Annotated in this window: 54 protein-coding genes and 1 tRNA gene (1 of these 55 cut by a window edge); 23 read left to right on the forward strand and 32 right to left on the reverse strand. The window is 71.7% G+C overall.

Annotated elements, in window-relative coordinates; translation table 11 throughout:
* On the forward strand, positions 1–191 hold a 191-nt coding region (locus ACZ52C_RS17090), incomplete at its 5' end, for a hypothetical protein (RefSeq protein WP_469075475.1).
* A 74-nt stretch (positions 192–265) separates the two neighbouring features.
* On the opposite strand, the gene ACZ52C_RS17095 is transcribed toward ACZ52C_RS17090, so the two are convergent.
* From ACZ52C_RS17095 to ACZ52C_RS17105, 3 genes are read right to left on the reverse strand one after another with little or no spacing between them, the layout of a single operon-like run.
* Positions 266–1,060 (reverse strand): energy-coupling factor ABC transporter ATP-binding protein, encoded by a 795-nt coding sequence (locus ACZ52C_RS17095; protein WP_469075476.1) that lies wholly within the window; start codon positions 1,058–1,060, stop codon positions 266–268.
* A complete protein-coding gene (gene cbiQ / locus ACZ52C_RS17100) occupies positions 1,048–1,809 on the reverse strand; it encodes a cobalt ECF transporter T component CbiQ (protein ID WP_469075477.1) in 762 nt (253 codons plus the stop codon). The genes ACZ52C_RS17095 and cbiQ overlap by 13 nt, the downstream gene beginning before the upstream one ends.
* Position 1,810: 1 nt before the next feature.
* Complete coding sequence (locus ACZ52C_RS17105; RefSeq protein WP_469075478.1) at positions 1,811–2,881, reverse strand: energy-coupling factor ABC transporter permease; 1,071 nt, start codon at positions 2,879–2,881, stop codon at positions 1,811–1,813.
* Between the two features lie 333 nt (positions 2,882–3,214).
* Between ACZ52C_RS17105 and ACZ52C_RS17110 the strand changes: the two genes are divergently transcribed.
* Both ACZ52C_RS17110 and ACZ52C_RS17115 read left to right on the forward strand, forming a co-directional pair.
* Positions 3,215–3,562, forward strand: a complete 348-nt coding sequence (locus ACZ52C_RS17110) for an SsgA family sporulation/cell division regulator (protein WP_469075479.1) — start codon at positions 3,215–3,217, stop codon at positions 3,560–3,562.
* A 174-nt stretch (positions 3,563–3,736) separates the two neighbouring features.
* Positions 3,737–4,453 (forward strand): histidine phosphatase family protein, encoded by a 717-nt coding sequence (locus ACZ52C_RS17115; RefSeq protein ID WP_469075753.1) that lies wholly within the window; start codon positions 3,737–3,739, stop codon positions 4,451–4,453.
* Here the strand turns inward: ACZ52C_RS17115 and ACZ52C_RS17120 are convergent.
* The 3 genes from ACZ52C_RS17120 to ACZ52C_RS17130 all read right to left on the reverse strand — a co-directional run bounded on the left by ACZ52C_RS17120 (position 4,437) and on the right by ACZ52C_RS17130 (position 6,352).
* Positions 4,437–5,324 carry an intradiol ring-cleavage dioxygenase gene (locus ACZ52C_RS17120; protein WP_469075480.1) on the reverse strand — a complete coding sequence of 296 codons (888 nt, stop codon included), beginning with the start codon at positions 5,322–5,324 and terminating at the stop codon, positions 4,437–4,439. The genes ACZ52C_RS17115 and ACZ52C_RS17120 overlap by 17 nt on opposite strands.
* A gap of 126 nt (positions 5,325–5,450) precedes the next feature.
* Entirely contained in the window at positions 5,451–5,768 is a 318-nt protein-coding gene (locus ACZ52C_RS17125) for a hypothetical protein (RefSeq protein WP_469075481.1), read from the reverse strand.
* 56 nt (positions 5,769–5,824) lie between these two features.
* The gene (locus tag ACZ52C_RS17130; protein ID WP_469075482.1) at positions 5,825–6,352 is read right to left on the reverse strand and encodes a hypothetical protein; all 528 of its coding nucleotides are present in this window, start codon (positions 6,350–6,352) and stop codon (positions 5,825–5,827) included.
* Between the two features lie 70 nt (positions 6,353–6,422).
* On the opposite strand from ACZ52C_RS17130, the gene ACZ52C_RS17135 reads away from it, so the two are divergent.
* Positions 6,423–6,887, forward strand: a complete 465-nt coding sequence (locus tag ACZ52C_RS17135) for a hypothetical protein (RefSeq protein ID WP_469075483.1) — start codon at positions 6,423–6,425, stop codon at positions 6,885–6,887.
* Between the two features lie 38 nt (positions 6,888–6,925).
* On the opposite strand, the gene ACZ52C_RS17140 is transcribed toward ACZ52C_RS17135, so the two are convergent.
* The 3 genes from ACZ52C_RS17140 to ACZ52C_RS17150 form a co-directional block, all read right to left on the reverse strand.
* Positions 6,926–7,474, reverse strand: a complete 549-nt coding sequence (locus tag ACZ52C_RS17140; protein WP_469075484.1) for a DinB family protein — start codon at positions 7,472–7,474, stop codon at positions 6,926–6,928.
* An 80-nt stretch (positions 7,475–7,554) separates the two neighbouring features.
* Positions 7,555–9,858: an MMPL family transporter gene (locus tag ACZ52C_RS17145; protein ID WP_469075485.1), complete on the reverse strand. Its 2,304-nt coding sequence runs from the start codon at positions 9,856–9,858 to the stop codon at positions 7,555–7,557.
* Between the two features lie 159 nt (positions 9,859–10,017).
* Positions 10,018–10,623, reverse strand: a complete 606-nt coding sequence (locus tag ACZ52C_RS17150) for a TetR/AcrR family transcriptional regulator (protein ID WP_469075486.1) — start codon at positions 10,621–10,623, stop codon at positions 10,018–10,020.
* 316 nt (positions 10,624–10,939) lie between these two features.
* On the opposite strand from ACZ52C_RS17150, the gene ACZ52C_RS17155 reads away from it, so the two are divergent.
* Positions 10,940–14,299 carry a S41 family peptidase gene (locus ACZ52C_RS17155; protein ID WP_469075487.1) on the forward strand — a complete coding sequence of 1,120 codons (3,360 nt, stop codon included), beginning with the start codon at positions 10,940–10,942 and terminating at the stop codon, positions 14,297–14,299.
* 135 nt (positions 14,300–14,434) lie between these two features.
* On the opposite strand, the gene ACZ52C_RS17160 is transcribed toward ACZ52C_RS17155, so the two are convergent.
* From ACZ52C_RS17160 to ACZ52C_RS17175, 4 genes are all read right to left on the reverse strand, one after another.
* Positions 14,435–14,707 (reverse strand): hypothetical protein, encoded by a 273-nt coding sequence (locus ACZ52C_RS17160; protein ID WP_469075488.1) that lies wholly within the window; start codon positions 14,705–14,707, stop codon positions 14,435–14,437.
* Between the two features lie 107 nt (positions 14,708–14,814).
* Positions 14,815–15,711, reverse strand: a complete 897-nt coding sequence (locus ACZ52C_RS17165) for an SDR family oxidoreductase (protein WP_469075489.1) — start codon at positions 15,709–15,711, stop codon at positions 14,815–14,817.
* Positions 15,708–16,646: an alpha/beta fold hydrolase gene (locus tag ACZ52C_RS17170; protein WP_469075490.1), complete on the reverse strand. Its 939-nt coding sequence runs from the start codon at positions 16,644–16,646 to the stop codon at positions 15,708–15,710. Before ACZ52C_RS17170 ends, ACZ52C_RS17165 begins: the two co-directional genes overlap by 4 nt.
* Positions 16,643–18,202 carry a flavin-containing monooxygenase gene (locus ACZ52C_RS17175; protein WP_469075491.1) on the reverse strand — a complete coding sequence of 520 codons (1,560 nt, stop codon included), beginning with the start codon at positions 18,200–18,202 and terminating at the stop codon, positions 16,643–16,645. The genes ACZ52C_RS17170 and ACZ52C_RS17175 overlap by 4 nt, the downstream gene beginning before the upstream one ends.
* Before the next feature lie 157 nt (positions 18,203–18,359).
* Between ACZ52C_RS17175 and ACZ52C_RS17180 the strand changes: the two genes are divergently transcribed.
* The gene (locus ACZ52C_RS17180) at positions 18,360–19,019 is read left to right on the forward strand and encodes a MerR family transcriptional regulator (protein ID WP_469075492.1); all 660 of its coding nucleotides are present in this window, start codon (positions 18,360–18,362) and stop codon (positions 19,017–19,019) included.
* Positions 19,020–19,274: 255 nt separating this feature from the next.
* A complete protein-coding gene (locus ACZ52C_RS17185) occupies positions 19,275–20,495 on the forward strand; it encodes a recombinase family protein (RefSeq protein WP_469075493.1) in 1,221 nt (406 codons plus the stop codon).
* 58 nt (positions 20,496–20,553) lie between these two features.
* On the opposite strand, the gene ACZ52C_RS17190 is transcribed toward ACZ52C_RS17185, so the two are convergent.
* Positions 20,554–21,357 carry an exodeoxyribonuclease III gene (locus ACZ52C_RS17190; RefSeq protein WP_469075494.1) on the reverse strand — a complete coding sequence of 268 codons (804 nt, stop codon included), beginning with the start codon at positions 21,355–21,357 and terminating at the stop codon, positions 20,554–20,556.
* A 118-nt stretch (positions 21,358–21,475) separates the two neighbouring features.
* Here ACZ52C_RS17190 and ACZ52C_RS17195 point away from each other — a divergent pair, with 118 nt between their 5' ends.
* Both ACZ52C_RS17195 and ACZ52C_RS17200 read left to right on the forward strand, forming a co-directional pair.
* Positions 21,476–21,958, forward strand: a complete 483-nt coding sequence (locus ACZ52C_RS17195; RefSeq protein ID WP_192363793.1) for a GNAT family N-acetyltransferase — start codon at positions 21,476–21,478, stop codon at positions 21,956–21,958.
* Positions 21,959–22,014: 56 nt separating this feature from the next.
* Positions 22,015–22,437: a hypothetical protein gene (locus ACZ52C_RS17200; protein WP_469075495.1), complete on the forward strand. Its 423-nt coding sequence runs from the start codon at positions 22,015–22,017 to the stop codon at positions 22,435–22,437.
* Between the two features lie 73 nt (positions 22,438–22,510).
* Here ACZ52C_RS17200 and ACZ52C_RS17205 read toward each other — a convergent pair.
* The 7 genes from ACZ52C_RS17205 to galU form a co-directional block, all read right to left on the reverse strand.
* Positions 22,511–22,584 (reverse strand) — tRNA-Ala (locus tag ACZ52C_RS17205).
* A gap of 147 nt (positions 22,585–22,731) precedes the next feature.
* On the reverse strand, positions 22,732–24,072 hold the full coding sequence (gene sepX / locus ACZ52C_RS17210) for a divisome protein SepX/GlpR (RefSeq protein ID WP_469075496.1): 1,341 nt from the start codon (positions 24,070–24,072) through the stop codon (positions 22,732–22,734).
* A 221-nt stretch (positions 24,073–24,293) separates the two neighbouring features.
* A complete protein-coding gene (locus ACZ52C_RS17215; protein ID WP_469075754.1) occupies positions 24,294–24,926 on the reverse strand; it encodes a GNAT family N-acetyltransferase in 633 nt (210 codons plus the stop codon).
* 26 nt (positions 24,927–24,952) lie between these two features.
* On the reverse strand, positions 24,953–25,534 hold the full coding sequence (locus tag ACZ52C_RS17220; RefSeq protein WP_469075497.1) for a MogA/MoaB family molybdenum cofactor biosynthesis protein: 582 nt from the start codon (positions 25,532–25,534) through the stop codon (positions 24,953–24,955).
* On the reverse strand, positions 25,531–26,013 hold the full coding sequence (gene moaC, locus ACZ52C_RS17225; protein WP_469075498.1) for a cyclic pyranopterin monophosphate synthase MoaC: 483 nt from the start codon (positions 26,011–26,013) through the stop codon (positions 25,531–25,533). Before moaC ends, ACZ52C_RS17220 begins: the two co-directional genes overlap by 4 nt.
* An 84-nt stretch (positions 26,014–26,097) precedes the next feature.
* Complete coding sequence (gene glp, locus ACZ52C_RS17230) at positions 26,098–27,420, reverse strand: molybdotransferase-like divisome protein Glp (RefSeq protein WP_469075499.1); 1,323 nt, start codon at positions 27,418–27,420, stop codon at positions 26,098–26,100.
* The gene (gene galU / locus ACZ52C_RS17235) at positions 27,417–28,328 is read right to left on the reverse strand and encodes a UTP--glucose-1-phosphate uridylyltransferase GalU (protein WP_045556199.1); all 912 of its coding nucleotides are present in this window, start codon (positions 28,326–28,328) and stop codon (positions 27,417–27,419) included. The genes glp and galU overlap by 4 nt, the downstream gene beginning before the upstream one ends.
* A gap of 133 nt (positions 28,329–28,461) precedes the next feature.
* Here galU and ACZ52C_RS17240 point away from each other — a divergent pair, with 133 nt between their 5' ends.
* Positions 28,462–29,037: a 5-formyltetrahydrofolate cyclo-ligase gene (locus ACZ52C_RS17240; RefSeq protein ID WP_469075500.1), complete on the forward strand. Its 576-nt coding sequence runs from the start codon at positions 28,462–28,464 to the stop codon at positions 29,035–29,037.
* A gap of 62 nt (positions 29,038–29,099) precedes the next feature.
* Here ACZ52C_RS17240 and ACZ52C_RS17245 read toward each other — a convergent pair whose 3' ends face one another.
* Entirely contained in the window at positions 29,100–31,895 is a 2,796-nt protein-coding gene (locus tag ACZ52C_RS17245; protein ID WP_469075501.1) for a penicillin acylase family protein, read from the reverse strand.
* 262 nt (positions 31,896–32,157) lie between these two features.
* Between ACZ52C_RS17245 and ACZ52C_RS17250 the strand changes: the two genes are divergently transcribed.
* The 6 genes from ACZ52C_RS17250 to mscL all read left to right on the forward strand — a co-directional run bounded on the left by ACZ52C_RS17250 (position 32,158) and on the right by mscL (position 38,207).
* The gene (locus tag ACZ52C_RS17250) at positions 32,158–33,732 is read left to right on the forward strand and encodes a potassium/proton antiporter (protein ID WP_469075502.1); all 1,575 of its coding nucleotides are present in this window, start codon (positions 32,158–32,160) and stop codon (positions 33,730–33,732) included.
* A gap of 373 nt (positions 33,733–34,105) precedes the next feature.
* Positions 34,106–35,329, forward strand: coding sequence for an MFS transporter (locus ACZ52C_RS17255; protein WP_469075755.1), 1,224 nt, complete (start codon positions 34,106–34,108; stop codon positions 35,327–35,329).
* A 69-nt stretch (positions 35,330–35,398) separates the two neighbouring features.
* The gene (locus tag ACZ52C_RS17260; RefSeq protein WP_469075503.1) at positions 35,399–35,722 is read left to right on the forward strand and encodes an FmdB family zinc ribbon protein; all 324 of its coding nucleotides are present in this window, start codon (positions 35,399–35,401) and stop codon (positions 35,720–35,722) included.
* Positions 35,723–35,869: 147 nt separating this feature from the next.
* Positions 35,870–36,778 (forward strand): S-methyl-5'-thioadenosine phosphorylase, encoded by a 909-nt coding sequence (locus ACZ52C_RS17265; RefSeq protein ID WP_469075504.1) that lies wholly within the window; start codon positions 35,870–35,872, stop codon positions 36,776–36,778.
* 433 nt (positions 36,779–37,211) lie between these two features.
* Positions 37,212–37,601 (forward strand): hypothetical protein, encoded by a 390-nt coding sequence (locus ACZ52C_RS17270; protein ID WP_469075505.1) that lies wholly within the window; start codon positions 37,212–37,214, stop codon positions 37,599–37,601.
* 129 nt (positions 37,602–37,730) lie between these two features.
* Positions 37,731–38,207, forward strand: coding sequence for a large conductance mechanosensitive channel protein MscL (gene mscL, locus ACZ52C_RS17275; RefSeq protein WP_469075506.1), 477 nt, complete (start codon positions 37,731–37,733; stop codon positions 38,205–38,207).
* Positions 38,208–38,235: 28 nt separating this feature from the next.
* On the opposite strand, the gene ACZ52C_RS17280 is transcribed toward mscL, so the two are convergent.
* The gene (locus tag ACZ52C_RS17280) at positions 38,236–38,427 is read right to left on the reverse strand and encodes a hypothetical protein (protein WP_469075507.1); all 192 of its coding nucleotides are present in this window, start codon (positions 38,425–38,427) and stop codon (positions 38,236–38,238) included.
* Positions 38,428–38,638: 211 nt separating this feature from the next.
* Here ACZ52C_RS17280 and ACZ52C_RS17285 point away from each other — a divergent pair, with 211 nt between their 5' ends.
* From ACZ52C_RS17285 to ACZ52C_RS17300, 4 genes are all read left to right on the forward strand, one after another.
* Positions 38,639–39,916: a low temperature requirement protein A gene (locus ACZ52C_RS17285; protein WP_469075508.1), complete on the forward strand. Its 1,278-nt coding sequence runs from the start codon at positions 38,639–38,641 to the stop codon at positions 39,914–39,916.
* Entirely contained in the window at positions 39,906–40,937 is a 1,032-nt protein-coding gene (locus ACZ52C_RS17290) for a P1 family peptidase (RefSeq protein WP_469075509.1), read from the forward strand. The genes ACZ52C_RS17285 and ACZ52C_RS17290 overlap by 11 nt, the downstream gene beginning before the upstream one ends.
* Before the next feature lie 303 nt (positions 40,938–41,240).
* Positions 41,241–42,458, forward strand: a complete 1,218-nt coding sequence (locus ACZ52C_RS17295) for a L,D-transpeptidase (protein ID WP_469075756.1) — start codon at positions 41,241–41,243, stop codon at positions 42,456–42,458.
* A gap of 157 nt (positions 42,459–42,615) precedes the next feature.
* Positions 42,616–43,374: a DUF6227 family protein gene (locus ACZ52C_RS17300; RefSeq protein ID WP_215456034.1), complete on the forward strand. Its 759-nt coding sequence runs from the start codon at positions 42,616–42,618 to the stop codon at positions 43,372–43,374.
* A 98-nt stretch (positions 43,375–43,472) separates the two neighbouring features.
* Here the strand turns inward: ACZ52C_RS17300 and ACZ52C_RS17305 are convergent, their stop codons facing one another.
* The 5 genes from ACZ52C_RS17305 to ACZ52C_RS17325 all read right to left on the reverse strand — a co-directional run bounded on the left by ACZ52C_RS17305 (position 43,473) and on the right by ACZ52C_RS17325 (position 49,790).
* Positions 43,473–43,751: a hypothetical protein gene (locus tag ACZ52C_RS17305; protein WP_469075510.1), complete on the reverse strand. Its 279-nt coding sequence runs from the start codon at positions 43,749–43,751 to the stop codon at positions 43,473–43,475.
* 178 nt (positions 43,752–43,929) lie between these two features.
* Positions 43,930–46,059 (reverse strand): PTS fructose transporter subunit IIABC, encoded by a 2,130-nt coding sequence (locus ACZ52C_RS17310; RefSeq protein ID WP_469075511.1) that lies wholly within the window; start codon positions 46,057–46,059, stop codon positions 43,930–43,932.
* A gap of 178 nt (positions 46,060–46,237) precedes the next feature.
* Entirely contained in the window at positions 46,238–47,185 is a 948-nt protein-coding gene (gene pfkB / locus ACZ52C_RS17315; RefSeq protein WP_469075512.1) for a 1-phosphofructokinase, read from the reverse strand.
* Complete coding sequence (locus ACZ52C_RS17320; protein WP_409125169.1) at positions 47,182–48,006, reverse strand: DeoR/GlpR family DNA-binding transcription regulator; 825 nt, start codon at positions 48,004–48,006, stop codon at positions 47,182–47,184. Before ACZ52C_RS17320 ends, pfkB begins: the two co-directional genes overlap by 4 nt.
* Before the next feature lie 200 nt (positions 48,007–48,206).
* Entirely contained in the window at positions 48,207–49,790 is a 1,584-nt protein-coding gene (locus tag ACZ52C_RS17325) for an MFS transporter (protein ID WP_469075513.1), read from the reverse strand.
* A gap of 62 nt (positions 49,791–49,852) precedes the next feature.
* On the opposite strand from ACZ52C_RS17325, the gene ACZ52C_RS17330 reads away from it, so the two are divergent.
* Positions 49,853–50,827, forward strand: a complete 975-nt coding sequence (locus tag ACZ52C_RS17330) for a helix-turn-helix transcriptional regulator (RefSeq protein ID WP_469075514.1) — start codon at positions 49,853–49,855, stop codon at positions 50,825–50,827.
* Positions 50,828–51,510: 683 nt separating this feature from the next.
* Here the strand turns inward: ACZ52C_RS17330 and ACZ52C_RS17335 are convergent.
* Positions 51,511–52,509 (reverse strand): sigma-70 family RNA polymerase sigma factor, encoded by a 999-nt coding sequence (locus ACZ52C_RS17335; RefSeq protein WP_469075515.1) that lies wholly within the window; start codon positions 52,507–52,509, stop codon positions 51,511–51,513.
* Positions 52,510–52,702: 193 nt separating this feature from the next.
* Here ACZ52C_RS17335 and ACZ52C_RS17340 point away from each other — a divergent pair, with 193 nt between their 5' ends.
* Positions 52,703–53,221, forward strand: a complete 519-nt coding sequence (locus tag ACZ52C_RS17340) for a GNAT family N-acetyltransferase (protein ID WP_469075516.1) — start codon at positions 52,703–52,705, stop codon at positions 53,219–53,221.
* Positions 53,222–53,273: 52 nt separating this feature from the next.
* Here the strand turns inward: ACZ52C_RS17340 and ACZ52C_RS17345 are convergent, their stop codons facing one another.
* Both ACZ52C_RS17345 and ACZ52C_RS17350 read right to left on the reverse strand, forming a co-directional pair.
* Positions 53,274–53,624 carry a DUF1330 domain-containing protein gene (locus ACZ52C_RS17345; protein ID WP_469075517.1) on the reverse strand — a complete coding sequence of 117 codons (351 nt, stop codon included), beginning with the start codon at positions 53,622–53,624 and terminating at the stop codon, positions 53,274–53,276.
* Positions 53,625–53,784: 160 nt separating this feature from the next.
* A complete protein-coding gene (locus ACZ52C_RS17350) occupies positions 53,785–54,570 on the reverse strand; it encodes a dioxygenase family protein (protein ID WP_469075518.1) in 786 nt (261 codons plus the stop codon).
* Positions 54,571–54,778: 208 nt separating this feature from the next.
* On the opposite strand from ACZ52C_RS17350, the gene ACZ52C_RS17355 reads away from it, so the two are divergent.
* Positions 54,779–55,285: a MarR family winged helix-turn-helix transcriptional regulator gene (locus ACZ52C_RS17355; RefSeq protein ID WP_469075519.1), complete on the forward strand. Its 507-nt coding sequence runs from the start codon at positions 54,779–54,781 to the stop codon at positions 55,283–55,285.
* 110 nt (positions 55,286–55,395) lie between these two features.
* Here ACZ52C_RS17355 and ACZ52C_RS17360 read toward each other — a convergent pair whose 3' ends face one another.
* Positions 55,396–56,483, reverse strand: the 3' portion of a protein-coding gene (locus tag ACZ52C_RS17360) for an MFS transporter (RefSeq protein ID WP_469075520.1). The gene runs 451 nt beyond the window's last position; the window shows 1,088 of its 1,539 coding nt (coding positions 452–1,539); its start codon lies off the right edge, out of view — the gene reads right to left on this strand; the stop codon is at positions 55,396–55,398.

The raw sequence follows: 56,483 nt of genomic DNA on the forward strand, positions 1-56,483 counted from the left end.
GACTTCCAGGCCCGCAGCCCGTCCCCTTCCGGACCCGCAGCCCCGTCGCTTTCCGGACCTGCGGCGCCGTGGACTTCCAGGCCCGCAGCCCCGTCCCCTTCCAGACCCGCAGCCCCGTCGCTTTCCAGACCTGCGGCGCCGTGGACTTCCAGGCCCGCAGCCCCGTCGCTTTCAGGCCCTCAGGGGCCTGACGCGTTTAGGGGCGCGGGGAACTGCGCGAGAAGCCCCACGCACCCGCACCCGACGACGCACCCCCGACCCGGCCCTACCCCACACCCACCGACCGCGGATCGAACCCGAACGGCAGTTCCAGCCGATGCGCACGCATCAGCGCGTCGTCGACGAGGAGTTCCCCCGTCGCCCCGTCCGCCGCGATCACCCCCTCGCTGAGGATCAGCGACCGGGGGCACAGTTCGAGCGCGTACGGCAGATCGTGCGTGACCATGAGGACCGTGACGTCCAACGACCGCAGGATGTCGGCCAGTTCGCGCCGGGAGGCCGGGTCGAGGTTGGAGGACGGCTCGTCGAGGACGAGGATCTCCGGCTCCATGGCGAGCACCGTCGCCACGGCCACCCGCCGCCGCTGCCCGAAGGACAGGTGGTGCGGCGGCCGTTCCTTGAACTCGGCCATGCCGACCTGTTCGAGGGCCCGGTCCACCCGGGCCTCCAGTTCGGGCCCGGTCATGCCCGCCGCCGCGGGCCCGAAGGCCACGTCCTCCCGCACGGTCGGCATGAAGAGCTGGTCGTCGGGGTCCTGGAAGACGATGCCGACCTTGCGCCGGATCTCGGCCATGTGCCGTTTGCCGACGGGCATCCCGGCGACGGTCACCGTGCCCGCGCCCCCGGTGAGGATGCCGTTGAGGTGCAGCACGAGGGTGGTCTTGCCGGCCCCGTTCGGCCCGAGCAGCGCGACCCGTTCGCCGCGTCCGACGGTGAAGTCGACCCCGAACAGGGCCTGATGGCCGTCCGGGTAGGCGAAGGCGAGGCCGGCGACTTCGAGGGACGGGGGCACTTCGAGGGACGGGGGCACGGGGTTCTCGGACGCGGTCACAGGCTCCATCCCAGCAGACAGACGACGAGCGCGGCGACCGGGAGGGCGAAGGCGTACGACCACTGCGCCCGGGACGCGGTCACCTCGTCGATGACGGGCATGGTGCCCGCGTACCCCCGGCTGATCATGGCCAGATGGACCCGCTCGCCCCGCTCGTAGGAGCGGATGAACAGCGCCCCGGCCGTCTTGGCGAGCACCCCCCAGTGCCGTACGCCGCTCGCCTCGAACCCGCGTGACTCGCGCGCGATCCGCATGCGCCGCATCTCGTCGGTGATCACGTCGCCGTAGCGGATCATGAAGGACGCGATCTGGACGAGCAGCGGCGGCAGTCTGAGGCGTTGCAGGCCGAGCAGCAGCGCGCGGAGTTCGGTGGTGGAGGCGAGGAGGACGGAGGCGGCGACGCCCAGTGTCCCCTTGGCGAGGACGTTCCAGGCGCCCCACAGCCCGCTGACGCTCAGCGACATCCCGAGGACCTCGACGCGCTCGCCCTGCGCCACGAACGGCATCAGCACGGCGAACGCGACGAACGGGATCTCGATCAGCAGCCGCCGGAGCAGGAAGCCGGCGGGCACGCGGGCCAGGTACGCGACCACGCCCAGCAGCACGGCGTACAGCCCGAACGCCCACATCGCCTCCCGTGGCGTCGACACCACGACGACCACGAAGGCGAAGACGGCCGCGAGTTTGGTGTGCGGCGGCAGGGCGTGCACCGGCGAGTGCGCGTGCCGGTAGAGCTTGTGGACGTGGCCGGCGCCCATGTCAGGCGTTCTCGGGCACGGAGGTCGGGGACACGGCGGCGTCCTCGCCGGCGCGCCGCTTGCGGACGGCCCAGAAGATCCCCGTACCGGCGACGACGGTGACGCCGACGCCGATCACGCCCGCGAGGCCGCCGGCGAGGCGGGCGTCGGTGAGGCCCTCGACGCCGTAGTCGGCGAACGGGGAGTCGGCGGCGGCGTGCTCCTCGGCCTTGGCGTCGAAGCCCTTGTCGGCGGCGACCTTCTCCAGACCGTCGGGGTCGGCGGAGGCGTAGAAGCTGACGACACCGGCGAGGAGGAGCGAGGTGGCGAGCCCGGCGAGGAGCACCTTGCGGGTCGAGCGGGCCGCGGCCGGCGCGGGCGCGGTGGCCGGCCCGGCAGCGGGGGCGTCCACCAGCTCACCGTCGACCCGCAGCTTCAGCGGGGCGGTCAGGCCGCGGGCGCCGTGCACGAGGTCCGGGCGTACGGCGACGACGGCGCCGACCGTGGCGGCGGTGATCGCGGCCTCGCCGATGCCGATGAGGACGTGGACGCCGACCATGGCGGTGAGGACGGAGCCGATCGGCACGTCCGTGGTGCCGCCGATCGCGTAGACGAGGGTGAAGGCGGCGGCCGAGGCCGGCACCGAGACCAGGGCGGCGACGAAGGCGGAGGCGGTGATCGAGCGCCGCTTCCTCGGGAGGATCCTGACCAGCGCGCGGAAGACGGCGTAGCCGACGACGGAGGTGATCACCCCCATGATCGTGATGTTCACGCCGAGGGCGGTGAGGCCGCCGTCCGCGAAGAGGATGCCCTGCATGAGGAGCACCACGGACACGCACAGGACCCCGGTGTAGGGGCCCACGAGTATCGCGGCCAGGGCCCCGCCGAGCAGATGTCCGCTGGTCCCGGCCGCGACCGGGAAGTTCAGCATCTGCACGGCGAAGATGAACGCGGCGACGAGTCCGGCGAGGGGCGCCGTCCGCTCGTCCAGTTCGCGCCGGGCACCGCGCAGGCTCACGGCGACCGCTCCGGCGGCGACCACTCCGGCGACCGCCGAGACGGGGGCGTTGATGAATCCGTCGGGGACATGCATACGAGGGCTCGCTCTCCTGACAGGGGGCCGGGCCACCGGGTGGGGACGCGCTGGCTGGAACCTTACGATGATAGTGCCTTATTGCGATCCTCTTGCAAGAGCGCCTGTATACCGAATAGCCAAGGATTCGCCGGACGCTCCCCGATGCACCGCGCGCCCCGACGGCCGCCTCGTCGGCCCCCTTGTCGTGCCCTTCCAGCGCCCTCGCCGTGCCCGTGCAGTGCCCTTCCAGGGCCTCCGGGGGCGCGCGGCCGAAAATGTGCGACATTGGAGAGGCAGGGGACAGCGGATGCACAGCTTCTGCTTGTGTCACTCAGCGTGAGGAGCCGTTCGATGTCCGTCACCGTCGAGCAGTACGCCCGGGCCCATGTCGTCACGGACTCCCCCGAGGACCGGGACACCGTGCCGGTCGTCCTCCGCTACGACCCCGACACCGACGCCTCCGCCGTGCGCGTACGCCTGCCCGGCCCCGACGAGTGGACCTTCCCCCGCGAGCTTCTCGAACGCGGCCTGCGCACCCCCACCACCGCCGGCTCCGTGAGCATCTGGCCCTGCGGCCGGGTCCAGGCCGTCATGGAGTTCCACTCCACCGAGGGAGAGGTGGCGGTGATGCAGTTCGACACCAAGGCGCTGGTCCGCTTCCTGCGGCGGACGTACACGACCACGCCGGTGGCGCACTGAGCGGAGCGTTCGGAGCGGCCCCCTGGGTATGCATGTCGGCGACCGACGCGAAGAGCCGGATCGCCACGACCTGGGGGACTCATGACGGCGCGGAGGGACGACGCCACCGGTACGGGGATCACGACGGCCCCCGGTGAGGGGCTGGCACCGCCGTACACGCTCGCCGCGCTGTGGGTGGTGCGGCACGGACAGAGCACGGCGAACGTGGCGTACGAGGAGGCCGAGCGGACGGGCTCGACGGTGCCCCTGCCGGGCCGCGGCGCGGACGTCCCCCTCTCCGACCTGGGCCGCGCCCAGGCCGGGGCGCTGGGTGGGTGGTTGGCCGGGTTGGCCGGGGCGCGGGGAGTGCAGCCGGGCGGGCCGGAGTCGGCCCCGGATGTGGTGGTGTGCTCGCCGTATGTGCGGGCGCGGCAGACGTGGGAGGTGATGGCGGGGCATCCCGGTGTGGTCCCGCCACCGCTGCTGGTCGACGAGCGGCTGCGGGACCGGGAGATGGGGATCTTCGAGATGCACCCGCCGGCCGCGTCGCGGGCCCGCGCACCGGAGGAGGCGGCACGGCGGGCCCAGGCCGGCGAGTGGTTCTACCGTCCGCCGGGCGGTGAGGCGCTCGCCGATGTGGTGCTGCGGGTACGGGACTTCGTCGGCGAACTGGACCGCGTCGCGCCCGGCCGCCGTGTCCTCCTGATCGCCCACGACGCGATCGCGGTCGCCGTACGTCTCGTGTGCGCGGGGCTCGGCGCGACGGCCCCCGACCGGCTGCCGCCCGTCCCCAACGCCTCGGTCTCGCGGTGGGAGAACGACGGGCGGCGGCTACGGCCGGCGGGGTGGGGCGACACGACGCACCTCGCCCCGCCGGGACCGGCCGGCTACCCCGCTACACCGCCACGGTGAGCGTGGCCGTGTACCCCTTGTCGGTGCTGCCCTCGACGGTGGCGAGCTGCTGGTCGTAGCCGTCCCTGAAGATCATGTCGGTCTCCAGGGACAGCTCGCCGAGGTTCCGGACGCTGTCGCCGTAGCCGTCCGTCGCGTACACGGTGTCGCAGACGTCCTTGGGGAAGGCGAGCTGTGAGGTGACGGCGATGTCCCGGGTGGCGGTGGCGTCGTCGAGGCTGTCGTAGACCTCGAAGTGGATGTGGGGCCAGCGGCCGGGGTAGCAGCCGGGGAAGATCGAGGTGAAGGTGAGCCGGCCCTCGGCGTCGGTCTCCTGGACGCCGCGCAGGTAGTTCTCCTCGGTGACGCCGTCGGAGTAGAGGGAGTACCTGCCCTCCCGGTCGCACTGCCACAGGTAGACGGCCGCGCCCTTCTTCGGGGTGTCGCAGCCGGAGGACCGGTCGACGACCGTCAGCGTGATCGTCAGCGGGATGCCTTCGGCGACACCGTTCGAGGAGCCGACGCTGGTGGTGATGTCGCGCCGGACGACACCGCTCTCCTCCAGGACGTTCGGGCCGTTGGAGCCGTCGCCCGGGTACGGGCCGGCCGTCTCGCTCGGGATCACCTCGCAGTCGGAGCCGGAGGTGCCGGACGAGGAGGAGGACGACGAGCCGGAGGAGCCCGGGTCCGCGGCGGAGCCGCCGGAGTCGTCCGCGGAACAGGCCGCGACCAGCGGGATCATGCTCGCGCCGGCCAGCAGTCCGAGCATCCGGCGGCGGGCGAACACGGGCAGGTCGTACGAGAGCCCTCTGTCGAACTCGTCGTCGTGGTGGTGGTGGTCGTGACCGTGACCGTGCGTCCGACCGCCGCCGCTCTTGGGTGCTGTGCTCATCTACGGAACCGCGCTTTCCGAATGTTCCCGTCATGGAATGCGCGTGATGCTATGAGCAATTCCTGTGTGCTTCCCAGGCCTTCCCCATGAGGTGGGCGTCGGGCCGCGTCACCGAGCGGCCGCGCGTCACCGCGCCACCGCCGACAGCACCACGAGCGCGAACAGCACGACGGGCGTCACGAGCATCGTGGCCAGGTGGACGAGCCACGTCCGCGTCATCCGCAACACGGGGAACAGGACCAGCCCGCCGAGGAACCAGCACCCGTAGATCCGGCCCGCGAGCTGCCCCGCCTCGGTCTCCTCGGCCCGGGTGGTGGGCTCCGCGAACAGCGCGCCGACGGCCACCAGGAGCAGCACACAGCACAGGACCACGTTCCCGGCCCCGACCCCGACGGCGACCCGCCGGTCGGCACGTCCCCGTGACCGCATTCCGAAGGCGCTCACACTCTCCCCACCGCCCGCTCGACGTGAAGCCCGCATCCCTGGTCGCGAGCCCGCGCTCAGCCTCCCCGGCGTCGACGACGCTCCTGGACCAGACGCACGACCCAGCCGCCGACCACGAGCAACCCCGCGTAGACCGCGCACTGGACCCAGGTGAAGGGCGGATTCCGCAGCCGGCCGACGAGCCACAGGAGCACGAGGCAGACGGTCCAGTGGCTGATCCAGAGCAGGCCCTCCAGCCAGACCGGCAGGGTGTCCTCGTCCCGGACGGGCGGCCGGGGAGCGTCCCGGCGGAAGCCTCCGGCGCGGGCGTAGTGGGCCTGGCGGCGGCGCTCGAAGCGGCAGAAGAGCCAAATGGACAGGCCTCCGCACAGACCGACCGCCACCGCCCCCGGCAGCCGCGCCGGATCGTGGAACGCGGCCGACGCCCACCCGACCAGGCCGCCCAGCAGCACGCCGAAGACCACTCCGGCCGCCACCGGATGCCTGGCCAGGAACACCTGCGCCCGCGGAGGCGGTTCGGCCCCACCGTGGCTCCGGTCGAACCTCAGGAACGCCTGCCGCAGCCTCTCCGACCATCCCGCCACCCCCGCCCCACCCCTTCCGTGCCCCCGGCAGTCACTGACGTGGACCGTCGTCGCGTGATCAGCTTGGCGGGTGGAGACCATCATCGCCAGTGGCATAGCCGTGCTCGGAACGCTGCTCGGGTCGGGGCTGACGCTCGCCTTCCAGCAACGCGCCACCGACCGCACCCACGAGTTCACCCGCCGCGAGAAACTCCGTCAGGAACGCCTGGACGCCTACTCCCTGTACGCCGGCGCGCTGATCAACTACCGCCGCGCCCTGGTCCACTTGTGGTTCTGCGAGCACGAACAGCCCCCGCCCGAGGACCCCGACACGGTCCGCGTCCGCGCGTACGACCTGCGGTCCGCCGCGCAGGAGGCGCTGTTCCGCGTACAGATGCTCACGGCCGACGAGGAACTGGGCCGGGCCGCCGAGACCGTTCTCGCCGAGGTCACCGCCGTCCACAAGACCGACAGCAGGCCGGAGTTCGTCGAACGCCGGGTACGGACCCGAGACGGGATCGCCCACCTCATCAACACCGCCAAACAGCACCTCTAGGGGACCCCTAGCTGTCGACGGCCCCGCGCCCCTGCCCCTCACGCCCCCACCGTCCCGTCCACCCCCTCCCGCAGGAAGTCCGCGTGGCCGTTGTGGCGGCCGTACTCCAGCAGGACGTGGATCATGACCATGCGGAGCGAGACCTCCTCGTCCCAGCGCGGCTGGCGGCCGACGAGGTCCAGGGACTCCGCCTCCCGTTCGATGCGCCGCGAGGTCTCCACCTCCGCCTCCCACGCCCCGAACGCCTCCGCCCGCGTCGAGGCGCTCGCGTCGTACGCCGCCTGGAAGTCGATCTCCTTCGACCACACCATCGGCGCGTCGTGATCCTCGAAGACCCGGCGGAACCAGGCGCGTTCCACCTCCGCCATGTGCCGTACGAGACCCAGCAGGGTCAGCGTGGACGGCGGCATCGACCGGCGCCGCAGCTCCTCGTCCGTGAGTCCCGCGCACTTCATGGCGAGCGTGGCGCGGTGGTAGTCGAGGAAGGCGCGGAGCGTCTCGCGCTCGGTGCCCCGGTGGGGCGGCCCCACGCGGTCGTCACGGGTTCCCTGGGGGGTCTGCTGCGTCTGCTGCGTCTGTTCGGTCACCCGTCATGCTTACCCCGGCACGCGAGAGCCGGTGAGGGCGCCCGTCCCCACGGGCCCTCACCGGCGGTCCTTCCCACGCGTCAGAGGCGGACCAGCGTCCTGTCCTCGTCCTCGTCCTCGTCGTCCTCGGCCCGCTTCCCGGCCGCGTCGTCGTGCGCCCGCAGGCCCTCACCCTCGACGTCGACGTTCGGCAGCGCGCGGTCGAGCCACTTCGGCAGCCACCAGGCCTTGTCGCCCAGGAGGGCGAGGACGGCCGGGACGATGGCCATGCGGACGACGAACGCGTCGAAGAAGACGGCGATGGCGAGGCCGAAGCCGATCATCTTGATCATCGACTCACCGGAGCCGATGAAGCCGGCGAAGACGGCCATCATGATCGCCGCGGCGGCCGCGACCACCCGGGCGCTGTACCTGAAGCCGGTCACCACGGCCTGGTGCGGGTTCTCGCCGTGGACGTACGCCTCACGCATCCGGGTCACGAGGAACACCTCGTAGTCCATCGCCAGGCCGAAGACGACACCCACCATGAAGATCGGCATCATCGACATGATCGGGCCGGTCTCCTCGACCCCGATGAGCCCCGCCAGCCAGCCCCACTGGAAGACCGCGACCACGGCGCCGAGCGCGGCCAGCACGCTGAGCAGGAAGCCGAGGGCCGCCTTCAGCGGCACCAGGATCGACCGGAAGATCACGATCAGCAGGAGGAAGGCCAGTCCCACCACCAGCGCCAGATACGGGATCAGCGCGTCGGTGAGCTTCTGCGAGAAGTCGATGTTCATCGCCGTCGCGCCGGTGACCAGCACCTTCGCGTCCGTGTCGGCCGCCACGCCGGCGCCCGCGTCACGGATGGCGTGCACCAGGTCCTCGGTCTGCGTGGAGGACGGCTTGGACTCCGGGATGACCGTGATCATCGCGGTGTCACCGGCCTTGTTGAACGTCGCCGGGGTCACCGTCACGACGTCGTCGAGACCCTTGATCTCGTCGGTGACCGCGGTGGCGGCCTCCTTCGGGGACGCGCTGTCCTCGGCGTCGACGACGACCATCAGGGGACCGTTGAAGCCGGGCCCGAAGCCCTCGGAGAGCAGGTCGTACGCCCGGCGCTGCGTGGTGGACGTCGGCTGCGAGCCGTCGTCGGGCAGGCCCAGTTCGAGCTGGGTGGCCGGCAGCGCGACCGCCCCCAGACCGACCACGCCGAACAGCAGCACGGCGACCGGACGACGCACGACGAAGCTCGCCCAACGGGTGCCCAGACTGGGTTTGACCACGGCGGAGCCCTCGGTTGAGCCCTCGGCGGAGTCCACCGCAGCGCCCTTGCCCGCGCCCCCGGCGGAGCCCTTCCCCTTGCGCCGCCCCAGCAGTCCGCCCTTCTCGTCGGCCGGCCGGACCTTGCGGCCCGCGTAGCCGAGCAGCGCCGGGACCATGGTGAGGGCGATGAGGACCGCGACGACGACCGTGCCCGCCGCGGCGAGACCCATCTTGGTCAGCATCGGGACGTCGACCACCGCGAGACCGGCGAGCGCGATCACGACCGTGAGCCCCGCGAAGACCACCGCCGAGCCGGCGGTGCCGACGGCCCGCCCGACCGCTTCCTCGCGCTCCCGTCCCTCGGCCAGCTCGGAGCGGTAGCGGGAGACGATGAACAGCGCGTAGTCGATCCCGACCGCGAGGCCGATCATCAGGGCCAGCGTGGAGGTGGTGTCGCCGAGGTCGAACGCGCTCGCGAGGGCGGTGATCGTGGAGACGCCGATGCCGACACCGATGATCGCCGTCAGCAGCGGCAGCCCGGCCGCCACGAGCGAGCCCAGGGTGATGACGAGGATGACGGCGGCGATGGCCAGGCCGATGATCTCGCCGGCGGCGGCCGTCTCGGGCTCGGCCTGGAGGGCGTCACCGCCCATCTCGACGGTCAGCCCGGCGTCCTGCGCCTTGTGCGCGGTGGCCTCCAGCGCCTCCCGGGAGGAGTCCTTCAGCTCCATGGCCGGGACGTCGTAGGTCACCGAGGCGTAGGCGATCGTCCCGTCGCGGCTGACCGCCCTGGTGGTGAAGGGGTCGCTGACGGAGACGACCTCGGAGCCGTCGCCCAGTTCCGCGACGGTCTTCTCGACGATCGCCCTGTTGGCGGCGTCGGCCATCTTCTCGCCCTCGGGCGCCTTGAAGACGACCCGAGCGGTGGCACCGTCGGCGCTCATCCCGGGGTAGCGCTGTTCCAGCAGGTCGAAGGCCTTCTGGGCCTCGGTGCCGGGGATGGAGAAGGACGACGAGCCCGCGGCGGGCGCGGAGGCGGCGCCGACGCCCGCGAGCGTCAGCAGAGCCACCCAGACGAGGACGGCGACGTGTCGTCGCCGGAAGGCGAGTCGGCCGAGTTTGTAGAGGAATGTGGCCACGGGGCGTGCTCCCGTTCAGGTCGTGAGGTGCAGGAGGGCAGGACGGATCAGCCCGTGCCGTGGGGAGGAAGGAGGCAGGGCGGTGTGGGGCGGGGCAGGGGTGATCAGCCCGACGACGTGAGCGGTGGGTCGGACGGGTACGTGCCGAACTGCGGGGAACTACAGGGAGGTCGAGACGCCGAGAGCGGGGAGGACCACGGCGTCGAGGTACGACCGGAGGAAGCTCTGCGTGGGCGGCTGGTTCTCGATCACGCCCCGCGCGACGAAGGCGCCGACGAACATGTGCACCACGTAGTCGACGGCGGGGTTGTCCGGACGGACCTCACCCCGGTCGACGGCGCGCTGCACCACGCGGCGGATCTCCAGCATCTCCGGCTCGATGATCAGTTCACGGAAGGCCTTCAGCAGGTCGGGATTTCCGTGCACCGCCATGGCCAGACCCCGCATCAGCGCGTTGTTCTGTTCCATGGCGCAGTCATCGGTACTCATCACCAGAGCGTGCAGGTCGCCCCGCAGGGATCCGGTGTCGACCGAGCCGATGTCGACACCCGGCTTGTTGTGCCGCATCGCCTTCGCGACCAGCTCGGCCTTGCCGCCCCACTGGCGGTAGAGGGTGGCCTTGCTGGACCGGGTGCGGGCGGCCACGGCGTCCATGGTGAGGGCGTCGTAACCGACCTCGCGGAGCAGGTCGAGGACGGCCGCGTAGAGCTCGGCCTCGCGCTCGGGCGTGATCCGACTGCGGCGCGCCGTCGCGGTCTCAGTCATGTCACTCCCCTTGCTGCGGTTGCACGTTCGAGGACGACAGGCTACCGGCCGTGCGGCACGGCACGGGTGACACCAGCTGGACGCCCGCTCCCGAACGAAACGGTTTCGTACGCTTAACGATAGCGCGGGATCCGAAGAAAACGAAACCGTTTCGTACGTGCGGTGGCTCACGCAGTCGGTCACGGGCACGGCCGCCCGGTCGATCACCTGGTCGATCACCTGGTGGGCCGCCCGGTCGGTCATCCCGTCGGTCGCCCGGCAGTGGGTGCGGCGCGTAGAAGTTGCCGGTGCCTCCCGACCGGAAAAGCATGGGTGGGTGAGCGACAGCTACGAGCAAGGAACGCGCCGGGACTCCGGCTACCTCCGCCACCCCCACCTCAGCGGCGACCACCTCTGCTTCGTCGCCGAGGACGATCTGTGGCTGGCCCCGCTGGACGGCTCGGAGCGCGCCTGGCGGCTCACCGTCGACCGTACGAAGGTCGCCACTCCGCGCTTCTCGCCCGACGGACGGCACATCGCGTACACGAGCTGGCGGAGCATCCTCCCGGAGATCCATCTGATCCCGGTGGACGGCGGCGCCCCCTCGCGCCGGCTCACCCACTGGGGCAGCCCCGACACCGAGGTCCGCGGCTGGACACCGCCGAACCGGGAGGGCCGCTCGGACATTCTGGCCGTCGCCTCCCACGGCGAGCCGTTCTCGCACTTCACCTGGGCCTACAAGGTCGGCACGGACGGCGACCCCGGCCGCAAGCTCCCCTGGGGCCCGGTCTCCGACATCCAGTCCGCCGAGATCGACGGCGAGCGCCGCACCCTGCTGCTGACCGGCACGCCCCCGCACGAACCGGCCTCCTGGAAGCGCTACCGGGGCGGCGCCACGGGCCGCCTCTGGCTGCACGGCGAGCGGCTGCTGGCCGATCTCGACGGCCATCTGCACTCCCCCATGTTCGTCGGCGGCCGGATCGCCTTCCTCTCCGACCACGAGGGCGTCGGCAACCTCTACTCCTGCGCCCACGACGGCTCCGACCTGCGCCGCCACACCGACCACGACGCGTTCTACGCCCGGCACGCGGCGAGCGACGGAACCCGGGTGGTGTACCAGTGCGCGGGCGAGGTGTGGCTCGTCGACGACCTCGCCGCCGACGCCGTCCCGCGCCGGCTCGACGTACGGCTCGGCGGAGCGCGCACCGGGCGGCGGCCGTACCAGGTGCCGGCCGCGCAGCACGTCGACGGCATCTCCGTGGACGGCACGGGCCGCGCGAGCGCGGTCGTCGTCCGAGGCAGCCTGTACTGGCTGACCCACCGCGACGGCCCCGCCCGGACCATCGCCGACACCCCGGGCGTCCGCGTCCGGCTGCCGGAGATGCTGGGCTCCAGCGGCCGGGTGGCGTACGTGACGGACGCGGACGGCGAGGACGCGATCGAGATCGCCCACCTCCCCGGGGCCACCGGCCCGCGCGAGCCCCGCCGCCTCGCCTCCGGCGACCTGGGCCGCGTCCTGGAAGTGGTCTCCGACCCGCGCGGCGAACGCCTCGCCGTCGCCTCGCACGACGGCCGCGTCCTGCTGCTGACCGTGCCCGACGAGGTGGCCGCCGCCGCGGGGACCGAGGAGTCCGACGGCGAGGTCACCGAACTCATCACCTCCCTCAACGGCCCCGTCCGCGACCTCGCCTTCTCCCCCGACGGCGCCTGGCTGACCTGGTCCCACCCGGGCATCGGCCGCAGCCTGCGCCAGATCAAGATGGCCCGGATGAGGGACCGGACCGTCGTCGACGTCACCGGCGGACGCTTCGAGGACGAGAACCCGGTGTTCACCAGCGACGGCCGCTACCTCGCCTTCCTTTCCTGGCGCGGCTTCGACCCGGTGTACGACGTGCACACCGGCGACCTGTCCTTCCCGCTCGGCTGCCGCCCCTACCTGGTGCCGCTCTCCTCCGCCACGCCCTCCCCCTTCGCCCTGAACCCCGACGGCCGCCCGGTCGCCGGGGGCATGGACCCCACCGAGGACGAGAACACCGACGGCACGGTGACCGTGGAGACCGAGGGCCTGGAGAGCCGCGTCACGCCGTTCCCGGTCACCGCCTCCAAGTACTCGGCGCTGTACCCGGTCGCGGGCGGCGGCCTGGTCTGGCTGCGGTGGCCGATCTCGGGCGCCCTGGGCGAGACCTTCGCCAACCCGGACGACATGACCGGGCGCCCCACCCTCGAGTACTTCGACATCAGCAAGGCGAAGAAGTCCGAACTCGTCGAGCACCTGGACTGGTTCGCCGTCAGCGGCGACGGCTCACGGCTCGTGGTCGTGGACGAGGGCGACCTGCGGGCCGTCCCCTCCACCGAGTCCGGCGACGGCGACACGACCGTCTGGATCGACCTGCGGCGCATCCCGCACGAGGTCGACCCGGGCGCCGAGTGGCGCCAGGCGTACGCGGAGGCCGGCCGGCTGATCCGCGCGTACTTCTGGGACCCGCGGATGAGCGGCATCGACTGGGACGGCGTCCTCGCCCAGTACCGCCCGCTGGTCGAACGGGTCGCCTCCCCCGACGAGTTCGCGGACCTGCTGCGGGAGGTGCTGGGTGAACTCGGCACCTCCCACGCCTATGTCTCCCCCGCCCGCCGCAACGAGGGCCCGCCCCACTACCAGCGCCGCCAGGGCTTCCTCGGCGCCAACTTCGTCCGCCGGGGCGACGACTGGACGATCCGCCGCATCCTGCCCGGCGACTCCTCCGACTCCAAGGCACGCTCGCCCCTGGCCGGCACCGGGATCCGGGAGGGCGCGGCCCTCACCCACGTCGACGGCCGCCCGGTGGACCCGACGACGGGCCCGTACCCCCTGCTGGTCGGCGCGGGCGGCACCACGGTCGAGCTGACGTTCACCCAGCCCGCCGCGCCCCACCCGTCCGAGGACGGCCCCGAGGACCCCGCCGACACGGGCCTGGAGGACCGCCCCCGCCGCATCGCCGTGGTCCCCCTCACCGACGAACGCCCCCTGCGCTACCAGGACTGGGTCGCCAAACGCCGTGAGGTCGTACGGGAGTTGAGCGGCGGCCACTGCGGCTATCTGCACATCCCGGACATGGGCGGCTCCGGCTGGGCCCAGTTCAACCGCGATCTGCGCATGGAGGTCTCCCGGCCCGCCCTGATCGTCGACGTGCGCGGCAACGCGGGCGGCCACATCAGCGAGCTGGTGGTGGAGAAGCTGAGCCGCACCATCCTGGGGTGGGACCTGACGAGGAACGCCCAGCCGGTGTCGTACGCGTCGAGCGCCCCGCGCGGCCCCGTCGTCGCCCTGGCCGACGAGGCGACCTCCTCCGACGGCGACATGATCACCGCCGCGTTCAAACTGCTGCGGCTCGGCCCCGTCGTGGGGCTGCGCACCTGGGGCGGTGTCGTCGGCATGACCGGCCGCCACCAGCTCGGCGACGGCACGGTCATCACGGTCCCGATGAACGCCGCCTGGTTCGACGCGTACGGCTGGACCGTCGAGAACCGCGGTGTCACCCCGGACCTGGAGACCCTCCGCACCCCGCTGGACTGGGCCGAGGGCCGCAACACCCAGCTGGAGGCGGCGGTCGGCCTGGCCCTGGAACTCCTGAAGTCCCACCCCCCGGCGAACCCCCCGGACTACACGGGCGTCCCGAACAGGGCCCGCCCCGAACTGCCCCCGAGACCGAGTTCGTAGGACCCCGGCCCGGCCCCCCGGGGGCCGGGCCGTCGCGAACACCGAGTCAGTCGCCGCCGGAACGCAAGAACGCGGGGCACTCTCCGGTGGAGGAGAGTGCCCCGCGGGTCACACGGCCGGGGCCGGGTGCGGGTGTCAGACGTCGAAGTCCTGGCGGACGCGGTCTTCCTCGTCCCGCATCAGGCGCTCCGACTCCTCGTCACGCCGCCGCGCACCGCGCTCCGGCTGCCCGTGCTCGCGCTGCGGCCGGCCGTGCTCACGCTGCGGCTGACCGGGCTGCGGCTGACCGGGCTGCGGCTGACGCTGGGGCTCGCGCTCACCAGGCCGCTGAGCCCGCTGCCGCTCCTCCGGCGACTGTCCGGCCTTCCGCTTCAGCTGCTCAGCCTTGTCCTGGAACTGGTCCTTCATGCCCATGTGGTTTCACTCCCGTTTCGGGTCAGGGGATCGGGCCTCGACCAGACAAACACGCACGAACACACCACGCATGTCGATCAGTGACGCTCGGTGACACACGGCTATCGCCGCTCCGGCGCCCCCACCCCGCGCGTCCGCTCGTCGGCCGCCCCACCGGCGCCCACCAGCCCCTTGGCCACCTCGCGCAGCCGGGGCTCCATCCGCCGCACCTCGCGCGGCGCGAACGTCCCTATGAGCGCCGGGAGATACCCGCGCACGCCCTGCATCCCGCGCAGCCACCACTGCCCGTACACATGGCTGGAGCGCCGCTCGATCCCGGCGACGAGCCGGTCCACGGCCGGCCCCAGCGGATACGTCTTCCCGGTCGGCCACGGCAGCCGCTCCCGCAACTCCCGCAGCGCCTCGTCCTTGTCGGCCCCGCGCACCATGTCCGTGTCGGTCCAGGACAGATACCCGACCCCGATCCCCACCCCCTGATGCCCGACCTCGGCCCGCAGACAGTGCGCGTACGCCTCGACGCCCGCCTTGGACGCGCAGTACGCCGTCATCATCGGCGCCGGGGTGATCGCCGCGAGGGAGGCGATCTGCAGCAGATACCCCCGGCTCTCGATCAGCGCCGGCAGGAACGCCCGCCCGGTGACGGCCGATCCGACGAGGTTGACCTCGATGACCCGCCGCCAGGAGTCGGGGTCGGAGTCCACGAACGGCCCGCTGTTGGCGACGCCCGCGTTGGCGACGACGATGTCGACCCGCCCGAACCGCTCCTTCACCTCCGCCGCGACCCGCGTCATCGCCTCGTGGTCGGTCACATCGGCGTGCCAGTACTCGCTCTCGCCGTACAGCCGCTCCGAGACCCGCTTCAGCTCGTCCGGTTCGAGGCCGACGAGCGCGACCTTCACCCCCCGCACCGAGAGCTTGCGCGCGAGGAGTTCCCCGACGCCCCGCGCGGCGCCGGTGACGACCGCGACCCGCCCCTCCAGGGTGCTGCCGTTGCTCATGCGCCCGCCTCCTCCAACTCGTCCCGTCCAGCACGTACGTACATCGCCACCAGCTCGCGTATGCGCGCGGCGACCGCTTCCGGTGCCTCCACCGGTGCCATGTGTCCGACCCCGGTCAGCTCGCTCACGCCCACGCAGTCGGGCAGCGCGGCGGCCAGCGCCCGCGCGTGCACGGGCGGGGTCATCCGGTCCGCGGTGCCCACCACGACGGCCGTCGGCGCCGTCAACCGCCGTACGCCGTCGTCGAGATCGAGCGAGTCGAGGACGTGCGACCAGGCGTGCCGCACCCTGGCCGGGCACGCGTGCACGATCCGCGCGCACGCCTCGACCATCACCGGCGACGAACCGGGGCCCATCGTGGCGTACTTGAGGATCCGCCGGGCGACCGGCGTGACCGGCCCGAGCGGCGCCCGCGACCCGAGGACCTTCCGGGTGAGCCAGGTCCGCAGGCGCCCCGGCCGCAGCGGCACGACCAGCGACTCGTCGACCAGCTTCGAACTGCCCGTGCTGCACAGCAGGACGGCCCCCGCGTGCTCCTGGAAGCCCGGCCGCCCGGCGGCGGCCATCAGGGTCATCCCGCCCATGGAGTGCCCGGCCAGCACCGCCTTCTCGCCCGGCGCGAGCGTCGCCGCGAGCACCGCCTCCAGATCGTCGGCGAGTCCGTCGGCGGTGCACACGGCGGAGGCGGGACTGCGGCCGTGGCCGCGCTGGTCGTAGACGACGACCCGGTGGTCGACGGCGAGGTCGCGGACCTGCGCCGCCCAGTAAGCCGTCGAGCAGGTCCAGCCGTGCACGAGCACCACCGTCGGCGCGTCCTCCTGGGGGCCGTGCACCTCGACGTGCAGCCGCGCCCCGTCGGCGGACACGGCCGCCAGCTCCCGTACGGCGACGGGCGGCGCGTAGGGCCCGTGCTTCACATGGGTCAGTCGGGTCACGCTCCGGCCTCCACCTTCTCCGCGTCCGTCGCCCCGGCGACGTCCTTCGTACCCGCCGGGGCCGGCCGCAGCACCTCGTACTCGCTCAGGTCGACCCGCCGGGTCGCGCCGCGGAACTCGGTGGTCGTGCCCGGCCAGACGGTCGTGTTGCGCCCGCTCGCGTCGAGGTACCAGCTGGTGCAGCCCCCGGTGTTCCACACCGTGCGCTCCATGCGCCGCTGCACCCTCCGGGTCCAGGCGTCCACGGCCGCGGGCCGGGCGTCGAGGGCCACCCGGCCGCCCAGCACGTCCAACTGCCGTACGTAGTCGGCCATGTAGTTGAGCTGGGACTCGATCATCAGGATCATGCTGGAGTTCCCGAGACCCGTGTTGGGTCCGATGATCGTCATCCAGTTCGGGAACCCGGCCGCCGACGCTCCCCTCAGCGATCGCATCCCGCCGTCCGCCCAGCTCTCGGCGAGCGTGCGCCCGTCGGCGCCCACCACCCGGTCGGCGATGGGCATGTCGGTGACATGGAACCCGGTGCCGAAGACGATCGCGTCGACGTCGGCGGCGGTCCCGTCGGCGGCGACGAGCGTGGAGCCGTCGACCTTGGCCAGCCCGGAGGCGACCACGTCGACGTTGGGCCGCGTGATCGCCGGATAGTAGGTGTTGGACAGCAGGATGCGCTTGCAGCCGATGCGGTAGTCCGGCGTGAGCCGGGCGCGCAGCTCGGGGTCCTTGACCGCCCGCGTCATGTGCCGCTTCGCCAACCGCTCCACCAGGCCCAGCTGGTTGGGCCGCTTGGTGAAGGCCTGCACCTGCAACTCCCGTACGCCCCACAGCAGTCCGCGCCGGGCCCGGGCGGTGAGCGGCAGCTGCTTGTGCAGCCACTGCTCGGCCGCGCCGATGCCCCGGTCGACGCGGGGCAGCACCCAGGGCGGGGTCCGCTGGAAGAGGGTCAGCCGGCCGACCTCGGGCTGGATCGCCGGCACGATCTGGATCGCGGAGGCGCCCGTGCCGATCATCGCGACCCGCTTGCCGCGCAGGTCGTAGCCGTGGTCCCAGCGGGCGGAGTGGAACACCTTGCCGGGGAAGGAGCCGAGTCCCGGCAGCTCGGCCTCGGTCGGCACCTTCGGGTCGGAGAGCGGCCCGGTGGCGGAGACGACGAAGTCGGCGCGCAGCGGCCCGGCGCTGGTCTCGATGTCCCAGCACAGCCGCTCCGCGTCCCAGGCCATCCTCGTCACCTCGGAGTCGAAGCGCAGGTGCGGCCGCAGTCCGAAGACGTCCGTCACATGCTCCAGATAGGCCCGGATGTGCTCCTGCCCGGAGAAGGCGCGCGGCCAGGGGAAGTCGGGCGCGAACGAGAACGAGTAGAGATGGGACGGCACGTCGCATGCGCACCCGGGATAGTCGTTGTCGCGCCAGGTGCCACCGACCGATCCCGCCCGTTCCAGGACGACGAAGTCGGTGATCCCCTCGCGCCGCAGCCGTACGGCGGCCCCGAGCCCGCCGAACCCGGACCCGATCACCGCCACCCGCACATGCGGCCCGTTCCCGCCCTTGTGCTCGCCCATCCGGTACCTCCACGCCTCATCGCGTGCGCACACCGCGTTCGCACCTACACGTCCGCGCCAGTAATCACTGGCGCAGTGGGAGCGTAGGGCAGGACCGTACCGATGGGTAGGGGTCGGGCGCTCTGGAGTTACCAGCGGTACGACATAGGCTGCGCGGGTGGCAGAAGACGGCGAGCGACACGAGTACCGCATGGAGGAGCTGGCCGAGGCGGCCGGCATCACCGTACGCACCCTGCGCTTCTACCGGGAGCGCAAACTGATCCCGCCGCCCCGCCGCGAGGGCCGCATCGCCTGGTACGACGACACGCATTTGGCCCGGCTGCGCACGATCGCGGCCCTGCTGGAGCGCGGCCACACCCTCAGCGGCATAGCGGAGCTGGCGGAGGCCTTCGACGAGGGCCGCGACGTGGGCGACCTGCTCGGCCTCGGGGCACCCACCGAGGAGGTGCCGGTCCGTCTCACGCCCGAGGAACTCGCCGACCACTTCGGCGACCAGGCCACCTCGGAGAACCTCGCCGCCGCCCTCGACCTCGGCTACCTCGCCACCGACGGCGGCGACATCGTGCACATCAGCCGCCGCCTCCTCGAGGTCTCGGCCGCACTGGTCCGCGAGGGCGTCCCCCTCGCCGACGTCCTCAGCGCCGGCCGCCGCGTCCGCGAACACGCCGACGCCCTGGCCACCCTCTTCACCGACCTCATCCTCACCCAGCCGGGCCGCACCCCCGAGGACCTCCACCGCCTGCGCCCCCTGGCGAAGAGCGTGGCGGAGGCGGAACTCTCCCTGGCGCTGGACAGGCGGTTGCGGGAGCAGCCGTAGGCGGCTGCGGGTTAGGAGTCCGTCCACCTTCCAAGGCATCATCTCGTAGGCACATTCACCCCATCAGGGGTATTTTTCCCTAACCGTACAAGGTTACGAGTTCCGCATCCGAGAGTGAGATCGAAAAGGCCCCGGCGACTGTGCGACCAGTCCCGGGGTGTGGCCGACACTTCGCGGAGCGCCGACATGCCCAAGCCTAGCGTTACCGAACACCCACGAGCTCTTGGAGCCGTGCGTCTCAGCAACCTGACCAGAGTGACCACCTCGCCGGACAGGCAGCGCGCCTGCATCCAACTACGCGCCGAGCAACTGGGCTGCACCTTGATCGCCGAAGCCACTGACCTCGGCGTCTCCGCGCGCAAGACGTCCCCGTTCGAGCGGCCTGCGCTGTCGCCTTGGCTGCGACGCCCGGACGAATACGAAGTCATCGTGTGGTCGCACGTGGACCGCGCGGTGCGCTCCGTCGCCCACATGTCAGAGTTGATCGAATGGGGTCAGCGACATTCGACCACTCTCGTCTTCGGAATGCCTGAAGAGCGTCAGCCCCTCGCGGTGACGCCACAGGCAGACGGCGACGCCATTCGCCACTGCATGAACCTGGCCTACGCCGCAGAGCAGGAGGCGCGCGCTCTTTCCGCCCGACTCACCGGCGCTCACGAAGCGCTGCGCGCAAAGGGCCGATACGGCGGCGGCCTTGTGCCGTTCGGGTACCGGAAGGCGCCCCATCCGTCGGGCGTCGGGTGGTGTCTGGCTCCCGACCCGGAGACCATCCCCGTCGTGCGCGCGATCGTGGACGACGTCCACTCAGGACTGTCCCTGGTGGCTATCGCCCACAAACTCGAAACTGCGGGCGTTCTGGTGCCACGCGACCGTCACGCCCAACTTCAGGGACGCCCTACGGGTGGGCGACGTCACGGACGCGACTTCGACCGATTCCGCTGGACAGTCGGCAGTCTGTGCAAAATCCTCCGCACCCCGGCACTGATGGGGCACCGGGTGCACAAGGGCCAGACGGTCCGTGACACCAACGGCGCACCCGTGCTGATCGGCCCTCCGGTGCTCACCGAAGAGGAGTTCCAGGCCCTCCAGGATGTCCTCAACGCCCGCTCGAACGGTACTCGCGCCAAACGTCGGGAGACGTCGCTGCTCATCGGTGTCGCACACTGTGCCGGGTGTGGTGGCCGCATGTACTTCGCCACACGGAAGGCCTACGACTACGGCGACTACGTCTGCCGCGCCAGTGCTCGCGGCACGACGTGTCCCGCGCCCGCAGCCATGCGTGCCAGCTGGCTCGATGAGTACACCGTCAGCCGCTATCGCGAGGCGTTCGCCGTGGACGGCGAGGTGACACGCGAGCGACTCCTGAGCGACGCAGTTCGCGTCACCGTCGCCAAGGGACGGTCGGGCGGCGGGCCCGAGCGGCTGGCCGGACCTGACACCTCCCGCTTGACCTTCACGGTCAGGACGCGTCCCTGATCCGCCCTGCGACGCATGTGGGGGCGTGCCCATGCCAGCCCGCCCCCCACGCTCCGTGTCACATGCTGAAGACGACCGTCACTGGAGCATGGTCCGACCACCGCTCGTCATGGCTCGCGGCCCGCTCCACGAACGCCTTCACTGCCTTGCTCGCAAGCCCCGGGGTCGCAACGGCAAGGTCGATCCTCCAGCCCGTATCCCGCTCGAAGGCCCGCCCTCGGTACGACCACCACGAGTACGGCCCCTCGACATCGGGATGCAGCGCCCGCACGACGTCGGCATAGCCCCCGTCGGCCTCGTCGAGGACCCGCCCCAGCCACGCCCGCTCCTCGGGCAGGAACCCGGAGTTCTTCTGGTTCGCCCGCCAGTTCTTGAGGTCGGCGGGCTGGTGGGCGATGTTCCAGTCGCCGCAGACCACCACCTCGCGCCCGTCGGCGGCGGCTCGCTCGCGCAGCTCCTTCAGATGCGCGAGGAACTCGTCCATGAACCGGACCTTCTCGTCCTGCCGCTCGGTCCCGACCTCGCCGGAGGGAAGGTAGAGGCTGGCCACGGTGACACCGGGCAGGTCGGCCTCGACGTACCGGCCGCTGCCGTCGAACTCGGCCGACCCGAAGCCGATCCGGATCCGGTCGGGCTCACGGCGGCTGTAGAGCGACACCCCGGCGCGGCCCTTGGCGGCGGCCGGGGCGTGCACGACATGCCATCCCTCGGGCTGCCGCACTCCGGCGGGGAGCTGTTCCGGTTCGGCCCGCACCTCCTGGAGGCACAGCACGTCCGCCGAGGTCCCGGCGAGCCACTCCACGAAGCCCTTCTTCGCGGCGGCCCGCAGCCCGTTCACATTCACAGAGGTCACAGTCAGCACCCGGGCACGATACCCGCACCTTGGACAGGGTCCAGTTTCCGACGAAGATCACACCGGGAGCGCACGCATCACAGCGCGGGCCTGGAGCATGCGCATGCATAGATGTACGATGCTTGACATGATTATCCGCCGGGTCCCCTTCGACCACCCCGACGCCGTCAAGCTGAACGACGAGGTCCAGGCCGAGTACAGCGTCCGATACGGCGACGACGGCGACGCGACCTTCATGGACCCGGCGCACTTCGTCCCACCCGCAGGGCTGTACCTGATCGCCTACGACGAGCACGGCAGCCCCCTCGCGACGGGCGGCTGGCGCACCCAGGACACCAATGACGAGGGGTACCAGGACGGGGACGCCGAGATCAAGCGGATGTACGTCACGCCCGGGGCGCGGGGCCTGGGGCTGGCCCGCCGCATACTCGCCGAACTGGAGGCCGACGCCCGCGCCGGCGGCCGCACCCGCATGGTCCTGGAGACCGGCTCCAAGCAGCCCGAGGCCGTGGCCCTCTACACCTCCAGCGGCTACGAGCCCTGCGCGAAGTTCGGCCACTACCGCTTCCACGAACTGAGCCTGTGCTTCGCGAAGCCGCTCCACCCCTGACGCGGGCCCGCTAAATCCCGGTGCCCGCCGGGGTGTCGGGCACCTACGGTGTGCCCGTGAAGAAGAACACCCGCCTTCGCCGTCTCGTCGTGGGCGACACCACCTGGCACTGGACCGTCCGCCAACGCTCCAACGTCGCCTACGACCACTGCCACCTGAAGCTGTCGCTCTACCCCGACGGCCCCCGGGGCCGCCGCCTGGTCCTGCTCTTCAGCCCGTCGGAGAACCGCGTCGTCTCGAACTGCTACTTCGACTCCGGCGCCCTGGTCCGCCTCTCGGACCACACCTACCTCAACCTCCACGAGCCCGGCACGGTCCGCCGCCTCCTGGACGCCGCGGCCCCGACCCTGGACCTCCACCCCGCCACCCGGTCGCTCGAACTGGACGGCTGGCCCATCTTCGACGCGATCACGGCCGACGCCGCCACGGCGCCGGGCTCCAACACCTCACTGGCGAAAGCCGCGCCCTCAAGTCGGTGACCGGAGCCACCACTTGGCCCCGAAAACGACCAGAGGCCCGCTCCCCTGACGGGGAGCGAGCCTCTGTGATGCGTGGACCTGAGGGGATTTGAACCCCTGGCCCCCTCGATGCGAACGAGGTGCGCTACCGGACTGCGCCACAGGCCCTTGCAACGAGTGAAACTCTAGCATCCCCATCGCGGTGCTTGGAAATCCGTTCCCGGGCGGCCGGAGAGCGGCCCACGGGCGGCGCGCCGGCGGCCGGCGGGCGGCTCCTGGCTGGTCAGCGGGAGGGGCGGCGCCGGAGGGCGCGCGTCACTCGTTGGCCGCGCGCGGCCGGTCGCCGTCCTCGTACTGGTCGAAGAGCGGTGTGCGCCCCCGCTCTCGGGAGCGCCGCGCGGACGCGGCCCGGCGGGCGTCGGACCGTCCGCCGTCGGGTGCGTCGGCGGCCTCCCCCGGACCGGTGCCGTCCGCACCCTCCTCACCCCCGCACTCCCCCTCCGGCGCGCGCCCGGAGGCGCCGGGGGCGTTCGCGGGGGCGCCCGACGCGCCGTGCGGGTCGGCCGAGCTGGAGCGCGCGGAGCTCCACGCGTCCGGGGCGCCGAGGTCGACCCCGGACGTGGCCCGGGGCGCGACCGGCGCGGTGACATACGTCGGGAGCGGCACCGGGACGGGGTCCCAGCTGTCGCCCTGGCCGGGCCGCCGCTGGCGCTCCCGCTGCTGGTCGACCCACTCGGCGTGGTCGGTCTGCTCGACGAGGGCCCGCCGGTCGGCCGCGAGCGCGGTCAGCTCCGCCCGGGTCTCCTCCGACTCGGGTCCGTCCTCCGGCTCGTCGGAATCCACCGGGTCCGGCGCGGGACGCCGCCGCTGGGGCTGCCGCTCGCGCAGTCGCTGCGCCGCCGCCTCGGCCTGCTGCCGGTCCATGGTGTACGCGAACCGCTTCAGCTCCTGGCGGCGCAGATGCGCGATGTAGGTGCTCAGCAGTACCGCCGGTACGGCCGGCGCCCACAGGAAGGCGAGTCCGCCGACCGCCGCGACGACCGCGCCGAGCGTGAAGGCGAGGAAGAGCATCACGGTCGTACGCCGCCGGCGGGCGAGCACCTTCGAGCGCTGGGCCCGTGCCTTGGCCTCCGCCGAGTCGCCCCGGCGCGCGCCCGCCGTCTGCCGGCCCGCCCGCTTGGCCCGCGCGGGAGCGGGCACGGGGGCCGCCCCCTGCTTGGCCGCCCCTTGCTTGGCCGCCGACGCGCCGGCCTGCTGGGGCACCGGCTTCGCCTGCGCCGGTGCGGGTGCCTGCGTCGCGGGTTTGCCCGGTTGCTGCGGCTGCTGGCCCTGCTGCGGTGACTCACCCCGCTCCACCGGCAGTTGTGCCTTCGTGTGCTCCCGGTGCGGGGGCACGGCGAAGGCCCGGACGTCCACCGAGTCGGTGACGCCGTCCGGTTGGGCGCTGGGCTCCCCCTCGTCGGTGGAGCGCGCCCGCAGGTCCCTGGCGTATCGGCGCTCCATCCCCGCCCGGCCGGAAAGCAGCCGGATGGCGGTGCTGAAGCGTTCCGTCGGACGGGCTTCGTTCAGCTCGTCCTGCCTACGGAGCCACATCGGCACCAAGTAGGCGGCCCAGGCCCCGACGATGACTGCGTAGATGAGGCCGCTGCTGCTCACGCCTCACACGGTAGAGGGGTTTGCGTGAGGCCATCCGCCAATTGAGCCGGTGTGTCGCACGATCCGGCTGATATTTCGAGCTTTTTTTGTGACCGATCTGATCAGCGGGCCGCCGAGAGCGCGAAATTAACGTGCGGAGAACGCACCGACTCGTTCAACCCGGTCGTTCGCTCAGGCGTCGGCCGCACATCCGTGCAATTTTTTTCGAACACGTATTTCATTTATTGCGACTGGCCGGGCTGTCCGGCGTCGGAGCCCGCGTTGCGCGCGTTCCGCGCCCGTTCCCGCTGCCAGCGGCCGAGCAGCCCCTCGGGCACCTCTTCGGCGGTGAGCGCGAAGACGAGATGGTCGCGCCAGGCGCCGTCGATGTGAAGATACCGTGGACGCAGGCCTTCCTCGCGGAATCCGAGTTTCTCCACGACCCGCCGGCTGGGCCGATTCTCGGGGCGAATACAGACCTCGATGCGGTGCAGTCCGACGGTCCGGAAGCAGTGGTCGACGACGAGCGCGACGGCCGTCGGCATCACGCCCCGCCCGGCGACCGACTCGTCGACCCAGTAGCCGACATGGCCGGAGCACATGGAGCCCCAGGTGATCCCGGCGACCGTCAACTGCCCGACCAGCCGCCCCTGGTACTCGATGACGAACGGCAGCATCCGGCCCGCGTTCGCCTCCGCCCGCAGATGGCGGACCATCTGACGGTACGTCGGCCGGTGCGCGATGGGCCCACTCGGCGTGGGCGGCGGAATGGTCGCCTCCCAGGGCCGCAGCCAGTCCCGGTTGCGCCGGTTGACCTCACGCCAGGCCCGCTGGTCGCGCATCCTTATGGGCCGGAGGACGACCTCGCCGTCCACCAGCACCACGGGCCAGGATGGGCTGTTCAGCTCACACCCCCACGGGGTCTGGAGGGGTCTTCCTCGGCCGGGGAGCCGCCGGGGGCCGGCCTCGGGTGGTCCCCGCCGCGGATCTGGTCCACCGCATGGGTCAGCAGGGGCCCCAGGACGGCCAGGCCGTCCCGTACGCCACCGGTCGAGCCCGGCAGGTTGACGATCAGCGTGCCGCGCGCGACGCCGGCGAGACCTCGGGAGAGCGCGGCCGTGGGCACCTTGTCCCGGCCGTACGCCCTGATCGCCTCGGGGATGCCGGGCACCTCGTGGTCGAGGACCGCGCGGGTCGCCTCGGGCGTGCGGTCGGTGGGCGAGATGCCGGTCCCGCCGGTCGTCACGATCACGTCGTACCCGGCGTCCACGCCCGCCCGCAGCGCGGCCTCCACGGGGTCGCCGTCCGGCACGACCTGCGGGCCATCGACGGCGAAGCCGAGCGCCCGGAGCCCCTCGGCGATCAGGGGTCCGCCGCGGTCCTCGTAGACACCGGCGGAGGCACGGTTGGAGGCGGTCACGACCAGGGCGGCATACCGCGCGGTGAGGGCGCCCCCGGGCTGCGGTTGCGCCGGGCCCGTCATGTCCGACTCCAGTCGCCCGACTTGCCGCCCGTCTTCTCCTCGACCCGGACGTCCGTGATGACCGCGCCCTTGTCGACCGCCTTCACCATGTCGATCACGGTGAGGGCGGCGACGGAGACCGCCGTGAGGGCTTCCATCTCGACGCCCGTGCGGTCGGTGGTCTTCACGGTCGCGCGGATCTCGACGGCGTCGTCCGCGACCGCGAGGTCGACCTTGACGCCCGAGACCGCCAGCGGGTGGCAGAGCGGGATCAGGTCGGGGGTGCGTTTGGCGCCCATGATCCCGGCGATGCGCGCGGTGGCGAGGGCGTCCCCCTTGGGCACCCCCTCGCCGCGCAGCAGTTCCACCACCGCCGGCGAGACCAGGACCCGGCCGCTGGCGCGGGCGGTGCGCGCGGTCACGTCCTTCCCGGAGACGTCGACCATACGAGCGGCGCCCGCCTCGTCGATGTGGGTCAGTCGGTCCTGCGGCGTACTCATGGTGGTGTGGCGCTCCCGGTCGGGGCCCGTCGCGGTGCGGCGCGCGGCCTGTTGTGCGCGACACGGTACGCCACCCTCGACGGTTCAGCCGAGCAGGACGACCTCGACCTCCGTACCGGGCTCGACCGACTCGGTGTCCTCGGGGATCACGATGAGCGCGTCGGCGTGCGCGAGGGCCGCGACGAGGTGCGATCCGGCGCCTCCCACGGGGGTGACCTCGCCGTCGGCGTACGTCCCGCGCAGGTACTGCCGGCGGCCCGCGGGCGAGGTCAGCGCCTTGGGAGCCCGCAGGGTCGCCGTGGCCGTCGGCCGGTGGACGTCGTCGAGACCCATCAGGGTGCGGATGGCGGGGCGGACGAAGAGTTCGAAGGAGACGTACGACGACACCGGGTTGCCGGGGAGGGCGAGCAGCGGGGTGTGGTCGGGGCCGATGGTGCCGAAGCCCTGGGGCTTGCCGGGCTGCATGGCGAGCTTGCGGAAGTCGATGCCGGCGCCCTCCTCGTCCTCGTCGCCGACGGACTCCAGGGCCTCCTTGACCACGTCGTACGCGCCGACGCTGACGCCGCCGGTGGTGACCACCAGGTCGGCGCGGACGAGCTGGTCCTCGATGGTGGAGCGGAGGGTCTCGGCGTCGTCGGCGACGGCGCCGACGCGGTAGGCGATGGCGCCCGCGTCCCGGGCGGCGGCGGTGAGGGCGAAGCTGTTGGAGTCGTAGATCTGGCCGGTGGCCAGGGTTTCGCCGGGCGGGATCAGTTCGCTGCCGGTGGAGAGCACGACCACGCGCGGGCGCGGGCGTACGCGTACGGAGGCGCGGCCGATGGCGGCGAGCAGGCCGAGCTGGGGCGGGCCGAGGAGGGTGCCGGCCGCCAGGGCGCGCTCGCCGGCCTTGACGTCGCTGCCCTCCGCGCGCACGTGCGCGCGTGCCTCGGCGGCGCGGTGCACGGCGACCTGGCCGGTGGCGCCCTCGGGGCTCGCGCTGCGGGCGCGCATCCCGGAGACGGGCCCCTCGCCGAGGCCGCCGTCGGTCCACTCCACCGGGACGACCGCCTCCGCGCCGGGCGGCAGGGGGGCGCCGGTCATGATGCGGGCGGCCTCCCCCGGGCCCACCTGCGGTTGTTCGCTCTGGCCCGCCGCGACGTCGCCGATCACCGTGAGCACGGCGGGGAACTCCTCGCTCGCGCCCGCCACGTCCGCGACCCGCACCGCGTACCCGTCCATGGAGCTGTTGTCGAACGGCGGCAGTGACACCGGCACCGTGACGTCCTCGACCAGCACGCAGCCCTGGGCGTCGAGGAGTTGCAGCTCGATGGGTTCCAGGGGGCGCACGGTGGCGAGGATGTCCTCCAGGTGCTCGGTCACCGACCAGAGGTGGTCCCGGCCGGTGGTGCGGGTCGCGGCGGTGCTCACTGTGGCTGCATCTCCTCGGCTACGTAACTGCGAAGCCAGGTCCGGAAGTCCGGGCCCAGGTCTTCACGTTCGCACGCGAGTCTGACAATGGCACGCAGGTAGTCGCCACGGTCTCCGGTGTCATAGCGGCGGCCCTTGAAGACGACGCCGTGCACGGGTCCGCCGACCTTCTCGTCCGCGGCGAGCTGCTGGAGGGCGTCGGTGAGCTGGATCTCGCCGCCGCGGCCCGGCTCGGTCTGGCGCAGGACGTCGAAGATCTGCGGGGCGAGGACGTAGCGGCCGATGATCGCGTAGTTCGACGGGGCGTCGGCCGGCTCAGGCTTCTCGACCATGCCCGTGATCTTGACGACGTCGCCGTCCTCGGTGGCCTCGACGGCCGCGCAACCGTAGAGGTGGATCTGCTCCGGCGCGACCTCCATGAGGGCGATGACGCTGCCGCCGCTGCGCTCCTGGACCTCGACCATGCGCCGCAGGAGCGGGTCGCGGGGGTCGATCAGGTCGTCGCCGAGGAGGACCGCGAAGGGTTCGTCGCCCACGTGCGGGGCGGCGCACAGCACGGCGTGGCCGAGGCCCTTGGGGTCGCCCTGGCGGACGTAGTGGATGGTCGCGAGGTCGCTTGACTCCTGGACCTTGGCGAGCCGGTGGCCGTCGCCCTTCCTCTGGAGGGCGGACTCCAGCTCGTGGTTGCGGTCGAAGTGGTCCTCGAGGGGGCGCTTGTTGCGGCCGGTGATCATCAGGACGTCGTCCAGGCCCGCCGCCGCGGCCTCCTCCACCACGTACTGGATCGCCGGCTTGTCCACGACCGGGAGCATCTCCTTGGGAGTCGCTTTGGTCGCCGGCAGGAACCGGGTTCCCAGACCCGCCGCGGGAATGACAGCCTTGCTGATCCTGGGGTTCGCCTCACTCATGCGCCGAACCATATCCGGTGCCTTTGTGGGGAATCTGTGGCTCCGATGAATTCGTTCTCATATGAGCCGATTACGAATAATACTGGAGCCACCTGTGAGCCGGATGGGACCTGAACCGGAGCTTTCCAAGCGAATGTTGCGACGAGAGCTCCTCCTGGTGAGGAGCGGGTTGACACCGGATGACGTCCGGAAAACGACGGGCGCCCTTGCGGACCGGGCTCTCGATCTGCCCGAACTGGCGCACGCGCGCACGGTCGCGGCGTACGTGTCCGTGGGGAGTGAACCGGGCACCCTCGCGCTCCTCGACGCACTCCGCGCGCGGGGCGTGCGCGTCCTGCTCCCGGTGCTGCTGCCCGACAACGACCTCGACTGGGGCGTCCACGAGGGAGAGACCTCCCTCGCGCGCGTGCGGCACGGCGGCCGCATGGAACTCCTCGAACCCGCCGGCGAGCGGCTCGGCCCGGACGCCGTGACCACCGCCGACGCCGTCCTGCTGCCGGGCCTGGCGGTCGACGCGCGCGGGATGCGCCTCGGCCGGGGCGGCGGCTCCTACGACCGCGTCCTGTCCCGCCTGGACCGCGCGGGCGCCGATCCGGCGCTGGTGGTGCTCCTGTACGACACGGAGGTGCTGGACCGCGTCCCGGAGGAGCCGCACGACCGCCCGGTGCACGCGGTGGTGACGCCGTCGGGGGTACGACGGTTCCGGTGATCCGGACACGGAAAGCGGCCTCCACGCGCGCGTGGAGGCCGCTTTCCGTGTTCAGCCGGGCGTCACGGTTTCAGCAGCAGCGTGTCGCTCGTGCCGTCCTGGACCGCCTTGTCCGAGAACGACCACGTCAGCAGCTCGCCCTTGACCCACTTGTCGGTCTGGTCGGTGTAGTGCGCGTTGTACGCGTGCCCGGAGGCGCCGGTGAGGTTGATCCACTTGGACTTGTCGAGGTCCCCGAGGTTCACCACCATCCGCATCGAGGGCACCCAGACGACCTCGTAGCCGCCCGCCGCGTTCCAGCCGGTGGCGTTGACGGTGGCCTCGCCGCCGCCGAGCTTCCAGGGGCCGCGGTTGAGCATGTACTGGAGGAACCCGGGGCCTTCGGTGCCGAGGGTCTGGTTCTTCAGGAACAGCCGGTGCAGCCGGCCCCAGCTCCAGCTGTCGATGTCCTTGCCCAGCTTGGCGGTCAGCTCCCAGCGGGCGTTTCGCATGGCCCGCTTGAACAGCTCGTCGCGGGTGTCGGCGGCCTTGAGGTTGCGCGTCTTGGGCGTGGACCACCAGGCGTTGTCCTGGTCGTCGACGAGTCGGCGGACCACCTCGAACCAGCGGTCGCCGCCGTCCGGCTGCGCCTGGTCCGCGTCGCGCCTGCCGCACTCGCGCACGCTCTGGTCCTCGTCGGCGGGGCCGGTGGAGTCGACCGGCTCGACCGACAGGCACTGGCCCTCGACGCGCAGCTCCTTGGGCAGCTTGTCGCCGAAGGCGAGCTGGAGGATGTTGCGCCAGACCGAGTTGAAGTAGGCGGCGGCGGCCGAGTCGGCGTCCTGGGTGTAGTCCCAGCCCTCCAGGAGCTTCTGCGCCTCACGGATGTGCTTGTCGCCGACGTCGATCTTGAGCAGCAGCGGCACCAGCAGCTTGGCGATCTCGCTGCTGTTGTCCATCTGCATCTGCCGCATGTCGTCGGTGGAGATCTTGCCGCCACCCTTGATCTTGGACTCGATCAGGCTGGTGATCCGCTGCGCGCGCGTGCCGTAGCCCCAGTCCGTGGTGAGCGTGAAGGGGTACTTCTTGTCGACGACCGCCTGGTTCGCGGTGACGATGTAGCCGCGCTCCGGGTCGTACTCGTAGGGCAGTTCGTCCTCGTCGATGTAGCCGGTCCAGCGGTACCGGGGGTCCCAGCCGGGGGCGGGGAGCGAGCCGTCGCCCTTGCCTCGGGTGGGGATCGTGCCGGGCAGCTGGTAGCCGATGTGGCCCTCGGTGTCGGCGTAGATCAGGTTCTGCGAGGGGACGTCGAACAGGGCGGCGGCCTCGCGGAAGTCGTCCCAGCCCTTGGCCCGGTTCATGGCGAAGACGGCGTCCATGGAGGTGCCGGGGTCGAGCGCGGTCCAGCGCAGGGCGATGCCGTAGCCGTCGCCGCGGTCGGGGGCGTCCTGGTCGACCGTGGCCTTCTTGCCGACCTGGACGAGTTCGTCGTTGCGGTCGGAGAGGAGGGGGCCGTTGTTGGTGGTACGCACGACGATCTGCTTGGACGTGCCGCCGGCGACCTCGATGGTCTCCTCGCGGGTGTCGAACGGCAGGACCTTGGAGCCGTACTGGTAGCCGTCGCCGGTGAGCTTCTCCAGGTAGAGGTCGGTGACGTCGACACCGGAGTTGGTCATGCCCCAGGCGATGTCGGCGTTGTGGCCGATGACCACGCCGGGCATGCCGGAGAAGGTGTAGCCGGAGACGTCGTACTGGCACTTCGCGGAGACGGACTTGCAGTGCAGGCCCATCTGGTACCAGACCGACGGCAGCGACGCCGACAGGTGCGGGTCGTTGGCGAGCAGCGGCTTGCCGGTGATGGTGTGGTCGCCGGAGACGACCCAGGAGTTGGAGCCGATGCCGTTGCCGTTCACGCCGACGGCCTCGGGCAGGTCCTCCAGGACGTTGTAGAGGCCGTCCAGCTGCGTCTGGAGGGCTCCGGAGTCGGTGGACGTGCCGGCGGCCGTGCCGGTGCCCGTCCCTGTACCCCCGGTGCCCGTCCCCGTGCCGCCGGTGCCCTGGGTGGAGCCGCCGGTGCCCTGCGACGTCCCCGACCCGTCCGACCAGGTCTCGGTCAGTTCGTCGTACTGGCCTTCCCGCACGATCGTCCCGTTGCGGCTGTACGGGTACTGCGGGTACAGGTCGGCGATCTGCTTGGGGCCGAGGCGGCTGGTCATCAGGGCGCGGTCGATCTCGTCCTGCATGTTGCCGCGCAGGTCCCACGCCATCGCCTTCAGCCAGGCAATCGAGTCGACCGGGGTCCACTCCTCGGGCGTGTAGTCGTTGGCGAAGCCGAGGGCCGCGTACTCGACGGAGATCTCGTCGCCGTCCTTGCCGGCCAGGTAGGCGTTGACCCCCTTGGCGTAGGCGTCGAGGTACTTCTTCGTCTCGGCCGAGAGGGTCTTCTTGTACTCCTCCTCGGCGATCCGGTGCCAGCCGAGGGTGCGCAGGAACTCGTCGTTGTCGACCTGGCCCTCGCCGAACATCTCCGAGAGGCGGCCGGCCGTCATGTGGCGGCGCACGTCCATCTCGTAGAACCGGTCCTGCGCCTGGACGTAGCCCTGCGCCATGAACAGGTCCTCGTCGGAGGAGGCGTAGATCTGCGGGATCCCGTAGCCGTCGCGCTTGACGTCGACCGGTCCCGACAGACCGTCCAGGGTTATCGAACCCTTGGTCTGCGGGAAGGCGGCGCGCACGGTGGAGACGGACCAGAACGCCCCGTAGCCGACGCCACCGATGATGGCCAGGACCAGGACGATCAGGAGAAGGCGGACTTTTCGCCCCTTCTTCCTGCCGGACTTGCCGGACTGCTGGCCGGAGGGGGTGGTGTCGGTGGGCATCGCTGTCCTTGCTGTCCTAACACGAGCGGCAGGTCGGGCTGTGCTTTGTACTGAACGCTGGAGCAACCATAGGCGCAGGGCCCGACACGACTTGACGCGGAGTCGGGAACTGGCGCGGACGACTGTTCGATCTTGCCCTCGCGAGCGTCAAGAAATCGTCAAGAGTTAGGTAAGGTAACGAAGTACTTGCACTGACGTAACCGCAATCGCACGGTTTCCGTGATCGGCTTCGCATGCCCACACGCGCGCGTGCCTCCATCCAGTGCTCGGCACCTCACACTCGGAACCACGTGCGGTTCGGCAAGAAAGGTACGGCCCGCTGACTGTCCACGATCTCAACCAGCTCCTGCTCGTCTGCTCGCTCGTCCTTCTCGTCGCGGTCGCCGCGGTCCGGATCTCGTCGCGCAGCGGGCTCCCCAGCCTGCTCGTGTACCTGGGCATAGGCATCGCCATGGGCCAGGACGGCATCGGCGACATCCACTTCGACAACGCCGAACTGACCCAGGTCATCGGCTACGCGGCCCTCGTCGTGATCCTGGCGGAGGGCGGCCTCGGCACGAAGTGGAAGGAGATCGAGCCGGCCCTGCCGGCCGCCAGCTCACTGGCGCTGGTCGGAGTCGCGGCGAGCGTAGGCGTCACCGCCGCGGGCGCGCACTATCTGATCGGGCTGGAGTGGCGGCAGGCGCTCATCATCGGCGCGGTCGTGTCCTCCACGGACGCGGCGGCCGTCTTCTCCGTACTGCGCAAGATCCCGCTCCCCGCGCGCGTGACGGGCACGCTGGAGGCCGAGTCCGGCTTCAACGACGCCCCGGTGGTCATCCTCGTCGCCTCGCTCTCCATGGCCGGACCGGTCGAACACTGGTACGTCCTGATCGGCGAGATAGTGCTGGAACTGGCGATCGGCGCCGCCATCGGGCTCGCCGTGGGCTGGCTGGGATCCTGGGCCCTCAGGCATGTGGCGCTGCCCGCCTCCGGCCTCTACCCGATCGCCGTCATGGCCATCGCCGTCGCCGCCTACGCCGCCGGCGCCCTCGCCCACGGCAGCGGCTTCCTCGCCGTCTACCTGGCCTCCATGATCCTCGGCAACGCCAAGCTGCCGCACTGGCCAGCTACCCGGGGCTTCGCCGAGGGCGTCGGCTGGATCGCCCAGATCGGCATGTTCGTCCTGCTCGGACTGCTGGTCACCCCGCACGAGATGGGCGACGACATCTGGCCCGCGCTCGTCATCGGCCTGGTGCTGACCATGGTGGCGCGACCGCTGAGCGTGGTCGTGGCCCTGGTGCCGTTCCGGGTGCCGTGGCGCGAGCAGGCCCTGCTGTCGTGGGCCGGACTGCGCGGCGCGGTGCCCATCATCCTGGCGACGATCCCCATGGTGAGCGGCGTCGAGGGCAGCCGCCGGATCTTCAACATCGTCTTCGTACTCGTCGTCGTCTACACCCTCGTCCAAGGGCCGACACTGCCCTGGCTGGCCCGCAAGCTGCGCCTCGGCGGCTCCGGGGACGAGGCGGCCGACCTCGGCATCGAGTCGGCGCCCCTGGAGCGGCTGCGCGGCCACCTGCTGTCCGTCGCCATCCCCGAGAAGTCCCGTATGCACGGCGTCGAGGTCAACGAGCTGCGGCTGCCCGCGGGGGCCGCCGTCACCCTGGTCGTCCGCGACGGCAAGTCCTTCGTCCCCCTGCCGACCACGGTCCTGCGCCGCGGCGACGAACTCCTCGTCGTCACCACCGACCCCGTCCGGGACCAGGCGGAGCGCCGCCTCAGGGCCGTCGGACAGGGCGGCAAGCTGGCCGACTGGCTGGGCACGGGCAACGGCGGGGGCGGCGGATCCCGGCGTTAAGAGCAGGTTTCGTCCTGTTCACACCCTCCGGAAGCGGGGGTGCGGCCGCCGATGGTGCTCACTTTCACAGGTGACCAGGGCTGATCCCCTGTACGATGAAGGTGCACTTGATCGGACCAACTCTGTCTGACGCAGAGCTGGCGCGACCGTATGGCGGCCGTCACGCCCCTCTCCCGGGCCCGGCATCTACCGCAGTGGCGCAAGAGGACAGCTCTCGGCGCCCCCGCACAGGCGCGCTACCAGGCGGCGGAAAGGCACGGCCGTGGCGTCCACGGTCTCCTCGAACAGTTCCCACGGTTCCACCGGTTCCGACGGCTCCAGCCGCTCGAACACCTCGCATGTCTCCAAGGCGTCCCGGTCGGGATACGGGCAGCTGCTGCGCACCCGGGGCGCGTGGACGTTCCTCCTGCCCGGCTTCGCGGCCCGCCAGCCGTTCGCGATGCTGACGCTCTCCATCGTGCTGCTCGTCCAGCACACCACCGGCTCGTACGGCGCGGCCGGCGCCGTGGCCGCCGTGACCGGCGTCTCCATGGCCCTGTTCGCGCCCTGGAGCGGCCGTCTCGCCGACCGGCGCGGCCAGCGGGCCGTCCTGATCCCGGGCGTCCTCGTCCACGGCGTCGCCGGACTCTCCCTGACGGCGCTCGCCCTGATGGACGCCCCCCTGTGGGCGCTCTTCGTCGCCGCCGTGCCCACCGGCGCGTCGGTGCCGCAGGTCGGCCCCATGGTGCGGGCCCGCTGGGGCGTCAAGCTCCAGGACTCGCCCCTGACGAGCACCGCGGCCGCCTTCGAGTCGGTCACCGACGAGCTGACCTTCGTCCTCGGCCCGCTGCTCGCGACCGCGCTGTGCACCGCCGTGCACCCGGCCGCCGGCCTCCTCACCGAGGCCGCGCTCACCCTGATCGGCGGTCTGCTGTTCGCCGCGCAACGCGGCACCCAGCCCCGGGTCGCACCCGCCGCACACGCGCGCGTGGAGCGGGTTTCCGCCCTGTCCGTCCCCGGGGTGCGCGTCCTGATCGTCACCTTCCTGGGCATCGGGTCCGTCTTCGGCGGCATGCAGGTCTCCCTGGCCGCCTTCTCCGAGTCGATCGGCGAGCCCGGCCTGAACGGCGTCCTGTACGGCGTGTTCGCCGCGGGCAACATGCTCTCCGGCATCGTGTGCGGCGCCGTCGCCTGGAAGGCGGCTCCGCAGCGGCGCCTGGTGATCGGCTACACGGCTCTCGCGCTGGTCGCCTCCGCCCTGTGGACCGCCGACTCCGTGTTCGTCCTCGCCGCGCTCGGCCTGCTGGTCGGCATGTGCATCGCCCCCGCCCTGATCACCGGCTACACGCTGGTCGACTCCCTGGTCCCGTCCGGCGCCCGTACGGAGGCCTTCACCTGGCTGACCGGAGCGGTCGCGCTCGGCCAGGCGGCCGCCGTCACGGCCGCCGGTCAGCTGGAGGACCGGCTGTGGACCGGCGCCGGCTTCCTGGTGCCGGCGGCCGGTACGGCCCTGGCGCTGGTGACCCTGTTGGCGCTGCGTACGAGGCTGGTGGGCAGCCCCCGCAGCCGTACCGTCGCGCGTGTCGTCGGTCACCGAGTGCCGGTGGCAGTGGACTGATCCCCGGGGAATAGGTCACTATGGACTGTCGTTAGCACTCATCGAGTGAGAGTGCCAGGAGGAAGACCAGTGCCGACGTACCAGTACCAGTGCACCGAATGCGGTGAGGGCCTCGAAGCGGTGCAGAAGTTCACCGACGACGCCCTGACCGAGTGCCCCAGCTGCAACGGCCGCCTCAAGAAGGTGTTCTCGGCGGTCGGCATCGTCTTCAAGGGCTCCGGTTTCTACCGGAACGACAGCCGTGGCTCGTCGTCGAGCAGCAGCCCGGCGACGTCGAAGGCCTCCTCGTCCTCCTCGGACGCGAAGTCCTCCACGACCTCGTCCTCGTCGTCCTCGGACGCGAAGTCGTCGTCCTCGGGCTCTTCCTCCGCCAGCAGCACGTCGGCCGCGTAGCGCGTTACGCGCGTGATGCGCTTCGCGGGGTGGTGGGTCTGCCCCGTAGCGCGTCGCGCTGACGTGAGCGCCTTCCGTCCAGGACCCTGCCGTCGTACGACGACCTGCGGGGTCCTTGGCGTTTCCAGGCCCGGTTAGGGTGCGGGCATGGCGAACACGGAGCACGTGGACAACGGGGTCGGGCCGACGGACGGGACCGGCGCGGCGGGCGGCACGGCAGCGGGCGGCCTGGCCGAGATCGGGGTCATCGGTGGGTCGGGGTTCTACTCCTTCCTCGACGACGTGACCGAGATACAGGTCGACACCCCCTACGGACCGCCCAGCGACTCCCTCTTCCTCGGCGAGATCGCCGGACGCCGCGTCGCCTTCCTCCCGCGCCACGGCCGCGCCCACCATCTGCCGCCACACCGCATCAACTACCGCGCCAACCTCTGGGCGCTGCGTTCCGTCGGGGCGCGCCAGGTGCTCGGCCCGTGCGCCGTGGGCGGTCTGCGGCCCGAGTACGGACCGGGCACGCTCCTCGTGCCGGACCAGCTCGTGGACCGTACGAAGTCGCGCACCCAGACGTACTTCGACGGCCTCCCCCTGCCCGGCGGCGCCGTCCCGAACGTCGTCCATGTCTCGCTCGCCGACCCCTACTGCCCCGTCGGCCGCGAGGCCGCCCTGAAGGCGGCGCGCCGGTGCGACTGGGAGCCGGTGGACGGCGGCACCCTCGTCGTGGTCGAGGGCCCCCGCTTCTCCAGCCGTGCCGAGTCCCTGTGGCACCAGGCGCAGGGCTGGTCCGTGGTCGGCATGACCGGCCATCCGGAGGCCATCCTCGCCCGTGAGCTGGAGCTCTGCTACACCTCCCTGACCCTCGTGACCGACCTCGACGCCGGCGCCGAGACCGGCGAGGGCGTCTCCCACGAGGAGGTCCTCCAGGTCTTCGCCGCCAACATCGACCGCCTCCGGGGCGTTCTCTTCGAGGCGGTCGCCGCGCTGCCCCCGAACGAGGGCCGCGACTGCCTGTGCACGAAGGCGCTGGGCGGGATGGATCCGGGGTTCGTGCTGCCGTGACGGGGAGGGGGCGGGCGCGGGGACGGGGTGGAGGGCGGGGTTGGCGGTGAGCTGAGGCGGGGTTGGGGGCGGGGCGAGGCGGAACTCCTCGTTCGGGTGGCGAGGTTTTCCACAACCGGTGGGTGGTCCACAGGCTTCAGCGGGTCTCGCCGCGAAGCCTCATCGTGGGACCGCAAGCCGATCTCACACAGCAGGTGGTGGCCTCATGTCCCGTCCCATGTCCGGGTCTACATCGTCTACGTCTACGTCCACGTTGCCGTCCTCATCTCTGCCCCCATCCCCCTCCCCCGCATCCACCCGCCGACCCTCCTGGGCCACCGGCCCACCTGGCACCGATGCCCCTCCCACCTGCGAGGTCCCACACTTCGCCCCGCTACGGGTGCGCGGCGGGGCGCACCGGCTCCGCCGTCTCGCCCGCTGTCGGCGGCGAGCCATGGCCGCCGGTCTGGCGGTGACCGCCGCCGCCCTGTTGGTGACAGGGGCGGGCCCGAAGGAGGCGGAACGGGTCAGGGGGCACCCCGTGGCCGACCCGGTCCCCGAACGGCCCGCCCGCGTGGGGGCGGTGACCGCCCCGGTCCGCATCGCCGACGGCGCGACGGTACGGCTGCTGCGCCCGGGCGACCGGGTCGACGTGATCGCGGCCGAGGACTCCGCGTCGGGCGGTGCCGCGAGGATCGTCGCCCGGGGCGCCCGCGTCTCCGAGGTGCCCGCCGCCGACGCGGCCGAGAGCGGAGCCCTGGTCGTCCTGACCGTGCCCCGCCGCACGGCGGCCCGGCTGGCGGGCGCGGGCGCCACGTCCCGTCTGGCGGTGACGCTGTGGTGACCGCGTGCCCGACGACGGGACCTCGTCCGCCAAGTCCCACGATGGAGGGACCCAGTTGGACACCGGGGACCGACCCTGACGTAGGTTGCGGAGTCGTTTGTTCCACAATCAGCGCAGAGAGGCCTCGTGGTGAGCGAGAAGAAGGAGCCGAGCGTCTGGGAGGGCTTCAAGGCCTTCCTGATGCGGGGGAACGTCGTCGACCTGGCCGTCGCCGTGGTCATCGGCGCGGCCTTCACCAACATCGTCAACTCGGTGGTGAAGGGGGTCATCAGCCCGCTGGTGGGGGCGTTCGGCACGAAGAACCTCGACCAGTACCGCTCGTGCCTGAAGGACCCCTGCACGGTGGCGGCGGACGGAACGGTCACCGACGGCGTCGCGATCCTCTGGGGCACGGTGCTGAACGCGACGCTCACGTTCCTCATCACCGCGGCCGTCGTCTACTTCCTGATGGTGCTCCCCATGGCCAAGTACCTGGCCCGGGTGGAGGCCCGCCGCAAGGCGAAGGAGGGCACGCACGAGGTCATCGAGGTGACCGAGCTGGAGGTCCTGAAGGAGATCCGCGACGCCATGGTGGCCCAGCGCGGTTCGGGCCACGACCGTACGTAGCGGCGCCCGGGGCCTTCGGCCGGCGCTGTCAGATGTGGTGGGGCGGCTTCTCGTCGAGGAAGCGCTTCAGGTCGGCCGCGCTGCCGCCGTCACCGGAGGGCTCGCCCCATCCGTGGTCCGTGTCGTCCGACGAAGGCCGACTGAGCGGGTCGTCGAAGACCAGCGCGGCCTTGGGGTCGCGGGGTTCGGAGCCGGAGCCGGGGGTGGGAGCGGTACTCATGCCTCCAGCGTACGGCCCCGCACCCGGACGACCTCCCGCGCCGCCCCCTGGGCTCGCCCCGGCGCCGCCCCCTGCCCCGGCTCCTCCCTCTGCCGCTCCCCCGGTCCCTCCGCGCCCGCCTCGGGCCCGTCCGCGCACACCCTCGGTCCGGCCCGGTACCGGTGAACACCTGAGCGAGAATTCCACCGGGTTTTCTGGTGTGCTTGGCCCCATGACGCCCCGTTCCACTCCCCCACCTTCCTCGGCTCCCGCTCCCTCCTCCGGCGCCGGAAGGGCGCCGGTGCGCAGGCTGGTCTCGCGGGGCCGCGGGGAGGAACACCGGGTCGCCTCGCCGCTGGAGCTCTTCTTCGACCTGTGCTTCGTCGTGGCCGTCGCCCAGGCTGGCGTCCAGCTGGTCCACGCCGTCGCGGAGGCACACGCCGCCGAGGGCATCCTGAACTACGCGATGGTCTTCTTCGCGATCTGGTGGGCCTGGATGAACTTCACCTGGTTCGCCTCGGCCTACGACAACGACGACGTGCCCTACCGCCTGGTGACGCTCGTCCAGATGGCGGGTGTGCTGGTGCTCGCCGCCGGGGTCGGCCGGGCCTTCGAGGACCACGACTGGTCCCTGGTCGTGCTCGGCTACGTGATCATGCGGCTGGCGATGACCGCGCAGTGGCTGCGGGCCGCGCGGACCGCGACGGACGCGGAACGGGTCACGGCCCTGCGGTACGCGGGCGGTGTGGCGCTGTGCCAGATCGGCTGGCTGGGGCTGCTGGTCCTGCCGGAGCCGGCCAGACCGTGGCTGTTCCTGGTGATGGCGATCGCCGAGCTGTCCGTCCCGCTGTACGCGGAGAGAGGTTTCCAGACGTCCTGGCATCCGCATCACATCGCCGAGCGGTACGGCCTGTTCACCATCATCGTGCTGGGCGAGACGATCCTGGCGGCCACGGTCGCGGTGAAGTCGGCGGCGGACGAGCACGACGCGTTGGGGGAGCTGCTGCCCATCGCGGTGGGCGGGCTGCTGATCGTCTTCTCGGCGTGGTGGATCTACTTCACCGTTCCCATCCACGGACATCTGCGCTCCAACAGACAGAGCTTCCTGTGGGGGTACGGCCACTACCTGATCTTCGCTTCGGCCGCCGCGATCGGCGCCGGACTGGAGGTCGCGGTGGAGGAGACGGTGCACAAGGCGCACATCTCCACCCTGGCCGCGTCCTCGGCGGTGACGCTGCCGACGGCGCTGTACCTCGTCTCCGTGTGGGCGCTGCACGCCCGGCACCACAAGGTGGGCACGGCGCAGCAGGCCGTGCTGCCGCTCGCCGCGCTGGCCGTGGTGCTGTGCACATTCTTCGGGCACTGGGCGGTGCCGGCGGCGGGCGTCGTGACGGCCGTGACAGTCGCGGTCGGGGTGGTCGTCGGCGCCCGCGGCCACGGCGCCCCGCACGGCCACGCGGCAGGGACGCACGGGCAGGCCCACAACACCCGAGACGCTCATGGCAGTTGACGCGTTGACCGATGTGCCCGGTGTGCGGGTCGGGCACGCCACACGGGTCGGCGGGGGCTGGCTCACCGGGACCACGGTCGTGCTGGCTCCGGAGGGCGGCGCGGTCGCGGCCGTGGACGTGCGCGGCGGCGGGCCCGGCACCAAGGAGACGGACGCGCTCGATCCGCGCAACCTGGTGCAGAAGGTCGACGCGGTGGTACTGACCGGCGGCAGTGCGTACGGGTTGGACTCCGCGTCGGGGGTGATGGCCTGGCTGGAGGAGCGGGGGCGGGGTGTACGGGTCGGCCTGGACCCGGCCCATGTGGTGCCGGTCGTGCCGGCGGCCTGTGTCTTCGACCTGGGCCGGGGCGGCGACTTCAAGGCCAGACCGGATGCCGCCGTGGGCCGGGCGGCGGTGGAGGCGGCGGAGGCGAGCGGGCCGGGCGCCCCGGTGGCGGAGGGATCTGTGGGGGCCGGGACGGGGGCGACGGTCGGGCTGCTCAAGGGCGGCGTCGGCACCGCGAGCACCGTGCTGGACTCGGGGATCACGGTGGCCGCCCTGGTGGTGGCCAACGCGGCGGGATCGGTGACGGATCCGGAGACGGGGGTGCTGTACGGGGAGTTGTTCCAGGGGCGTGTGACGTATCCGGCGGCGGAGGTGCACGAGAGAGCGCGTCGACGGATCGCCGAGGCCGCCGCGGCGAGTGCCCCTCCCCCGATGAACACCACGCTGGCCGTGGTCGCCACCGACGCCGACCTGACCCGCGCCCAGGCCCAGAAGATGGCCGGCACGGCACACGACGGGATAGCCCGCGCGGTGCGCCCCGTGCATCTGCTCAACGACGGGGACACCGTGTTCACCCTGGCGACGGGCACGCGACCACTACCGCCCCGGGCCGGCCCTCTCGCCTTGAACGAACTCCTCGCGGCGGCAGCGGACTTGGTGACCCGCGCGATCGTACGAGCGGTACGAGCAGCCGAGCCGGTGCCCGGCCCGGGCGGAGCGTGGCCGTCGTACGAGGAGTTGTACGGGAGGCGTTGAGGGGCGGGGGGAGCCAGGGGCTCTCCAGGATCATGAACAACAAGGGGGAAGTCACGCCGGACCCGAAGGCCGGAGGCCCCATTGCGGAGCCACGAAAAAGGTAACGGGGGGGGAGGGGGAGGCTCCCGGGAGTTGTGGGGGCGACGAGTCGAGGTGGGGCGCCGGGAGCGATTGTCCCGGTTCTGTCACGTGATTGTGCTGGGGCGGGGGCAGGGGGAACCTGCTCTGCCGCCGTTCGCTCTATGTCCACGTACCGGAGCGGATGACGTGGATCGCCTAGAAGCGAAGAAGCTGGAGCAGATCGTGACAAGGCCGAAGATTGCTGTACGGCGGGCACTGGGGACCTGTGCCGTGCTGGTGGTCGGTGCGCTGACCCTCACCGGCTGCGGCGGGGACGCCCAGGCCGACAACAAGAGTGACGGCAAGGGGACTTCGGCCGAGGACACGGCGGCGAAGATCACGATCTCGGCGAAGGACGGTTCGGCGGGCGCGTCCATCAACTCGACCGGGGTGAAGGTCAGCGGCGGCAAGCTGACCGAGGTGGAGATGACCGTCGCGGAGGGCGGCGAGGCCGTGGCGGGCGAGATAGCCGCGGACGGGCGGTCCTGGAAGCCGAAGGAGCAGTTGGAGCGCGGCACGAAGTACCGGATCTCGGCGACCGCGAAGAACGCCGCCGGGAAGACGTCGGCCGCCAACTCCATCTTCACGACCGTGTCGACGGCCGACAGCTTCATCGGCACCTACACGCCGGACAACGGCACCACGGTCGGCGTGGGGATGCCGGTGTCGTTCACCTTCGACAAGGCGATCACGGACCGCAAGGCCGTCCAGTCGCACATCGAGGTCACGTCGAGCAGCGGCCAGGAGGTGGTGGGGCACTGGTTCGGGGAGCAGCGGCTCGACTTCCGGCCCGAGGAGTACTGGAAGGCCGGCTCCAAGGTCACGATGAAGATCGACCTGGACGGCGTGGAGGGCGCGAACGGGCTGTACGGGGTGCAGGACAAGACCGTCACCTTCACCGTCGGCCGGTCGCAGGTGTCCACGGTGGACGTGAACACGCAGACCATGACGGTCGTGCGGGACGGAAAGACGATCAAGACGTTGCCGATCTCGGCGGGCGCCGCGGCGAACCCGACGTACAACGGTCAGATGGTGATCTCGGAGAAGTTCCGGCAGACGCGGATGAACGGGTCGACGGTGGGCTTCGGCGGTGAGTACGACATCGCGGACGTGCCGAACGCGATGCGGCTGACCACGTCGGGCACCTTCGTCCACGGCAACTACTGGTACAGCAGGGGCAACCCGCCCTTCGGACGGCAGGGCACCAGCCACGGCTGCATCGGTCTCGCGGACGCCCAGGGCGCGAACAGCGCCACGAACGGCAAGTGGTTCTTCGACAACTCGCTGATCGGCGACGTGGTGACGGTCAAGAACTCCCCCGACAAGACGGTCGCGCCGGACAACGGCCTCAACGGCTGGAACATGTCGTGGAGCGAGTGGACGGCGGGCGGCGCCATCTGACCACGTCGTTCCGGTAGTTCGTCGAGCCGCGCGGGAACCAACCGCGCGGCTCCGGCGTTTTAGAGGCGTACGTTTTCTCGGTTCCCGGGCATGATGTCCGACCGAGGGGCTACGGTATGCACCCACAAGGTGACATGCAGCAACGCCGGGAGAAACCTTGAGCGTTCCGTACGAGACGGCAGCGTACGAGCCACCCGAGTCGCCCGAGTCTCCTGAGGAGCACCTCGCGCGACTCCTCGGCCGCGCCCTGAACTCCTTCGAGCTGCCCGACGAGACGATACGGCAGCTCGACTGCGCCCTCGCGCACGACAGCTCGCTGCACTCCGCGCACTACAGTTCGGGGCTGCACCGGGCGACGTACCGGCACACCTGGCTGCTGGCCGACGGCTCGGCGGTCACCCTGTGGGAGCTGGTGCACAACACGGTGCCCGGCAGCGACACCCAGCACGAGGTGTACACGGACGACGAGGAGTTGCGGGCCGCCACCGCGCGGCTGCCACTGCCGCCGGACGCCCCCGACTTCGAGTTGCCCGTCACGGTGGAGCTGGCGGCGTTCCCGGAGCCGCGCCACGCATATGTGCCGGACGACTCGGCGGATCACGCCCGTCGGCTGCTGCGGCGTGCGGAGAACCCGGACCCGCCCGGGGACGAGCTGGCCACGCTGCTGCTGCGGACCGCGTTCGCGCACGAGATCACCCAGGCCTTCGGCCGCCCTCACCGCCCCGCGCGCCGGGGCCGGCCGGGCCTCAGCTTCTCGCTCTACGAGCACGCCTTCCTGCTCACCGACGGGCAGGAGATCTCCCTCTGGGAGGTCGAGCACACGGCCACCCCGGACGGTCGGCACATGTGCGAGGTGTACGTGTCGGAGGACGCGGCCCGCGACGCGATGGAACGACGGGCCGGGACGCTCGGTTAGATTCACCGGCTCGGCCGGAGGTGGGGGCGCCCCTCCCGTCGAGGGCCGCGCCCGCCCGACGGGAGGGATGGCCGGGACGGTGAACGGCACGGGGCGGCTCAGGCCAGGCGGTCGTCGCTGAACTGGCGGGCCAGGAACGCGAAGGCGTCCTGTTCGGCCGGGGTCAGCTCCACGTGCTCGACGTGCGGACCCTTGCGGCGCTGATGGGGCAGGCCGCGCAGCCCCCGGCCCCGGCCGCGGGCCAGGCCGGCGAAGCGGGCGCGGTGGGCCTCCTGGTCGCGGCGCAGCACCCGTACGAGCACGGCGACCCAGATGACCGCCGCGAGGACGAGGGCTGTGCCGCCCAACAGCTGGAGTATCGACACGTGCTCAGGCATGCCGTCCAGTAGACACCACCGGATGGGACTTTGAGCCCGGACCGTGACGTATCTCGCAGGTGCGGCTTACACGTCACACGGGTTGTAAAGACGCCCAAAGGGGCGCATGGAGCGGACACACGGACGGCCGCGGCCCCCTCGCTCGGGAGGGGGCCGCGGCCGTCGTACGGTCCCGGGTTCAGGCCGCGACCGGCTCCTTCGTCTCCGCCGTGGCGGCGAGGGCGGGCTGCGGGGCCGCGCCCGGCTGCGTCTTGCGCATGCCCTTCAGGACGATGACCAGGCCGGCCGTGACGGCCGTACCGATCGCGACGGCGAGCAGGTAGAGGAACGGCTTGCCGATGAGCGGGGTGACCCAGATGCCGCCGTGCGGGGCGCGCAGGGTCGAGCCGAAGGCCATGGCCAGCGCGCCGGTGACGGCGCCGCCCGCCATGGAGGCGGGGATCACGCGCAGCGGGTCGGCGGCGGCGAACGGGATCGCGCCCTCGGAGATGAACGAGGCGCCGAGCACCCAGGCGGCCTTGCCGTTCTCGCGCTCGGCCGTGGTGAACAGCTTCTTGCGGATCGTGGTGGCGAGGGCCATGCCCAGCGGCGGGACCATGCCGGCCGCCATGACCGCCGCCATGATCTTCATCGCGGAGTCGCTGGGGTCCTGCACGGCGATACCGGCGGTGGCGAAGGCGTAGGCGACCTTGTTGACCGGGCCGCCGAGGTCGAAGCACATCATCAGGCCGAGGAGGACGCCGAGGAGGATCGCGTTGCTGCCGGAGAGGCCGCTCAGCCAGTCCGTCATGCCCTTCTGGGCCTCGGCGATGGGCTTGCCGATCACCACCAGCATCAGGAAGCCGACGATCATCGACGAGATCAGCGGGATCACGACGACCGGCATGATGCCGCGCAGCACCGGCGGGATCTTGATCCGCTGGATGCCCATGACGACCCCGCCGGCGATCAGGCCGGCGACCAGGCCGCCGAGGAAGCCGGCGTTGATGTCGGCGGCGATCATGCCGCCGACGAAGCCGGGGACGAGGCCGGGCCGGTCCGCCATGCCGTAGGCGATGTAACCGGCGAGGACGGGGATGAGGAAGCCGAAGGCGACGGCGCCGATCTGGAAGAGCAGGGCCGCCCAGCTGTCGACCTGGAGCCAGTCGAAGTGCTCGGTGACCGGCTTGGCGCTGTTGATCTCCCAGCCGCCGATCGCGAAGCCGAGGGCGATGAGGAGGCCGCCGGCGGCGACGAACGGGACCATGTAGCTGACGCCGGACATCAGCCACTTGCGCAGCTTGGTGCCGTAGCCGTCGCCGGAGTCGCCCGCGCGGTCGACGGGGGTGCCGGGGCGGGCGGCGGCCGTGGTCTCGCCGCGTTCCGCCTTGCCACGGACCTCGGAGATCAGTGCGGCGGGGCGGTTGATGCCGGCCTTCACGCCGACGTCGACGGTGGGCTTCCCGGCGAACCGGTCCTTCTCCCGTACGGGGACGTCGTGGGCGAAGATCACGCCGTCGGCGGCGGCTATGACGGCCGGGTCGAGGCGGGTGAAGCCGGCCGACCCCTGTGTCTCGACGACGATCTCGACGTCACCGGCGTCCCGGCCCGCGTTCTCCAGCGACTCGGCGGCCATGTAGGTGTGGGCGATGCCGGTGGGGCAGGAGGTGACGGCGACGATCCGGAAGGGGCGGGCCTCGGCGGGCGCCGCCGTCTCGGCAGACGCCGGGGCGGGGGCGGCCGAGGGGTCAGTCGCCGGGGCGGGGGCGACGGAGGGAGGAGTCTCCGGGGCGGGGGCCACCGGGGCCGGGGTCGTGCTGACCGCGGCGGCGTCGGGGGAGGCCGTTCCGCCCGACGCCGCCGCGGAGTCTTCGGTGCCCTCGGTCGTGCTGTCGCCCCGGATGAGGGCGGCGGCGCGGGCCGCGTCGTCCACGGCGCGCAGCGCGTCCGTGAACTCGGTGTTCATCAGCTGACGGGCGAGGGAGGAGAGGATCGTCAGGTGCGCGTCGTCCGCGCCCGCCGGGGCGGCGATCAGGAAGATCAGGTCGGCGGGGCCGTCGGGTGCGCCGAAGTCGACGCCGGCCGTGCTGCGGCCGAAGGCGAGGGTCGGCTCGGTGACGTGCTCGCTGCGGCAGTGCGGGATGCCGATGCCGCCGTCGAGGCCGGTGGGCATCTGGGCCTCACGGGCCGCCACGTCGGCCAGGAAGCCGTCCAGGTCGGTGACTCGGCCCTTCGCCACCATGCGCTCGGCGAGGGCACGCGCCGCCGCTTCCTTCGTCTCGGCGGACAGGTCGAGGTCGACCAGGTCCGCGGTGATCATCTCGCTCATCGCGGGCTCCTTCGCACGCGTATCGCCCGGGTGCTGTGGTGGGCGGGGGTGGGGACGGGGGTATGGGGGGCGCGGGCCACGGGGGCCGGCCGAGGGCGGGGGGAGGGGAGGGGGAGGGGGATCGCGGCGCCGGGTAAATCAAAACGAAGGTTCGTTCGCGGTCGTCGGCTCCCGCTGGTCATGACACCGGCTCCCTCAGCGCCCGGTCCGCGGGGACCTCCCGTGTCACCGTCACCGCCGCCGGGTCCAGGTCGGCGGGGGTGGGCATGACGCTGCCCGGGAGCTGGACGGCGGCGGCGCCGTGGGCCACGGCCGAGGCGAGGGCTTCGGGGCCCTGGCCGCCGGCGATGAGGAACCCGGCGAGGGAGGAGTCGCCGGCGCCGACGTTGCTGCGGACGGCGGCGACGTGGGCGGTGCCGTACCAGGTGCCGGAGGCGTCGACGAGGAGTTGGCCGTCGGCGCCGAGGCTGGCCAGGACCGCGGCGGCACCCATCTCGCGGAGTTCCTCGGCGGCCTTGACGGCGTCGCCGACGGTGGCGAGGGGGCGCCCCACCGCCTCGGCGAGTTCCTCGGCGTTGGGCTTGACTACGTCGGGGCGTTCGCGGAGCGCGGCGAGGAGGGCCGGGCCGGAGGTGTCCAGGGCGATGCGGGCGCCGGCGGCATGGGCGCGGGCGACGAGTTCGGCGTACCAGGAGGGGGCGAGGCCGCGCGGGAGGCTGCCGCAGCAGGCGATCCAGGAGGCGTCGGCGGACTGGGCGCGGACGGTCTCCAGGAGGAGTTCCCGCTCGGCGGGCGTGAGTTCCGGGCCGGGTGCGTTGATCTTCGTCAGGACGCCGTCGGCCTCGGCGAGGGCGATGTTGGAGCGGGTCGCCCCGGCCACCGCCACATGCGCGACCTCGATGCCCTGCGCGTCGAGGAGGTCCGCGACGAGTGCGCCGGGCGCGCCGCCGAGGGGCAGGACCGCCACGGTCCGGCGTCCGGCGGCGGCGACCGCGCGGGAGACGTTGACGCCCTTGCCGCCGGGGTCCATGCGTTCGCCGGTGGCCCGGATGACCTCGCCGCGGTCGAGGGAGGGGACCTCGTAGGTGCGGTCGAGGGACGGGTTCGGGGTGACGGTGAGGATCATGAGCGGTCTTTCCGGCCGTTGGTCCGGGTCGTGCCGGAGCCGCCGAGGGGCTCGGTGCCGGGGACGCGCAGCACCTCGGTGCCCTCGCGTTCGATGGCGAGGGCGTCCTCGGGGCTCAGGCCGGTGTCGGTGATCAGCAGGTCCACGTCGCTCAGGTCGCCGAAGCGGGCGAAGTGTTCCTGGCCGTGCTTGGAGGAGTCGGCGAGCAGCACCACGCGGCGGGCGGCGGTCACGGCCGCGCGCTTGACGGCGGCCTCGGCGAGGTCGGGGGTGGTCAGGCCGTGGTCGGTGGAGAAGCCGTTGGCGGCCACGAAGAGGACGTCGGCGCGGATCTCGCCGTAGGCCCGGAGTGCCCAGGCGTCCACGGCGGCGCGGGTGCGGTGGCGGACGCGACCGCCGACGAGGTGCAGCTGGATGCCGGGGTGGTCGGCGAGTCGGGCGGCGATCGGCAGGCTGTGGGTGACCGCGGTGAGCGTGGCCTCCAGCGGGATGGCGGCGGCGAGGCGCGCGATCGTCGTACCGGCGTCGAGGACGACCGTGCCGTCGGTCGGGAGTTCGGCGAGGGCGGCCTGGGCGATGCGGTCCTTCTGGTCGGCCGCGGTGCCCTCGCGTTCGGCGAGGTCGGGCTCGAAGTCCAGGCGTCCGGCGGGGATCGCGCCGCCGTGCACCCGCTGGACGAGGCCGGCACGGTCGAGGGCCTTCAGGTCGCGGCGGATCGTCTCGGCCGTGACCTGGAACTCCTCCGCCAGCGACACCACGTCCACCCGGCCGCCGTCGCGGGCGAGCCGGAGGATCTCCTGCTGCCGCTCCGGTGCGTACATGTCCGTTCGCCTCCGACTGATGCCCGATTCTGTGGTTTCGCTCGGAGGCTACGCCCGGATTTCCGAAAAGTAAACAGGTTCGGGCAACACTCGGGCCGACTCGGACATGATCGGGCGCACGACGCACGGCGCACGGCGTACGGCGTACGCGTGGGGCCCCGCACCCACGAAGGCGCGGGGCCCACTCACACGTCGGCGCGCTATGCGGCGGCCACGGCTGCCGGCTCCTCCGCGTCCGTCTCCGCGTCCGTCGTGGAGCGTGCCGGCAGGGCGAACATCAGCAGGAAGATCGCGACCAGGACCGCGGCCACCCAGCCGAGCGCGTACTCGAAGGCGTCGACGAAGGCGGGGCCGATGCCGGACGGGGCCAGGTGATCGTCCATGACGCCGAAGAAGACCACGGCGACCAGCCCGAGCCCGAGCGCGTTGCCCATCTGCTGCACCGTGCTGATCAGCCCGGACGCGGAACCGGAGTGCTCGCGCGGCACCCCGGAGAGGATCGCGTCGGTCAGCGGGGCGACCACGAGCCCCATGCCCGCGCCCATCACGACCAGCGGGAGCGCCATCTGCCAGGGGGTGATGGCGAGGCCGTACCGTTCGGACCCGGCGAGGTACAGGAGCACGCCGGCCGCCATCAGCAGCGCGCCCGCCTGGAGGACCTTGCGGCCGAAGCGCGGGACGAGCTTCTGGACGGACACCCCGGCCGCGACCGACACGGCGAGGGAGAAGGGGATGCCGGTGAGGCCGGCCTTCAGGACGCTCCAGCCGAGGCCGGTCTGGAGGTAGAGGGTCCAGACGAGGAAGAAGACGCCGAGGGCGATCCCGAAGACGGTCTGGACGGCGATGCCGGCCGCGAAGCTCTGCACCCGGAACAGGGACAGTTCGATCAGCGGGGAGCCGTCGCGCGCCGCCTTGCGCCGCTCGTACGCCACCAGCGCCGCGAACACGACGAGCGAGCCCGCCATCGAGACGTACCCCCACAGCGGCCAGCCCGTCTCGTGGCCCCGGGTGAGCGGGTAGAGCAGCATCAGCAGTCCGCCGGTGACGAGCGCGACACCGACGAGGTCCAGCTTCAGGGCGTGCGGGGCCTTGGACTCGCCGATGAACCGGCGGCCCAGGATCAGGCCCGCGACGCCGACCGGGAGGTTGATCAGGAAGATCGCGCGCCATTCGAGGCCGAGCGGGTTCCACTCGATGAGCAGGGCGCCGAGCAGCGGGCCGGAGACCGCGCCGAGGCCCACGATCGCGCCGAACAGCCCGAAGACCTTGCCGCGTTCGTGCGCCGGGAAGGTGGCGTGCACGATCGACAGCACCTGCGGCACCATCAGCGCGGCCGTCGCGCCCTGCGCGATCCTCGCCGCCACCAGCATCTCCGGGTTCGCGGCGAGACCGCACAGCGCGGAGGCGAGGGTGAAGCCGCCGATGCCGAGGAGGAAGATCCGGCGGCGGCCGTGGATGTCGCCGAGCCGGCCACCGGTGACGAGACCCGCGGCGAAGGCGAGGGCGTACCCGGCGGTGATCCACTGGATCTGGCTGAATGTGGCCCCTTCGTCCCGCTGGATGGAGGGGATCGCGATGTTGACGATGGTGACGTCGACGAGGTCCATGAAGGCGGCCGTCATGACGACGGCGAGGGCTGTCCAGCGTCGGCGATCGGCTCCGTCGGGGGGTGCGGGGAGCGCCGTTCCGGTGGCCGCGGCGGCCGGGTTCGGGTCACCGACGGGTGTTTCGGGCTGGTCGCGCAGTTCCGCGCGCCCCTTCAGGGCGCTCGTTGTCGAGGTCATACGGGAAAAGTAGGGGGTCAGTAGGCCAGATCACGTCCTACTTCTCCGGCATGCTCGCAAGCATGACTACGGACACTCCGGCGCGGCTGCTTCAGCTCCTCTCCCTCCTCCAGACACCCCGCGAGTGGCCCGGGGGTGAACTGGCCGGCCGGCTCGGCGTCTCGCGGCGGACCGTGCGGCGGGACATCGACCGGCTGCGGGAACTCGGCTACCCGGTGCAGGCGACGATGGGCGCCGACGGGGGCTACCGGCTGGTCGCGGGGAAGGCCATGCCCCCGCTGGTCCTCGACGACGAGGAGGCCGTGGCGATCGCGGTGGGGCTGCGGGCCGGGGCCGGGCACGCGGTGGAGGGCGTGGACGAGGCCTCCGTACGGGCGCTCGCCAAGCTGGAACAGGTGCTGCCGTCGCGGCTGCGCCACCGGGTCTCCACCTTGCAGGCCGCCACCACTCCCCTGACCAGCGGCGACGGGGCCACCGTCACGCCCGAGACGCTCACCGTGATGGCCTCGGCGGTGGCGGGGCACGAGCGGTTGCGGTTCGCCTACCGCTCCGGCGACGGGACGGACTCGCGCCGCCATTGCGAGCCGTACCGGCTCGTCTCGACCGGGCGCCGCTGGTATCTCGTCGCGTACGACCTCGACCGCGCCGACTGGCGGACCTTCCGGGTGGACCGGGTCGAGGAACCCTTCGCCACGGGCGCCCGGTTCACACCGCGCGAGCTGCCGACGGGGAGTGCGGAGGAATATCTGAAGCAGTCGATGTACCGGCGGCAGGAGACGTACGAGTTCGACGTCACGTTCGCCGCGCCGGCCGAGTTCATCGCGGCCCGGCTGCCCCGCTGGCTCGGTACGCCCGAGCCCGTCGACGAGCACAGCTGCCGGTTGCGGGCGTCGGTCGGCGACTCCGTGGAGTGGCTCGCGTTCCGGCTCGCCATGGCCGACTGCGACTTCACGGTGCGTCAGCCGCCGGAACTGGTGGGTTACGTAAGGGAGTTGGGGGCTCGACTGACCCGGGCGGCCGGGGACGCCGACGGGTGAGGGGCGAGGGGGGCGACTGCGCCTCTGACGTGCGGGGACGACCGTCGCCGGGCCTCCGGCAGAGTGGGGCTCTGTGACACAATCTGGCGTTCGGGTCACCCCGGGGTTCAGGTCCGGGGTGGCCCGTCGGCGTTCCCCGGCGGCGGAGCCGACAGCGAGGGCTACAGCGGGGCGAAAGTCGAGCCGGACTTCGGCGCCAGGGGGGGAGGCGCCGAAGCCCGGCTCTGGGAGAGTCCCGGCGCTGGGGGGAGAGCGTCGGGACTTGGCTTCGGATGACTGCGGTCGCGGCGGTCGAACTCCGGGTCCCGGGCCAGAGGCTCCGGGCCGGTGAAGTCGTGCCCGGAAGTCTTGTGCCCCGGGAACGGGGAGTTGAAGCGGCGTAGTACGGCCAAGTAGCGGCGTCCTACGGCCAATCGGCGGCAGAGAGTGGCCGAGCGAGGGCACAGAACGGCCAAGCGGGTGATGCCGAACGGTCAAAAGGCGTCGGGCGTACGGTCGGAGGGCTGCCGACGCCGTACGGCCGGAGCGCGGCCGACGTACGACCCGCTGCGGGCGGCGTACGACGGCGGGCCGGGCCGGGCCCCGTGGCGGCCCCAGGGGGGCGCGCCGTTACGGGGCCCTGGTCGGTGTTCGGGCCTCGGCCGTCCAGACCTCGATCGTCGGACCTCGGTGGTCGGCCTCGGTCAGGCGGCCGCGTCGAAGCCGGTGTCTCGGGCGAGCTTCTTCAGTTCGAGCAGGGCGTGCTTCTCGATCTGGCGGATCCGCTCGCGGGTGAGACCGTGCTCCTTGCCGACCTCGGTGAGGGTGCGCTCGCGGCCGTCCTCGATGCCGTACCGCATCTTGATGATGGACGCGGTGCGCTGGTCGAGGCGCCCGATGAGGCCGTCCAGCTCCTCGCTGCGCAGCAGCGTCAGCACGGACTGCTCGGGCGAGACGGCGGAGGTGTCCTCCAGCAGGTCGCCGAACTGGGTGTCGCCGTTGTCGTCCACCGACATGTTCAGCGAGACCGGGTCGCGGGCCCAGTCGAGGACGTCGCTGACGCGGTCCGCGTTGGAACCGAGCTCGGCGGCGATCTCGGCGGGCTCCGGGTCACGCCCGTGCTCGCGGTTGAACTCGCGCTGCACACGGCGGATCCGGCCCAGCTCCTCGACGAGGTGGACGGGCAGCCGGATGGTGCGCGACTGGTCCGCTATCGAACGGGTGATGGCCTGACGGATCCACCAGGTGGCGTACGTCGAGAACTTGAAGCCCTTGCGGTAGTCGAACTTCTCCACCGCGCGGACCAGGCCGGCGTTCCCCTCCTGGATCAGGTCGAGCAGGGGCAGGCCACTGCGCGGATACCGCCGGGCCACGGCCACGACGAGGCGCAGGTTGGACCGGATGAAGATGTCCTTGGCCCGCTCGCTGTCGGCGACGAGGGCTTCGAGCTCCTCACGGGTGGCGTCCGCCCTGGCCTCCTCCTCGCCGTCGAGGATCTGCTGCGCGAACACACCCGCCTCGATGATCTGGGACAGCTCGACTTCCTTTGCGGCGTCGAGCAGCGGTGTACGCGCGATCTCGTCGAGGTACATGCCGACCAGGTCGCGGTCGGCGATCTCGCCGCCAGAGGCGCGAACGCTGCGAGCCGCGTCGGTCCGGCCGGAGGCGGACGAACGACGAGCGGCGACGGCACGGGTTGCCATGCGTGCTCCCTTGCGATGGTGGGCTGGCAGGGTCGTGTCTATTCCTACGTATGTCGTGATGCGGCCGCTCGGACACTCTCCCGAGTGCCCTGCTTCCGAAGGAAACAACGACTGGAATCAGGACAGAATTCCCAACCCGTCCCACTATTTTTCTGATCTTGCAGTACCCTGTGCCGCCACAGGAGGGGGCGTGATGTCGATGGAGTCCGCAGAGGTGCAGGTCAGACCAGGAGTCGAGACCGACCTCGCCGCTCTCACCGACCTCTACAACCACTACGTCCGTGAGACGGCCATCACATTCGATACCGCTGTCTTCACTCCGGAGGAGCGCCGCCCCTGGCTGCTCTCCCACCTTGAAGACGGACGGCACCGCCTGATGGTTGCCGTCGAGACGGGTTCCCCGCGGATTCTGGGATACGCCACGAGCAGCCCGTTTCGCCCGAAGGCGGCGTACGGCACCTCGGTGGAGGTATCGGTGTACCTCGCGCCGGAGGCGGGCGGCCGGGGTGTGGGCACCCTGCTGTACAAGGCGCTGTTCGAGGCGCTCGCCGACGAGGACGTGCATCGCGCCTACGCCGGCATCGCCCAGCCGAACGTGCCGTCGACCCGGCTGCACGAGCGCTTCGGGTTCCGGCACGTCGGCACCTACCGCGAGGTGGGGCGGAAGTTCGGGCGGTATTGGGACGTGGCCTGGTACGAGAAGGAACTGTGAGACGCCTTGCGGCTCTCCGGTCCCCCGGGGCTCACCGCGGCGGCCCCGGGGCTCACCGCTCGGTGGCCAGGGACTCCCGCATGGCCTTCGCCGTGGCCCGGGGGTCGTAGCCCTCGGGCACCCCTTCGACCAGGATGATGTCCCCCTCGATGTGACGTGAGCGGAGCGGGGCGATCTCCTGGTACCCGGGCGAGTCCCACCAGGCGCGCGCCTCGGCGATCCCGGGGAAGCCGATCATCACGACGGCCCCGGGCCAGCTCCCCTCCATCACCTCGTGCGGGGTGACGTGCACGAGGAAGCGTCCGCCGTAGGGCTCGAAGGTGGTGGGGATGCGCTCGATGTACTCGGCGATCTCCGGGTGCGGGGCGGCGTCCTTCAGGTGGGCTATGGCGTAGGCGGGCATGCGGATCCCTCCGGCTGGTCGCGTGGGACACGTCGGTCGCGTCGGTCGGCTGCGTACGCCGTCGAGCCTGGCAGGCGTACGGGCCCGGGTCGATGACCTGTCAGGTAAGCGACCCCGGCGCCCGTGCTCACGCCTCGCGCCCGCGCCTCGCGCCCGCCTGTCAGCCGAACTGCACCGACCGCTTGGACAGGCCCAGCCAGAAGCCGTCGATCACCGACCTCTGGGCGTCGAGTTCGCCGGCGGCCTCGGCCGCGCCCATCGTGACGAAGAGGGGGGCGAAGTGCTCCGTACGGGGGTGGGCCAGCTGTCCGGCCGGGGACTTGTGGAGGAAGTCGAGGAGGCCGTCCCAGTCGCGGGTCTCCAGGGCGCGGTGGCCCCAGTCGTCGAACTCGGTCGACCAGGTGGGGACGCCGGGCTGACGGAGGGCCGCCAGGTTGTGGGTGAAGAAGCCGGAGCCGATGATCAGCACACCCTCGTCGCGGAGGGGGGCGAGCTTGCGGCCGACGTCCATCAACTTCAGCGGGTCCAGGGTCGGCATGGAGATCTGCAGGACCGGGATGTCGGCGTCGGGGTACATCTCGACGAGGGGGACGTACGCGCCGTGGTCGAGGCCCCGGTCCGGTATGTCCTGGACGGGGGTGCCGGGGGCCTGGAGCAGCTTGCGGACCGAGGCCGCCAGCTCGGGGGCGCCCGGGGCGGCGTACTGGACCTTGTAGTAGTGCTCGGGGAAGCCCCAGAAGTCGTAGACCAGGGGGATGGTCTCGATCGCGCCGAGGGCGAGGGGGGCCTCCTCCCAGTGGGCGGAGACCATGAGGATCGCCTTGGGGCGGGGCAGCTTCGCGGACCAGGCGGCGAGTTCGCCGGGCCAGATCGGGTCGTCGGCGAGCGGCGGGGCCCCGTGACTCAGGTACAGGGCGGGCATGCGCTCGGCGGTGGCGGCGGACATAGGGGTGACTCCCTCAACACATGTGCGACGCACACGACACTCACGCCTCGGTGGGCCCGGCAGTCGCTTCTGTCTCCTTGGTCACGCCCGGCTCTCCAGGCGCTTGAGACCTCTCCCAACTCCCCAGTAGTTGAAGTCTCAATATTTCTTGTTTCACCTTACATCTCTATAGTTCAAATTTCAAGGAGGAGCCTCGTACAGTGGGGGCATGAAGACCGCATCCGCCGAGGAAGAACCCCGCTGGCTCACCGATGAGGAGCAGCGCACCTGGGTTGCCTATGTGCACGCCAAGACCCTGCTCGAAGACCATCTCGACCGCCAGTTGCAGCGCGACGCGGGCATGCCGCACCTCTACTACCACCTGCTCGTGGTGCTCTCGTCGGCGCCGCAGCGGCGGTTGCGGATGACGGAGCTGGCGATGCAGACGAAGATCACGCGATCCCGCCTGTCGCACGCCGTGGCCCGCCTGGAGAAGAACGGGTGGGTACGGCGCGAGAACTGCCCCGCGGACAAGCGGGGGCAGTTCGCCGTCCTCACGGACGGCGGGTTCGAGATGCTCTCCAAGAGCGCGCCCGGGCACGTGTCGGCGGTGCGGCAGGCACTGTTCGACCGTCTGTCGCCGGAACAGCAGAAAGCCCTCGGCGAGATCATGGAGATCGTCGCGGAGGGACTTCAGCCGACGGACGCGGGCGCGGACCTGCCCTGGCTGCGGTAGGTCGGTAGGTCGGTAGGAGCCTGTCAGGGGATGGAGCGGGGGCAAGGCCCCCGCTCCATCCCCTCCCGTCTGTAACCGTCAGTACCCGTCAGACCCGTCGGTGTCCGTGATCAGTGGGCGATCACCGGGACCTTGACCTCGTTCGCCGCGTCCTCGCCCTCGGCCGTGGCCCCGGTCATGTCGGGCTTGCCCGTCGTGACGAGGGTGAAGGCGATGGCGGCGGAGGCCACCAGGATGGCCACGGCGAACCAGATGGCGTTGGTGTAGCCGTGGACCATGCCGTCGAGCTGGACCAGCTGGGCGGCCGGCTTCGAGGTGGCCGAGCCGATGTGGTCCGCGATGTAGGACGTGGTGGCGGAGGCCGCGATCGTGTTCAGCAGGGCCGTACCGATGGCGCCGCCGACCTGCTGGGAGGTGTTGACCATGGCGGAGGCCACGCCCGCGTCCCGCGGCTCGACCCCGTAGGTCGCCAGGGACATCGCCGGCATGAACGCCGTACCCATACCGAGGCCGAGCAGCAGCTGGGCCGGCAGGAGCAGGGTGGTGTACGAGGAGCCGACCTCCATCTGGGTCAGCAGGAGCATGCCGAGACCGGCGACCAGGAAGCCCGGGGCCATCAGCAGGCGCGGCGCGACCCGGGTCATCAGACGGGTGCCGATCTGGGTCGAGCCGATGATCATGCCCGCGATCATGGGCAGGAAGGCGAAGCCGGTCTTGACCGGGGAGTACCCCTTCACGATCTGCAGGTAGTAGGTCAGGAAGAGGAACAGGCCGAACATCGCGATGATCGCAAGGCCGAGGGAGAGGTAGACACCGCCGCGGTTGCGCTCCAGGAGCACGCGCAGGGGCAGCAGCGGGGCCTTCACCTTGGACTCGACGAAGACAAAGGTGGCCAGGAGCACCGCCGAGGCGACGAACAGGGTGATCGTCATCGAGTCGCCCCAGCCCTCGGACTCGGCTCGCGTGAAGCCGTAGACCAGGGAGACCAGGCCCAGGGTGGACAGGACCACGCCGGGGATGTCGAGCGGGGAGCGGTTGCGGCCGCCCGCCGGCTCACGGACGACCAGGTACGCGCCGACCGCCGCGATCACCGCGAACGGGATGTTGACGAAGAACGTCCAGCGCCAGTCCAGGTACTCGGTGAGGAAGCCGCCGAGGATCAGACCCACGGCACCGCCACCACCGGCGATCGCGCCGT

Source organism: Streptomyces sp. NPDC034049 (assembly GCF_055575575.1).

Bases quoted from the DNA above. Each gene is read 5' to 3' on its own strand.
- ACZ52C_RS17095 (WP_469075476.1), bottom strand. From the start codon at position 1,060: ATGGAGCCTGTGACCGCGTCCGAGAACCCCGTGCCCCCGTCCCTCGAA.
- cbiQ (WP_469075477.1), bottom strand. From the start codon at position 1,809: ATGGGCGCCGGCCACGTCCACAAGCTCTACCGGCACGCGCACTCGCCG.
- ACZ52C_RS17105 (WP_469075478.1), bottom strand. From the start codon at position 2,881: ATGCATGTCCCCGACGGATTCATCAACGCCCCCGTCTCGGCGGTCGCC.
- ACZ52C_RS17110 (WP_469075479.1), top strand. From the start codon at position 3,215: ATGTCCGTCACCGTCGAGCAGTACGCCCGGGCCCATGTCGTCACGGAC.
- ACZ52C_RS17120 (WP_469075480.1), bottom strand. From the start codon at position 5,324: ATGAGCACAGCACCCAAGAGCGGCGGCGGTCGGACGCACGGTCACGGT.
- ACZ52C_RS17150 (WP_469075486.1), bottom strand. From the start codon at position 10,623: ATGACTGAGACCGCGACGGCGCGCCGCAGTCGGATCACGCCCGAGCGC.
- ACZ52C_RS17160 (WP_469075488.1), bottom strand. From the start codon at position 14,707: ATGAAGGACCAGTTCCAGGACAAGGCTGAGCAGCTGAAGCGGAAGGCC.
- ACZ52C_RS17165 (WP_469075489.1), bottom strand. From the start codon at position 15,711: ATGAGCAACGGCAGCACCCTGGAGGGGCGGGTCGCGGTCGTCACCGGC.
- ACZ52C_RS17175 (WP_469075491.1), bottom strand. From the start codon at position 18,202: ATGGGCGAGCACAAGGGCGGGAACGGGCCGCATGTGCGGGTGGCGGTG.
- ACZ52C_RS17195 (WP_192363793.1), top strand. From the start codon at position 21,476: ATGATTATCCGCCGGGTCCCCTTCGACCACCCCGACGCCGTCAAGCTG.
- ACZ52C_RS17220 (WP_469075497.1), bottom strand. From the start codon at position 25,534: ATGACGGGCCCGGCGCAACCGCAGCCCGGGGGCGCCCTCACCGCGCGG.
- moaC (WP_469075498.1), bottom strand. From the start codon at position 26,013: ATGAGTACGCCGCAGGACCGACTGACCCACATCGACGAGGCGGGCGCC.
- galU (WP_045556199.1), bottom strand. From the start codon at position 28,328: ATGAGTGAGGCGAACCCCAGGATCAGCAAGGCTGTCATTCCCGCGGCG.
- ACZ52C_RS17240 (WP_469075500.1), top strand. From the start codon at position 28,462: ATGTTGCGACGAGAGCTCCTCCTGGTGAGGAGCGGGTTGACACCGGAT.
- ACZ52C_RS17245 (WP_469075501.1), bottom strand. From the start codon at position 31,895: ATGCCCACCGACACCACCCCCTCCGGCCAGCAGTCCGGCAAGTCCGGC.
- ACZ52C_RS17265 (WP_469075504.1), top strand. From the start codon at position 35,870: ATGGCGAACACGGAGCACGTGGACAACGGGGTCGGGCCGACGGACGGG.
- ACZ52C_RS17270 (WP_469075505.1), top strand. From the start codon at position 37,212: ATGGCCGCCGGTCTGGCGGTGACCGCCGCCGCCCTGTTGGTGACAGGG.
- ACZ52C_RS17280 (WP_469075507.1), bottom strand. From the start codon at position 38,427: ATGAGTACCGCTCCCACCCCCGGCTCCGGCTCCGAACCCCGCGACCCC.
- ACZ52C_RS17285 (WP_469075508.1), top strand. From the start codon at position 38,639: ATGACGCCCCGTTCCACTCCCCCACCTTCCTCGGCTCCCGCTCCCTCC.
- ACZ52C_RS17290 (WP_469075509.1), top strand. From the start codon at position 39,906: ATGGCAGTTGACGCGTTGACCGATGTGCCCGGTGTGCGGGTCGGGCAC.
- ACZ52C_RS17305 (WP_469075510.1), bottom strand. From the start codon at position 43,751: ATGCCTGAGCACGTGTCGATACTCCAGCTGTTGGGCGGCACAGCCCTC.
- ACZ52C_RS17310 (WP_469075511.1), bottom strand. From the start codon at position 46,059: ATGAGCGAGATGATCACCGCGGACCTGGTCGACCTCGACCTGTCCGCC.
- pfkB (WP_469075512.1), bottom strand. From the start codon at position 47,185: ATGATCCTCACCGTCACCCCGAACCCGTCCCTCGACCGCACCTACGAG.
- ACZ52C_RS17320 (WP_409125169.1), bottom strand. From the start codon at position 48,006: ATGTACGCACCGGAGCGGCAGCAGGAGATCCTCCGGCTCGCCCGCGAC.
- ACZ52C_RS17325 (WP_469075513.1), bottom strand. From the start codon at position 49,790: ATGACCTCGACAACGAGCGCCCTGAAGGGGCGCGCGGAACTGCGCGAC.
- ACZ52C_RS17330 (WP_469075514.1), top strand. From the start codon at position 49,853: ATGACTACGGACACTCCGGCGCGGCTGCTTCAGCTCCTCTCCCTCCTC.
- ACZ52C_RS17335 (WP_469075515.1), bottom strand. From the start codon at position 52,509: ATGGCAACCCGTGCCGTCGCCGCTCGTCGTTCGTCCGCCTCCGGCCGG.
- ACZ52C_RS17340 (WP_469075516.1), top strand. From the start codon at position 52,703: ATGTCGATGGAGTCCGCAGAGGTGCAGGTCAGACCAGGAGTCGAGACC.
- ACZ52C_RS17345 (WP_469075517.1), bottom strand. From the start codon at position 53,624: ATGCCCGCCTACGCCATAGCCCACCTGAAGGACGCCGCCCCGCACCCG.
- ACZ52C_RS17350 (WP_469075518.1), bottom strand. From the start codon at position 54,570: ATGTCCGCCGCCACCGCCGAGCGCATGCCCGCCCTGTACCTGAGTCAC.
- ACZ52C_RS17355 (WP_469075519.1), top strand. From the start codon at position 54,779: ATGAAGACCGCATCCGCCGAGGAAGAACCCCGCTGGCTCACCGATGAG.